Origin of the sequence: Sulfitobacter sp. W002, from assembly GCF_025142135.1 — a bacterium.
Lineage (GTDB): Bacteria > Pseudomonadota > Alphaproteobacteria > Rhodobacterales > Rhodobacteraceae > Sulfitobacter > Sulfitobacter profundi.
The window spans coordinates 2,615,665-2,673,335 of record NZ_CP081126.1; the positions used below are offsets into that span (position 1 = coordinate 2,615,665).

50 protein-coding genes and 3 tRNA genes (1 of these 53 running past the window's edge) are annotated in these 57,671 nt (G+C 61.2%); 25 read left to right on the forward strand and 28 right to left on the reverse strand.

What is annotated here, in order from left to right:
- Positions 1–66 precede the first annotated feature (66 nt).
- The 3 genes from K3758_RS12870 to K3758_RS12880 all read right to left on the reverse strand — a co-directional run bounded on the left by K3758_RS12870 (position 67) and on the right by K3758_RS12880 (position 4,137).
- Entirely contained in the window at positions 67–1,947 is a 1,881-nt protein-coding gene (locus K3758_RS12870; RefSeq protein WP_120351581.1) for an acyl-CoA synthetase, read from the reverse strand.
- 148 nt (positions 1,948–2,095) lie between these two features.
- The gene (locus K3758_RS12875) at positions 2,096–3,907 is read right to left on the reverse strand and encodes an ABC transporter transmembrane domain-containing protein (protein ID WP_259945597.1); all 1,812 of its coding nucleotides are present in this window, start codon (positions 3,905–3,907) and stop codon (positions 2,096–2,098) included.
- Positions 3,908–4,063: 156 nt separating this feature from the next.
- A tRNA-Gly gene (locus K3758_RS12880) sits at positions 4,064–4,137 on the reverse strand.
- Between the two features lie 170 nt (positions 4,138–4,307).
- Here K3758_RS12880 and K3758_RS12885 point away from each other — a divergent pair.
- Positions 4,308–5,243 carry a YihY/virulence factor BrkB family protein gene (locus K3758_RS12885; RefSeq protein ID WP_120351583.1) on the forward strand — a complete coding sequence of 312 codons (936 nt, stop codon included), beginning with the start codon at positions 4,308–4,310 and terminating at the stop codon, positions 5,241–5,243.
- A gap of 3 nt (positions 5,244–5,246) precedes the next feature.
- Here the strand turns inward: K3758_RS12885 and K3758_RS12890 are convergent, their stop codons facing one another.
- The 6 genes from K3758_RS12890 to K3758_RS12915 form a co-directional block, all read right to left on the reverse strand.
- Positions 5,247–5,822 carry a hypothetical protein gene (locus tag K3758_RS12890; protein WP_259945601.1) on the reverse strand — a complete coding sequence of 192 codons (576 nt, stop codon included), beginning with the start codon at positions 5,820–5,822 and terminating at the stop codon, positions 5,247–5,249.
- Positions 5,819–8,059, reverse strand: coding sequence for a xanthine dehydrogenase family protein molybdopterin-binding subunit (locus tag K3758_RS12895; protein WP_259945603.1), 2,241 nt, complete (start codon positions 8,057–8,059; stop codon positions 5,819–5,821). Before K3758_RS12895 ends, K3758_RS12890 begins: the two co-directional genes overlap by 4 nt.
- Before the next feature lie 2 nt (positions 8,060–8,061).
- Complete coding sequence (locus K3758_RS12900; protein ID WP_067935422.1) at positions 8,062–8,520, reverse strand: (2Fe-2S)-binding protein; 459 nt, start codon at positions 8,518–8,520, stop codon at positions 8,062–8,064.
- 122 nt (positions 8,521–8,642) lie between these two features.
- Positions 8,643–9,848 (reverse strand): hypothetical protein, encoded by a 1,206-nt coding sequence (locus K3758_RS12905; protein WP_259945605.1) that lies wholly within the window; start codon positions 9,846–9,848, stop codon positions 8,643–8,645.
- A gap of 94 nt (positions 9,849–9,942) precedes the next feature.
- A complete protein-coding gene (locus K3758_RS12910; protein WP_259945607.1) occupies positions 9,943–11,379 on the reverse strand; it encodes a TolC family outer membrane protein in 1,437 nt (478 codons plus the stop codon).
- A 123-nt stretch (positions 11,380–11,502) separates the two neighbouring features.
- Complete coding sequence (locus tag K3758_RS12915; RefSeq protein ID WP_259945609.1) at positions 11,503–12,156, reverse strand: protein-L-isoaspartate O-methyltransferase; 654 nt, start codon at positions 12,154–12,156, stop codon at positions 11,503–11,505.
- Between the two features lie 143 nt (positions 12,157–12,299).
- Here K3758_RS12915 and K3758_RS12920 point away from each other — a divergent pair.
- Positions 12,300–12,373, forward strand: a tRNA-Cys gene (locus tag K3758_RS12920).
- 73 nt (positions 12,374–12,446) lie between these two features.
- On the opposite strand, the gene K3758_RS12925 is transcribed toward K3758_RS12920, so the two are convergent.
- The 3 genes from K3758_RS12925 to K3758_RS12935 are packed head-to-tail and all read right to left on the reverse strand — an operon-like array spanning position 12,447 to position 14,375.
- Positions 12,447–13,523 carry a tyrosine-type recombinase/integrase gene (locus K3758_RS12925; RefSeq protein ID WP_259945611.1) on the reverse strand — a complete coding sequence of 359 codons (1,077 nt, stop codon included), beginning with the start codon at positions 13,521–13,523 and terminating at the stop codon, positions 12,447–12,449.
- The gene (locus K3758_RS12930) at positions 13,510–13,785 is read right to left on the reverse strand and encodes a hypothetical protein (protein ID WP_259945614.1); all 276 of its coding nucleotides are present in this window, start codon (positions 13,783–13,785) and stop codon (positions 13,510–13,512) included. Before K3758_RS12930 ends, K3758_RS12925 begins: the two co-directional genes overlap by 14 nt.
- Positions 13,770–14,375, reverse strand: a complete 606-nt coding sequence (locus K3758_RS12935; RefSeq protein WP_259945617.1) for a hypothetical protein — start codon at positions 14,373–14,375, stop codon at positions 13,770–13,772. Before K3758_RS12935 ends, K3758_RS12930 begins: the two co-directional genes overlap by 16 nt.
- 370 nt (positions 14,376–14,745) lie before the next feature.
- On the opposite strand from K3758_RS12935, the gene K3758_RS12940 reads away from it, so the two are divergent.
- Entirely contained in the window at positions 14,746–17,151 is a 2,406-nt protein-coding gene (locus K3758_RS12940; RefSeq protein WP_259945620.1) for an SIR2 family protein, read from the forward strand.
- A gap of 186 nt (positions 17,152–17,337) precedes the next feature.
- Here K3758_RS12940 and K3758_RS12945 read toward each other — a convergent pair whose 3' ends face one another.
- Together K3758_RS12945 and K3758_RS12950 are read right to left on the reverse strand one after the other, a co-directional pair.
- Complete coding sequence (locus K3758_RS12945; RefSeq protein ID WP_259945622.1) at positions 17,338–19,167, reverse strand: phage major capsid protein; 1,830 nt, start codon at positions 19,165–19,167, stop codon at positions 17,338–17,340.
- A gap of 16 nt (positions 19,168–19,183) precedes the next feature.
- Complete coding sequence (locus tag K3758_RS12950; RefSeq protein ID WP_259945625.1) at positions 19,184–19,567, reverse strand: hypothetical protein; 384 nt, start codon at positions 19,565–19,567, stop codon at positions 19,184–19,186.
- An 869-nt stretch (positions 19,568–20,436) separates the two neighbouring features.
- Between K3758_RS12950 and K3758_RS12955 the strand changes: the two genes are divergently transcribed.
- A tRNA-Cys gene (locus tag K3758_RS12955) sits at positions 20,437–20,537 on the forward strand.
- A gap of 116 nt (positions 20,538–20,653) precedes the next feature.
- On the opposite strand, the gene K3758_RS12960 is transcribed toward K3758_RS12955, so the two are convergent.
- The 4 genes from K3758_RS12960 to K3758_RS12975 are packed head-to-tail and all read right to left on the reverse strand — an operon-like array spanning position 20,654 to position 24,767.
- A complete protein-coding gene (locus tag K3758_RS12960) occupies positions 20,654–21,019 on the reverse strand; it encodes a hypothetical protein (protein ID WP_259945628.1) in 366 nt (121 codons plus the stop codon).
- A 10-nt stretch (positions 21,020–21,029) separates the two neighbouring features.
- Positions 21,030–22,253 carry a cytochrome c gene (locus K3758_RS12965; RefSeq protein ID WP_259945630.1) on the reverse strand — a complete coding sequence of 408 codons (1,224 nt, stop codon included), beginning with the start codon at positions 22,251–22,253 and terminating at the stop codon, positions 21,030–21,032.
- Positions 22,250–24,010, reverse strand: coding sequence for a GMC family oxidoreductase (locus K3758_RS12970; RefSeq protein ID WP_259945633.1), 1,761 nt, complete (start codon positions 24,008–24,010; stop codon positions 22,250–22,252). Before K3758_RS12970 ends, K3758_RS12965 begins: the two co-directional genes overlap by 4 nt.
- 16 nt (positions 24,011–24,026) lie before the next feature.
- Positions 24,027–24,767, reverse strand: a complete 741-nt coding sequence (locus K3758_RS12975; protein ID WP_259945636.1) for a gluconate 2-dehydrogenase subunit 3 family protein — start codon at positions 24,765–24,767, stop codon at positions 24,027–24,029.
- Between the two features lie 189 nt (positions 24,768–24,956).
- Between K3758_RS12975 and K3758_RS12980 the strand changes: the two genes are divergently transcribed.
- Together K3758_RS12980 and K3758_RS12985 are read left to right on the forward strand one after the other, a co-directional pair.
- The gene (locus K3758_RS12980) at positions 24,957–25,676 is read left to right on the forward strand and encodes a cytochrome c oxidase assembly protein (protein ID WP_259945639.1); all 720 of its coding nucleotides are present in this window, start codon (positions 24,957–24,959) and stop codon (positions 25,674–25,676) included.
- On the forward strand, positions 25,673–26,185 hold the full coding sequence (locus K3758_RS12985; protein WP_259945642.1) for a CopD family protein: 513 nt from the start codon (positions 25,673–25,675) through the stop codon (positions 26,183–26,185). Before K3758_RS12980 ends, K3758_RS12985 begins: the two co-directional genes overlap by 4 nt.
- On the opposite strand, the gene K3758_RS12990 is transcribed toward K3758_RS12985, so the two are convergent.
- Positions 26,155–26,670 carry a DUF2231 domain-containing protein gene (locus tag K3758_RS12990; RefSeq protein ID WP_259945645.1) on the reverse strand — a complete coding sequence of 172 codons (516 nt, stop codon included), beginning with the start codon at positions 26,668–26,670 and terminating at the stop codon, positions 26,155–26,157. The genes K3758_RS12985 and K3758_RS12990 overlap by 31 nt on opposite strands.
- A gap of 45 nt (positions 26,671–26,715) precedes the next feature.
- Here K3758_RS12990 and K3758_RS12995 point away from each other — a divergent pair, with 45 nt between their 5' ends.
- From K3758_RS12995 to K3758_RS13040, 10 genes are all read left to right on the forward strand, one after another.
- Complete coding sequence (locus K3758_RS12995; RefSeq protein ID WP_259945647.1) at positions 26,716–27,357, forward strand: cytochrome c oxidase subunit II; 642 nt, start codon at positions 26,716–26,718, stop codon at positions 27,355–27,357.
- Positions 27,354–29,837: a cytochrome c oxidase subunit I gene (gene ctaD, locus K3758_RS13000; RefSeq protein WP_259945649.1), complete on the forward strand. Its 2,484-nt coding sequence runs from the start codon at positions 27,354–27,356 to the stop codon at positions 29,835–29,837. Before K3758_RS12995 ends, ctaD begins: the two co-directional genes overlap by 4 nt.
- Complete coding sequence (locus K3758_RS13005) at positions 29,834–30,157, forward strand: hypothetical protein (protein WP_259945652.1); 324 nt, start codon at positions 29,834–29,836, stop codon at positions 30,155–30,157. The genes ctaD and K3758_RS13005 overlap by 4 nt, the downstream gene beginning before the upstream one ends.
- A gap of 285 nt (positions 30,158–30,442) precedes the next feature.
- Positions 30,443–31,321: a LysR family transcriptional regulator gene (locus K3758_RS13010; RefSeq protein WP_067627078.1), complete on the forward strand. Its 879-nt coding sequence runs from the start codon at positions 30,443–30,445 to the stop codon at positions 31,319–31,321.
- A 185-nt stretch (positions 31,322–31,506) separates the two neighbouring features.
- On the forward strand, positions 31,507–32,175 hold the full coding sequence (locus K3758_RS13015; RefSeq protein WP_259945656.1) for a DUF4286 family protein: 669 nt from the start codon (positions 31,507–31,509) through the stop codon (positions 32,173–32,175).
- A gap of 69 nt (positions 32,176–32,244) precedes the next feature.
- Positions 32,245–33,204, forward strand: coding sequence for a TRAP transporter substrate-binding protein (locus K3758_RS13020; RefSeq protein WP_120351599.1), 960 nt, complete (start codon positions 32,245–32,247; stop codon positions 33,202–33,204).
- Between the two features lie 93 nt (positions 33,205–33,297).
- Positions 33,298–33,807: a TRAP transporter small permease gene (locus K3758_RS13025; protein ID WP_067627084.1), complete on the forward strand. Its 510-nt coding sequence runs from the start codon at positions 33,298–33,300 to the stop codon at positions 33,805–33,807.
- A 2-nt stretch (positions 33,808–33,809) separates the two neighbouring features.
- Positions 33,810–35,108, forward strand: a complete 1,299-nt coding sequence (locus K3758_RS13030; RefSeq protein ID WP_259945659.1) for a TRAP transporter large permease — start codon at positions 33,810–33,812, stop codon at positions 35,106–35,108.
- An 11-nt stretch (positions 35,109–35,119) separates the two neighbouring features.
- Complete coding sequence (locus K3758_RS13035; protein WP_259945661.1) at positions 35,120–36,325, forward strand: amidase family protein; 1,206 nt, start codon at positions 35,120–35,122, stop codon at positions 36,323–36,325.
- A complete protein-coding gene (locus tag K3758_RS13040; protein ID WP_259945663.1) occupies positions 36,322–37,176 on the forward strand; it encodes a hypothetical protein in 855 nt (284 codons plus the stop codon). The genes K3758_RS13035 and K3758_RS13040 overlap by 4 nt, the downstream gene beginning before the upstream one ends.
- Positions 37,177–37,307: 131 nt before the next feature.
- Here K3758_RS13040 and K3758_RS13045 read toward each other — a convergent pair whose 3' ends face one another.
- From K3758_RS13045 to K3758_RS13055, 3 genes are all read right to left on the reverse strand, one after another.
- Positions 37,308–37,631, reverse strand: a complete 324-nt coding sequence (locus K3758_RS13045; RefSeq protein WP_259945665.1) for an RcnB family protein — start codon at positions 37,629–37,631, stop codon at positions 37,308–37,310.
- A 164-nt stretch (positions 37,632–37,795) separates the two neighbouring features.
- A complete protein-coding gene (locus K3758_RS13050; protein ID WP_259945667.1) occupies positions 37,796–40,837 on the reverse strand; it encodes an efflux RND transporter permease subunit in 3,042 nt (1,013 codons plus the stop codon).
- A 44-nt stretch (positions 40,838–40,881) separates the two neighbouring features.
- Positions 40,882–42,009, reverse strand: coding sequence for an efflux RND transporter periplasmic adaptor subunit (locus tag K3758_RS13055; protein WP_259945670.1), 1,128 nt, complete (start codon positions 42,007–42,009; stop codon positions 40,882–40,884).
- Between the two features lie 352 nt (positions 42,010–42,361).
- On the opposite strand from K3758_RS13055, the gene K3758_RS13060 reads away from it, so the two are divergent.
- Together K3758_RS13060 and K3758_RS13065 are read left to right on the forward strand one after the other, a co-directional pair.
- Positions 42,362–42,844, forward strand: a complete 483-nt coding sequence (locus K3758_RS13060) for a MarR family winged helix-turn-helix transcriptional regulator (RefSeq protein WP_259945672.1) — start codon at positions 42,362–42,364, stop codon at positions 42,842–42,844.
- Positions 42,841–43,977, forward strand: coding sequence for a YHYH protein (locus K3758_RS13065; protein ID WP_259945674.1), 1,137 nt, complete (start codon positions 42,841–42,843; stop codon positions 43,975–43,977). Before K3758_RS13060 ends, K3758_RS13065 begins: the two co-directional genes overlap by 4 nt.
- 237 nt (positions 43,978–44,214) lie before the next feature.
- Here K3758_RS13065 and K3758_RS13070 read toward each other — a convergent pair whose 3' ends face one another.
- Positions 44,215–44,991: a helix-turn-helix transcriptional regulator gene (locus tag K3758_RS13070; protein WP_259945676.1), complete on the reverse strand. Its 777-nt coding sequence runs from the start codon at positions 44,989–44,991 to the stop codon at positions 44,215–44,217.
- Positions 44,992–45,147: 156 nt separating this feature from the next.
- Here K3758_RS13070 and K3758_RS13075 point away from each other — a divergent pair, with 156 nt between their 5' ends.
- The 6 genes from K3758_RS13075 to K3758_RS13100 all read left to right on the forward strand — a co-directional run bounded on the left by K3758_RS13075 (position 45,148) and on the right by K3758_RS13100 (position 51,978).
- Complete coding sequence (locus K3758_RS13075) at positions 45,148–46,221, forward strand: ABC transporter ATP-binding protein (protein WP_259945678.1); 1,074 nt, start codon at positions 45,148–45,150, stop codon at positions 46,219–46,221.
- A gap of 3 nt (positions 46,222–46,224) precedes the next feature.
- Positions 46,225–47,136 carry an ABC transporter permease gene (locus K3758_RS13080; RefSeq protein WP_120351611.1) on the forward strand — a complete coding sequence of 304 codons (912 nt, stop codon included), beginning with the start codon at positions 46,225–46,227 and terminating at the stop codon, positions 47,134–47,136.
- A complete protein-coding gene (locus K3758_RS13085; protein WP_259945680.1) occupies positions 47,129–47,932 on the forward strand; it encodes an ABC transporter permease in 804 nt (267 codons plus the stop codon). The genes K3758_RS13080 and K3758_RS13085 overlap by 8 nt, the downstream gene beginning before the upstream one ends.
- A 20-nt stretch (positions 47,933–47,952) precedes the next feature.
- Entirely contained in the window at positions 47,953–48,972 is a 1,020-nt protein-coding gene (locus K3758_RS13090) for an extracellular solute-binding protein (RefSeq protein WP_259945682.1), read from the forward strand.
- 76 nt (positions 48,973–49,048) lie between these two features.
- Positions 49,049–50,731, forward strand: coding sequence for an amidohydrolase (locus tag K3758_RS13095; protein WP_259945684.1), 1,683 nt, complete (start codon positions 49,049–49,051; stop codon positions 50,729–50,731).
- 224 nt (positions 50,732–50,955) lie between these two features.
- Entirely contained in the window at positions 50,956–51,978 is a 1,023-nt protein-coding gene (locus K3758_RS13100) for an NAD-dependent epimerase/dehydratase family protein (RefSeq protein WP_259945686.1), read from the forward strand.
- A gap of 9 nt (positions 51,979–51,987) precedes the next feature.
- Here the strand turns inward: K3758_RS13100 and ptsP are convergent, their stop codons facing one another.
- From ptsP to K3758_RS13125, 5 genes are all read right to left on the reverse strand, one after another.
- On the reverse strand, positions 51,988–54,231 hold the full coding sequence (gene ptsP / locus K3758_RS13105; protein WP_132444381.1) for a phosphoenolpyruvate--protein phosphotransferase: 2,244 nt from the start codon (positions 54,229–54,231) through the stop codon (positions 51,988–51,990).
- A gap of 161 nt (positions 54,232–54,392) precedes the next feature.
- A complete protein-coding gene (locus K3758_RS13110) occupies positions 54,393–55,631 on the reverse strand; it encodes an aspartate kinase (RefSeq protein ID WP_067935742.1) in 1,239 nt (412 codons plus the stop codon).
- A gap of 87 nt (positions 55,632–55,718) precedes the next feature.
- Positions 55,719–56,363: an SDR family NAD(P)-dependent oxidoreductase gene (locus tag K3758_RS13115; RefSeq protein ID WP_259945692.1), complete on the reverse strand. Its 645-nt coding sequence runs from the start codon at positions 56,361–56,363 to the stop codon at positions 55,719–55,721.
- Positions 56,364–56,405: 42 nt separating this feature from the next.
- Entirely contained in the window at positions 56,406–56,864 is a 459-nt protein-coding gene (locus K3758_RS13120; protein WP_259945693.1) for a DUF1178 family protein, read from the reverse strand.
- 94 nt (positions 56,865–56,958) lie between these two features.
- Entirely contained in the window at positions 56,959–57,426 is a 468-nt protein-coding gene (locus K3758_RS13125) for an NUDIX hydrolase (protein ID WP_259945696.1), read from the reverse strand.
- 111 nt (positions 57,427–57,537) lie between these two features.
- Between K3758_RS13125 and modA the strand changes: the two genes are divergently transcribed.
- Positions 57,538–57,671: the 5' portion of a molybdate ABC transporter substrate-binding protein gene (modA, locus tag K3758_RS13130; protein ID WP_259945698.1), read on the forward strand. It continues 604 nt past the right edge of the window; the window shows 134 of its 738 coding nt (coding positions 1–134); its start codon is at positions 57,538–57,540; its stop codon lies off the right edge, out of view.

The following is a 57,671-nucleotide window of genomic DNA, read 5'->3' on the forward strand; positions in this document are numbered from 1 at the left end:
GCTGGGCTGCAATCGGGGAATTTGGGGAATGGGGGCGATCTAATCCGCCCTACCCGTCTGAGTCGTTTAGCTCACAGGCTCCCAAGGCCGCGTATAGACGCTGAGCACTTTCGATACGTCGTCATGCGTGGCGTCGTGCATGGTGACCTGAGCCACCAACCCGCGCTTTTTGTCGTCTATCACGTCGGTCACCCGTGCGGCACAGCCCGCCTTCTCAAGGCTGCCATTGTAGACCCGCGTGATCGCATCCTTGCGCAGATCGGGCTTAAAGATCTTGCCCACGGCGGTCTTGGGCAACTCGTCCATGATCTTGAGGTGTTTTGGCTGGGCGGCACGTTCGGCGACATGCTCGCGCGCGAAGGCGAGCAGTTCCTCTTCGGTGACCTTGGCACCCTCTACCAGTTCGACAAAGGCGCAGGGCACCTCGCCCGCGTGGGGATCGGGCTGGCCGATGGCCCCGGCAAAGGCGACGGCCTCATGGCCCAGCAAGGCCTCTTCAATCTCGGCGGGGTCGATGTTGTGACCGCCGCGGATGATCAGGTCTTTGGCACGGCCCGTGATCCAGATGTAGCCATCTGCGTCAATCCGGCCCAGATCGCCGGTGCGCAGGTATTTGCCGTGGTAGAAGAGGTCTTTGTTCTTGTCTTCTTCGACATAGGTATGGCCCGCAAAGACACCGGGGTTCGACACGCAGATCTCGCCAATCTCATCCGTTTCCGCGTCAATCGGCCCGTCTGCCGTGCCCTTGATGATGCGCACATCCGAATAGGGGAATGCGATGCCGATGGAGCCGACCTTTTTGGGGCCATCCGTCGGGTTACAGGAGACAAGGCAGGTCGCCTCGGTCAGGCCGTAGCCTTCGACCAGCGTGACGCCTGTGGCCTTTTCAAAGCGGCGGAAGAGTTCCAGCGGCAGCGGGGCCGAGCCGGAGAAGGCGGTCTTTACGGTGCTGACATCCGCATCGATCGGGCGCTGCATCTTGGCAGAAATCGCCGTGGGCACGGTGATAATAAAGGTGATCTTCCACCGTTCAACCAGCTTCCAGAAGTTGTCAAAGACGCCATCCCCGCGATAGCCCTGCGGCGTCGGAAAGACCACATGCGCGCCCGACGACACGGCGGCCATCAAGATGACGTGGCAGGCAAAGACGTGGAACAGCGGCAGCGGACACATGATATTGTCCTGCTCGCTGAACAGCAGGCGATGGCCCAGCCAACCGTTGTAGATCAACCCGGAATACTTGTGCTGCGCGACTTTGGGCATCCCGGTGGTGCCGCCGGTGTGGAAATAGCAGGCAACGCGGTCTTCTTGCACATCCTCGAAGTTGAGCGAAGTGTTCTGCTTGGCGATTTCGGCGTTGAAGTTAAGGTATTTCGCCTGATTGTTCACCATCCCCTTGGGCCGCACCAGCGGGACGATCCAGCTTTTCGGCGGGGTCAGATAGCGGACCAGATCAACTTCGAGCACCGTATGCACCTTGGGCGCAAGGCGGACCGCCTCGGCGGTCTTTTGGGCCACATCGGTTTTGGGGAAAGGCCGCAGGGTAACGACGACCGATGCGCCGACCTCCCGCAGGATCGCGCCGATCTGTTCGGCATCCAGCAGCGGGTTGATCGGGCTGACGATCCCAGCCACGGCACCGCCCAGCAGGGTGATCGTCGTCTCGTTACAGTTCGGCAGCACATAGGCCACCACGTCTTTCTCGCCCACGCCAAGGCTGCGGAACAGGTTCGCGGCCTGCGTCACACGGCCATGCAACTCTTTCCAGCTCAGCGTTTCGGCCTTGTCTTTGGGGCCTGAGAATATCTGATAGCTGACGGCGTTGTGGTTGGGGAATTTCGCGGTCGTATTGCTCAGCATTCCGTAGAGCGTCTTGGCCACGTCGCGGTCTTCCCACGGCATTTCCGCCGCGATGGCATTGCGGTCTTCGATCCCGGCGAATGTCATGGTGTCTCCTCCCCTATGCCGGTGTTCCGGCTTATTCTCCTCGCGCCAGATTGCGGTGAAACGCGCCGTTTCGCAAGCAATCGGCGGCAACAAACGCAACGTCACACCAGGGTGACGTAACGCCGGGGTCGCGTGGTTCAAGTTTGCCTTAGGCTGCGGCGACGGCCCCATCGGTGAATTGCAGCCGCGCCAGACGCGCATATAGCCCGTCGCTGGCCACCAGTTCCTCATGGGTGCCGATGGCTGCGATGCGCCCCGCCTCCATCACCACGATGCGGTCTGCCTTTTTCACCGTGGCCAGACGGTGCGCCACGATCAACGTGGTGCGGTCGGCACTCAGACGGTCCACAGCAGCCTGCACAAGCCCTTCGCTTTCCGAATCCAGCGCAGAGGTCGCCTCATCCAGCAACAGAACCGGCGCGTCGCGCAGGATAGCGCGAGCGATAGCGATGCGCTGTTTCTGCCCGCCAGACAGCATCACGCCACGCTCGCCCAGATAGCTGTCATAGCCCTCGGGCAAGGCGGTGATGAAGTCATGCGCGGCGGCGGCGCGGGCGGCTTCCTCAACCTCTGCGTCACTGGCATCGGGCCGTCCAAAGCGGATATTCTCGGCCGCCGTGGCGGCAAAGATCACCGGGTCTTGCGGCACCAGCGCAACAGCACGGCGGAAGTGATCCCGCGCCACATCGCGCAGGTCCACACCATCCAGCGTGACCCGCCCCGACTGCGGGTCATAAAAGCGCAGGATCATCTGAATGATCGTCGTCTTCCCCGCGCCCGAGGGGCCGACAAAGGCCACCGTCTCACCCGGATTGATCTCAAGATCGATGCCATCCAACGCCGCCACATCGGGCCGGGCGGGATAGGTGAATTGCACGTTCTCAAAGGCGATTTTGCCCGCCACGGGCTGCGGCAGGTTGGTCTGCGCCGCGGGCGACGGGTCTTGCACCGTGTCCTCGGTCTGGAGCAGATCAACCAGCCGCTCCGTGGCACCCGCTGCGCGCTGCAACTCGCCCCAGATCTCGGACAGGGCGGCGACCGCGCCCGCGACCATGACCGCATAAATCACGAATTGCACCAGCGCGCCCGCGCTCATCGCATCGGCGCGCACATCCCGCGCGCCGATCCACAGCACGCCCACCACGCCCGCGAAGACCAGAAAGATCACGATCACCGTCATCGCGGCGCGGGTCTTGATCCGGCGCTGCGCGGCATCGAAAGAGGCTTCGGTCATCTGCGCGAATTGGCCCCGGCTTGCGGCCTCATGGGTGAAAGCCTGCACCGTTTGCACCGCGCCCAGCGTTTCAGAGGCGTTGCCCGAACTCGCCGCGATCCAGTCTTGGTTCTCTCGGCTCAGCACCCGCAGGCGACGGCCCAGCGTCAGGATCGGGATCACCACCGCAGGCACGATCAGCAACACAAGCCCAGTGAGCTTGGCCGAAGTCAGCAGCATCAGCCCCAAGCCCCCGACAAAAATCAACAGATTCCGCAGCGCGATCGAGACCGAAGAGCCGATCACCGACAGGATCAGCGTCGTGTCGGTGGTGATCCGGCTCAGCACTTCGCCGGTCATGATGCGCTCATAGAACGAAGGGCTCATGCCCACCACGCGGTCAAAAACCGCGCGCCGGATATCGGCCACCACCCGTTCGCCCAAGCGCGTCACCAGCGCATAGCGCAGCCCGGTGCCCACGGCGAGCAGTGCCGCGATCAGCAGGGCGGCAACGAAATAAAGGTCGAGCAATTCGCTCTCCCCGGTGCCGAAATTGTCGATCACCCGGCGCACGGCCAAGGGCAGCGTCAGCGAGATCATCGCGGTCAGCACCAGCGCCGCCCCGGCGGCAGCCATGAGCACGCGGTAAGGGGCCATGAAGGGCATCAACGCCGCCAGAGCGCCGATCCGCCGCGACTTTTCGCGTTCATCTTTGGCGGACTGTGCGGGGGCTGGGGTGCGGGCCATGGGCTTTCCTTTGTCTTTCCACATCGGTCATGGCGCGGGGGCTGGGCAGGGTCAAGCAGGACCGGCCTCATAAAGACAATCTGCCGCCCCTGTTGGGCGCATCAGGCGCATCTATCCCGCGCGTTGGCGGCGGTCAAAACAGGTCTGGGTAAAGAGTGGAGCGGGCGGCGGGAATCGAACCCGCATCATCAGCTTGGAAGGCTGAGGTCTTACCATTACACAACGCCCGCGCGCTACGGCCTCCCTCCTATTTTATCGCTCTGCGAGCGTCAAGTGGAGCGATCACCCTTTGGCAAGATCAATCGCATGAGCCTGCTCTTGCCAGTGGCCCGTCATCAAGGTGGCAGCCCGGGCCATCGGGCACTAGCTTAGCCTCATGGGATGAAAACGAGGCATTGGCATGGACGCCAGATCGGCTCAGGACCAAAAGCGCGAAGTCGTGTTGACCCACGGTGTTCTCAGCGAGAACCCCGAGGACCTGTTTCACGGCACCGGGCTGCGGGTCGCGCGCGCAGTTCTGCACGAAGCGGTGCTGCGCCTGTGGAGCGATGACGCCTTTGGTATGGCCGGAAACGTGGCCTTTCGCGCGTTGCTGGCGATTTTTCCGTTCCTGATCTTTACCAGTTCGCTCACCGCCTTTGTCGGCGATCGGTCGATGGCCGATGACTTGATCCATTTCCTGATCGCCATCGTCCCCCCTGCCCTGATCGAACCCATCGTGTCAGAGGTGGAAAAGGTCATGACCGTGCCGCGCGGCGATTTGCTGAGCGTGGGTATCTTGCTGACCGTCTGGTTTGCTGTGGGCGGGGTCGATGGGGTCCGTATCGGCCTGAACCGCGCCTATGGGCTGCGCGAGACGCGCTCGGTCTTCACGATCTATGCGGTGCAGGTGGCCATGGTGCTGCTGGCGAGCCTGATCCTTGTGATCGTCGGATACCTTCTGGTGCTGGCCCCGCGTGCCGGGTCTTGGCTGCATATGCTGATGCCGGGGTTTGATCCGGGGTCGGTGACTGTCGGCCTTGTCCGCTTCCCGGCCTCGGCCACGATCCTGCTGGTCGCGCTTTTTGCCGCCCATGTGATCCTGCCCGCCCGGCGCACGAAGTTTAACAACATCTGGCCCGGGGTGGTGGCAACCGCCGTTGCATGGACCCTGCTGGCGATGCTCTTTTCGTCCTACCTGCGCAGCTTTGGCACCTATGCCAGCTATTACGCGGGCATGGCGGGGATCATCGCGGCGCTGTATTTCATGTATCTCGCCGCACTGGTGCTGATCTTTGGCGGCGAGTTGAACCGCGCGCTGCGCATTCGCAGACTGGCCCGCGCGATGAGCGATTAACCCTCAATCCCCTTCGCAGGGCGTGCCCGCAGCGCCCCAGACCGTCACATCATGCACCAGCGCATCAAGCGACCCTTTGGGCACCGACCGTCCCGCACCGGGGGCGAAACCCCAGTTCACGAAAGCCGAGTTTTGCAGGTGATCGACCAGTGAGGCGATGTCATGCCCGTCGTTAGTCTCAGGGTCGCGCAACTGGGTGCAGACCTCTGCCGAGGTCTTGCCGAGCCACGCCAATTCCACCGGAGGCAGCCGCCATGCGTCGTCGATATGCGGCGGGGCGTGGGGCACGGTATTGGCCGCGGCAGAGGTGACATGGCAGGCGTCGCAAGGAATGCTCTCGGCCCCGATCCGGCTCTCGCCCGCGCGCACGTTCATGCCATGCACCGCCTCTGGCCCATAGCCCAATGCCTGCCACATCGGCTGCCCCTCATCGCCCACATGGCAGTTGGTGCAGCGCGGATGCGCGGTAACGGTAAAAATCCGGTCCCACGCAGCCAGCCCCTCCGCCCGGTCTGGCGCATCCTGCGCTACTGCGGGGGCGGCCAGCATCAGCGCGGCACAGGTCAGGAGGTACTTCATGCGAAATCCACGGATTTGGAAAGGGGGAGTTCACGGATACGCTGACCCGTGGCGGCAAAGATCGCATTGGCCAGCGCAGGCGCGGCAGGTGGCACGCCCGGCTCACCGATGCCGCGCAGTTTGCCGCCATTCTCTAGCCCGCGCACCTCGATCTTGGGCGTCTGGTACAGCCGCAGCCCTTCGTAGAGGTGATAGTTGTCCTGCTGCGGCACCCCGTCGCGATAGGTAAGCTCGCAGTTCATCGCATGGCCCAAGCCCCAAATCACCGCCCCGGAAAGCTGCGCCTCAAAGTTCACCGGGTCCAACACGCGACCCACTTCGGCGGCCACGAAAACGCGGTCGATCTTGAGACCCGCTTCGGTCTGGCTGACCTCGACCACCTCGGCCACCGGCACGCCGAAGGACAGGCAAAACGCCAGCCCCCGGCCCCGCCCCGGCCCAAGGTCCGCGCCCCAATCCGACATCTCGCCCACGACCTCCAACACCCCGCGGGAGGGCGCATGGGTGCAAAGCCGCAACCGTTCCTCCAACGGATCGACGCCTGCGGCATGGCACATCTCATCCATGAAGCTTTCGTGCAGAAACCCATTGCCCGACGCCCCGACCGACCGCCACGAACTGACCGGCACCGTCGCCGGCACCCGGTGGCCGGTGACGCGGTAATCGGGGATCGCGAAGGGCTGATCCCACGCCCCTGCGACGATGGCGATGTCCGGGCCAAAAACCGGCTGGTTCAACCGCGCCATCTGCGATTCCGCCGTCGAAGGTGCCGCGATGGCCAGATCATAGGCCGCGATCTGCCCGTCCGAGACCTTGCCACGCGCCCGCGCCATGGCCAGCGGGCGGGGGAAGTCATGGGTGAAATCCTCCTCGCGCGACCAGACCATCTTGATCGGCGTGCCGGGCATTTGCATCGCCACTTCGACGGCGCGCAGGGTATAGTCATCCTCCAACCGCCGCCCGAAACTACCGCCTGACATCAGCACATGGATATGCACGTTCTCGGCGTCGATGCCAGTCAGCGCGGCGACATTGGCCTGCATGAAACGCGGGATCTGCGTGCCGGTCCAAATGTCGACGCGGCCCTTCTCAAGCTTCACCACGACGCTCATCGGCTCTAGCGGGGCGTGGGCGAGGTAGGGAATGCGGTACTCGGCCTCCAGCACATCGCCGTCGGCAAGGGCCGCGGACATGTCGCCGTCATCGCGGAACCGGCTGTCTTGGCGGTCCTCGGTAAAGGAGGCCGCGACCGCTTTGAACTGCTCCGCCGTATCGCCGGTATAGGGCGACGGCCCCCAATCGCATTCCACCGCCTGCGCAGCCTGAAAAGCCCGCCATGTATTGTCGGCCACCACGGCGACGCCGCCGGTGATGGGCAGGACCGCCTTCACACCGCGCATCTTTTCGGCGCGGCCCGCATCAAACCCCATGATCTTTCCGCCCTGCGCCGGGTTGGTGCGGGTCGTAGCATGGAGCATCCCTTCCATCGCCATGTCGATGCCATAGGTCTGGGTGCCGGTGGATTTCGACACGATATCGGTGCGCATTTGCGTCTTGCCCAAATGCCGCCAGTCGCTGGGATCGCGCAGCGTAACCTCGGTCACTGGGTCAATCTCTGCTGCTGCGGCGGCAAGGTCCTGATAGGCCAAGCGCATCCCGTCGGGCAGCACCACGGCGCCCGCTTCGGTCTTAAGCTGGCTCCGCTCTAGCCCTGTCTGCGCCACGGCGGCGGCCAAGAGCGTTTCACGTGCCACAGCCCCGGCCATGCGCAAGCGGTCATACATATCCGGCACGGTAGAACTGCCGCCGGTCAGTTGCAGGCCCAGCAGTTTCCCTGCCACATCCGACGCCCCGCGCCCGGTCCGCGCGAGCAGCGTCTCTGATGTCGCGGCAATCGGCATCGCCTCAACCCCCACCACGCCGTTGTAATAGACCGGCGAAGGACGGCCGGGCGTGATCTGAACCGCATCAAGATCGACGTCCAATTCCTCAGCAATCATATGAGCTTGGATGGAATATGCCCCCTGCCCCACATCGGCGCGCGGGGTGATCAAGGTGACGCCGCTCGCGTCGATTTTGACGTAGGGTGTGATCGCCGCCGCGCCGGGGGCCAGCCCCTCAAGCAGCGGGTTCTTCAAGTCCCGTTTATAAAGATAGGTGCCAAAGGCGACACCCCCGGCAATGGCCGCAGAGCCGACGATAAAACTACGGCGGGTGATCGTGCGCAGACGCGACATATTCAGGCCCCCCGCAGTCGGGCGGCGGCGCTGTGGACCGCAGCGCGGATGCGCGGATAGGTGCCGCAGCGGCAGAGGTTCCCGCTCATCGCGGCGTCGATCTGATCGTCCGTCGGCTCGGGGTTCAACTCAAGAAACGAGGCTGCTTGCATGATCTGTCCGGATTGGCAGTAGCCACATTGCGCGACCTGATGCTCTACCCATGCCGCCTGCACCACATGCAGCGCTTCCGGCGTGCCCAAGCCTTCGATGGTGGTGACATTGCCGTTCACATCCGCCGCCCGCAATTGGCAAGACCGCACGGCCAGCCCGTCGACGTGCACGGTGCAAGCACCGCATTGCGCGATGCCGCAGCCGTATTTCGGCCCGGTGATTCCCAACTCGTCGCGCAAGACCCACAGGAGCGGCATGTCGTCTTCCACGTCCACTTCGTGGACCGTGCCGTTAACCGTCAATTCCATCGGTGATCCTTCCGCCCTGTTGGCCTTAATGTAACCAGCGGCGCATATCGCGCAAGGCCGCGCGCGGCGGGTCGCGCAGCGTCATTTTGTCAGAGCGTGGCAGGCAGGTGCCGCCCCTTGGCCTATTCGAGGTCTTGTGCCGTAAGGGCGCGGTGGATCTCGCGGCGCACCAGTTTGCGCACATTGCGGGTGATCCGTTCGCCCAAAGCGCCCTGCAACTCGGCGCGGACGATCTCTGTCACCAGATCGCGCAGCGCCTCTTCGTCAAGGAACTGGTCATCGCCCGCCACGGCTTCATCTTGCGCAGAGACGGTATAGCCGAATTCCGGTGCGGTCGCCGCCGGATCGGCGACACGCGGACCGCTGTCGGCAAAACGGCGCACCTGTTCTTCGACCTGCGGTGTCGAGGGCTGCGGGCGGCGCGGGGCCGGTTTTTCGGCCTCTACCGTTGCCGTGTCGGCGATCGGTGCCTCTGGCGCCTCTAGCTCCGCATCGTCTTTCCACTCCATCGCCGGGGGCTCTGTACCGGAATAGTCGTTGTCGCCGGGGGCGTCGGGGTCCCAATCGTCAGAGATCTTGCCGATGGCTGTCTCCAACGCGGCCAGCTTGTCACTGCGGCTTGCGCCCGTGGCCTTGGCCACCGCCTCGGAGACGGTCCGGGCCTTGGCCTCAACCTCCGCCGCGGCGTCGGAAACGGGCTCTGAAGCGGGGGTGCCGTAGTCTTCGGCATGCAGATCACTGGGATCGTCATGCAGCATGTCATAGTCCAAAGGCGAGACCTTGGCGGGGTCAACGATGGCGGGCTGCGGGCGGTCTTTGCCATCCGAGGTGGCCACCCTGAGCGCCGGGGTCAGCACCAAACGGTCGCTCGACGCACTTGGCGTTTTGTCGGCTGGCGGGGTGGCGGGATGGCGGGCGGAAACGAAGGGAGGCTCTGCCTCCTCGGCACTGTCATCCTCTTCGGTCTGCATGGCTTGGGTAAGGCTCAGCGGCTGCGGCGTGGTCTTGGGCAGCTCGCTGGTCTCATCATCGGAATCAGGGCGTGCTGGGCTGGCAGTGGTGGCGCGCAGCGACAGATGCGGGGTGAAGTCCTCCGACGTGATCTTGTCCGCCGCGGTCGACCGCATGCTTTTGAACTCTGCCCCCTCGTCCTGCTGCTGTGGGGCAGCAGCCTGAGCCTCGGCGTCGCTTACAGGACCGGGCGCCTCAACGGGGCTGGGCACCGACGTGGGGTTGGACGTTTGCAGGGGACGCTTGTCTTCAGACACCAATCGGCGAATCGACGACAGCACGTCTTCCACCTCCGCGTTTGTAACGGGTTCGGACATATTTCTCTACCACTCTTGCCTCGCGGATAGCTTAACCGCGCGGGAGGATTCTCACAATGGGGCGGTGCAAAATGCCAAACGACCGTGCGGAATGTCAGTCTTTTTGCAACGCGCGCAGCACGCGATCCAGCGCTTGGCCCTCTTTCGAGTATTTAGCAGGGGCGTCCTTAACAAGGTTGTAATAGGCCCCCGCGTCATAGATCTGCACCGGCAGCTTCAGGTCCTGCGCGGTCAGACGCCCCGTGGCCGCCAACACGGAATAGGCCGCCACATAAAGGTTGGCGCGGGCCGACACGCGGGTCGATTCCGCATCCAGCAGCGATTGTTCGGCATCCAGCACATCCAATGTGGTGCGCGCGCCGAGGGTGGCTTCTTCGCGGATGCCGCGGAAAGCGATACGCGCCGCACGAATTTGCCTGTCAGAGGCCTCCAACTGCGCGCGCGCCGAGGCCAGCGTGGCATAGGCGTTGCCCACTTCCTGCTCTACATCATGGCGGACGACATGCAGGTTCGCACGCTGTGCGTCACGCTGCGCCATCGAACTGCGCACGGCCGAGGACAGCGCCCCGCCCTGATAGATGGTCTGCCCAACCTCCACCCCGACGCTGCCGCTGCGGGTATAGGCCTCACTGTCGAAGGTCTCGTTCAGGCCATACTGGCCGTTCAGCGTGATCCGAGGGGCCATGGCCGCCTCATTGGCTTCGACGCCAAGATCGGCAGCCGCCACCTGATGCTGTGCGGCGATGATCGACGGATGGGTGCGCACGGCCAAGGCCTTGGCCGACGCGAGATCACCGCCGATATTCGGCAGGCTCGGCGGTTGGCTGAGGTTGCCGGGCGCATGGCCCACCGCGTTGCGATATTCCTCGACCGCGCGCAGCAGGGTGCCTTCGGCCCCGGCCAGCCCGCTGCGGGCATTGGCGAGCTGCGCTTCGGCCAAGGCCACATCGGTGCGGGTAACTTCGCCCACGTCGAAACGATCCCGCGCGGCGCGTAGTTCTTGGGTCAGCAGCCGCAGGTTGTTGTTGCGCAGCTCGACCGTTTCCGAGGCTTCGATCACGCCCATATAGGCCGCAACCGCGCGCAAAAGCACCTGCTGCTCTAGGTTCACCAAAGCCTGACGGGTGGCCAGCACAGTCTCTTTCGCGCCTTCAATCCGATAGGCGCTTGCGCCGAAATCATAGAGCAACAGCTCACCAATCAGGCTGATCGACGCCTTGAGACTTTCCGTCGACTGGGCCGGCAGCAGCGATGAGCTGCGCGTGGTGCCGAAGCTTTGTGTGAGCCCCGCCGCCCACCGCAGCACGGGTTTCAGTGCCGACTTCGCCGTGGCCACATCCTCATCGGCGGCGCGCAAAAGCGCGCGGTTCTGTTCAAGCAGGCCCGAATGCTCATAGGCCCCCACCAGCGCATCGGCCAATGTTTCAGCCGAGGCCGGCCGCGGCAGGGCCGCGCCGCTCGCCAAAACAAGGCTCACCGGCACTGCGATGGCAAAACGTTTGAGGGTTTTCGTGAAACTGTTCGCGCTCATGGCTCAATGCCCCTGAATGGCTTTTTTAGACCTTTTAGACCGGCCCATGGGCCGATCGGGACGGGTGCCCCGACCCTGAAAGCGATGCGGCGCGCGATACGGATCAGCGCGCCATCAACTTGCTTACAGCTGAAATTCAGCCTGCCGTTCAAAGCCACGCAGCACCGGCGCACCGGCGTTGAACTCGGGCCGCCAGGACACCTGCCCCCCGCGCTTATAGCCCACGCGCACTTCGCCCAGACCCCGATCCATAAAGAGGCAAGCAATACGCCCGCCCTCTTTCACCTGCTCCAACAGGGCTTCGGGCACATCGCCCACCGCCCCTTGAATGATCACAACGTCATAGGGACCATGCTGCGGCGCGCCTTCGGTCAGCGGGGCGACATGGACGATCACATTGTCCGCCCCGGCCTGCGCCAGCGCCTCCTGCGCCTCGGCGGCCATCGCTTCCTCTTCTTCGACGGCAACGACGGCCTCGGCCATATGGGCGATCACGGCGCTGGAGTAGCCCATGGCGCAGCCGATATCGAGCACCAGTTCGTCGTTCGTGATGTCGAGGTGATCGAGCATCTTGGCCAATGTCCGCGGATCAAGCAGCACCCGGTCCTGACCGAGATCGAGATTCTCACCCAGATAGGCGGCCTCGCGCTGCGCGGCTGGCACGAAGTCTTCGCGCTGCACGGTCAACATCGCGTCGATGATTGGAAACTTGGTCACATCCGAAGGGCGGACCTGCGTATCTACCATGGTTACGCGGCGGGCGGCGAAATCACTCATCAGCTAAACTCATTCGTTCAGGGTGTCTGAAGAGTGATGTGCCACATTGCCGGGCCAGCGGCAACGCCCTGACCGCATTTTCGCGCGCATATGGGTCTTGCGGCCTTCCTCGTGATCCGTTAGCAGTGCGCCAACCACCGGTCGGCGAGTTGGCGGAGTGGTTACGCAGCGGATTGCAAATCCGTGTACACCGGTTCGATTCCGGTACTCGCCTCCATTTAAAATCAAGCACTTAGCTGAATTTTCCTGCGCCTGCGGCGCGCATTTTACAAGCCATTTTACAATTCTGTTCATGTTCTGCCCTCCTTGGCGGTGCTCAAGAGGGTCAGAACCGCGTCGGTTTCGTCCGGCGATATTTGCGCATATCGCTCGATCATGGCGGCTGCCGTTCGCAGGGACCAGCCCATGCAACCGGCGATCTGCGCCAAGGAAAGGCCAGCGCGCAGCAAGTGCGTTGCAGCGGTGCCTCTAGCATCATAGAGCCGCAAGTCATATCCGAGCCGGTTTGGTGTCAGGCCAGCCTTATTGCGCCACTGGCGCACACCCTCGGAGGCGCGGTGCTCGGTCAGAGGTCCGCCACTGGCGTTCGCGAGGATAAGCAACCTGTCACTCGGGGTGGCATCAATGATCTCTGCCATTGCTTGACTGACCGGCACGAATGCCGACTTGCCACGCTTGTTGGTCCTGATGCGAATGCGACGGCCACCGGGCGTGGGTTCAATGTGCGCCTTGGAGAGCCTGACCAAATCACCGGGCCGCATACCCGTTTCGCAGGCGGTCACCAAGATACGGCCAACCCATTCGGGCGCGCGTTCGCACACGGCCACCACCTGATCCGGGGTCCAGACCACATCTGATCGATCAGAGCGGTACACTTTTGCGAAGCTGCAATGGTGTTCAGCTATCTTGCCTTGTTCCCGCGCCCAGTTGAGAATGCGCGTCACCACTGTTCCAGCGTAGTCGTATTGCTTGGGCGAGTAGTTCCACTTTGATCGCCATTGATTGACCTCGGCACGAGAGGCCGCATCCTCAAACATCACAACAGGGTCAGACTCAAATTCAACAGCGAACCTCATAGCCCAACGGCGGTAGTCCGACTGCGTGCGGGGCTTTAGGGAGAGAAATTCAGCCGATGAGATATAGGCGTCAACAACGGCTTCTGTCATTAACGTATTCGGCTTGGGCGATGCCCTCGCCATTGCGGCGGAATACGCTGTGAAAAAATTGGGGGACTTGGGAAATGGGCGTGCATCCTTCCAAAAGCCTGTGCCTTTGCGACCGCGAAGCGAAAAATAATAGCACACAGTGCCATCGACCAGCTTTGCCTTGACCCGGTGAACTTCTGAGGGGAGGTTACCGCGCGGCATTACGCGCCCGCCTTGCCATGATAAAGCCATTCGCCGAACCATCAATAGACTCGGATAGCCCCTGTGCCTCATTCAGTCGGCGACGAACAAGCGCGGGGTCGAAAAACCCGCGCCGCCCGGGCACCGGCGCAATCCTCATGCCGGCGCACCAATCACGAAAGGCAGAAGTCGTACCGGAATAACCCATTCGCGCGGCGAGATCGTCAGATGAGATGAGCGATATCTGCATAGTGGTTTGATCGGCATTCATGCGCTCACCCATCCGAAAGCTCTTTGAAAATCGATATCGAGGGATTTGGCGATCTGTGCGCAAAGCAAAGTGAGGTTCATCACCACGCGGGGGGAGCCATCTGCACTGTTGACGCAATCAATCAGCATAGTCGCTTGCCCGAACCCATCCACGCCAGCAACTGCCGGGTCTGCGTCGGATACGATAGCAAGCGCACCATCTTCGTCGTAACCCGCGCCCACGGCATAAACCAAAAGAGTTTGCCCTTGCCCGAACAACTTGCATGCGAAGCGATCCTTTGCAGGTTCCAGCGGCGCACCTGCATCGGTTAGCCGGGGGCCATTGATCTTGCTCGAATATGCGAAGTCGGCACCAATGCGATAGGCTACTTCTACCTTCGTTCCGGCATCCACAAGCGCCAAAGCTATCGCCCCTTGAACCACGGCCTCTAGCGAAATTTGACGCTTACGCCCCCTGCCCGGGCCACTTGCCTTGTGCGCCTGAAACCCGGATTCTATGTAGATTTTTCCTTGCTCAAGATGCGATTGCCACCGCTTGGACGTGTTGCCCATCGCGGCAAGCGCCACATCAGCGGGAAAGAAAACTATGTCGGTCATACCCATGATTAGCTCCATCAAAATTAAAAAGGAATGCGCTTGGGTATTTTCTAGGGGACAAGGGTAACGCGGTCGTAAACTATGCGAGCGGTAGCACGTATTGGTGGCAACAAATCGCAACTATCTCATAGAAATAGAGCTATATTCTCAACATTCGGCAAAAGGCGCAGCTGTTGCATACGAACCGAATTTTCCAACGGAAGGGGCGGTGACCTGCCGTTCGCTGCGCTGGGCACCGAAGGCGCCAGTTCGCAAAAAGCGGACTTAGCAAAGTTGCGGTAAAGCGACTGTGCCGTGCCCAAGCCGGTGTTGATAAATGCTTCAATCTCCACCAGTATTCGTCAGATGTAGCCAATAGTACTGAAGCGGAGCACGAATGGACTTCCCAAACGACTTTGATACCGAACGATGCTTGCTTTTCTTAGGTTCAGGCTTTTCGGCAGCTGCCAGAAATAAGCGGTTCGGGAACCCGCCAGTTGGGAAGGGTCTTCAGAAGGCAATTTTGTCCGAAATTGATGATGAAGATGCGGATATTGATCTAAAAGATGCAGCCTCTTACGCCGCTAGCAGAGGCGTGAATTTGTATGAACTATTGCATGATCTTTTTGTCATCACGGGGTTGAATGAGGATCAAAAGACAATTTTGGGCAAGCGGTGGAGAAGGATTTACACCACAAATTACGATGATGCTGTCGAGTTCTTTGAAAAGGACAGCGGGACGGGAAGCCGCCGCCAATCGTTTTCGATTGATGATGTCAGACCTCGTAAGTTTCCTTCAAACACCGTCGTGCATTTGCATGGGTACATTCATGCTTGTGACAAGAAAAATGTTCTTTCACAGCTTGTACTTGATCATCGCTCATATGCAGAGCAAGCGGCTTTAGAGAGCCCATGGTGGGATCAGTTTGAAAGAGACGTTCAAGGCGCTGAATGGATATTCTTTGTAGGTTACAATTTAAATGACTTTGCTGTTGCCAAGTACCTGACTAAGGACCCGCGAATCTCCCGAAAAACTAGGTTTATTTTGCGCGCCCCCGTAGGTGATTACTTACTCGATAGGCTGGAAGGGTACGGCTCAGTTGACGCAATCTCAACGGGTGGATTTGCCGAGGCTTGCGCCAGCGTCAAGACTCGTGATCCAATCAACCATTTTCACCAACTCAATGCCTTCCGGCTGATTGACCCTTACAAAGACAACAAATCTGCTGCTCGGCCAACTCCAGTTGAGATTGAAACCTTCCTGACAAGAGGCAACTACAACTTTCAATCTTTGTCCTCAACCTACCCAAAGGCCGAGTTCGCTCTGCCACGAGGGACGAAGATGAAAGAGGCTTTTGCGACCCTTTCGGATTCTAAGACGCTGTTGCTTCATTCTCGAACCGCCAACGGCAAGAGCATCTTTGCCGATATGCTCAGCCTCGAACTTTCGACCGCTGGCAAGAGTTGCGTACGCTACACAAGTCACAGTGACATACCTCCGTCAGAGATTGAATTTCTTTCTCAAGTAAATAATCTTGTTGTTTTTTTTAGAACCTATGATGATGTGGTGGCGGTGTCCGACGAAGTTGCCCAGTTGCGGGAGAACGCTACCTTCATTGTCGAGATCAACACCGGCACTGATCAAGTTCGTCGAAGCGAGGTGCACAGCTTCTTGCCAAGCCCAATTGGTAGGCTGGATCTGAATCCACTTGAAAGGCAGGATCGAAAAGATTTCGGAGAACTTCTCTCGCGTTCAGGCATACCGTCAGACGGACTTGATTTGTCGGGGGCAGGCCGGACTGAGTTGCGCGATCATCTCGTAGACTTGTTAAACAGCCCATATATCAAGGAGCGTTTGAACAATGCGATCAAACCCTTGCTAGACGACAAAGAATCGATGAAAGTCATTGCGACTGCGTGTGTGATGAAAGCATTCTCAATCCACGTCGGGACTGACTTCATCCGCGCGGTTACGGGTGGTGACCCCTATGATACTCTTTTGAAAAATGAGGTCGCAGCTCTTGAGTTTGGCGCGTTGTCACCAGACGCTCTAGCATTGCATTCTGCGGTCTTTGGCGAGTTTTTCTTGAAAAAATATGTGGGTGCGCGCGGTATAGTAAGCGTCATTTGCCGTTTGGCGATAGAGGCGGCCAAACGCAAGAAAAATGCTGCAAACCTCGGCTCCCAGAGAAGCCGGGAAGCCCGTAAGGCCCTTGGTGCACTTCTGCAGTACGGAAGGGTTTCGTCTCTGCTTGGTGTAGGCGCATCTGAGACACAGAAATCCATAAATGATCTTTATGAAATACTGAGAGACAATATCATCATCAATGATGAACCGCTGTACTGGTTGCAATATAGCATATTTATGCAAGACTTAGGCAATTACGGAATGGCGCGAAACCACTTAGAAACCGCATATCTACGAGCAGAAGCGACTGAAGGTTTTCGAACTTATCAACTGGATACGAATTATCTGAAGCTAATCCTTCAAGCACCAGCGGGCGAAGATGATTTCCCAGGCGACACCGAAATTTTGTTCAATCTTATCGACAAGGTACATGATATGCTGTCGGCAGCTGATCACAGGGTACATGCAATTCGAGTTTTAGAAGATATCAAAGTCTTCTGCGCCAACCATGGTGCGAGGCTCACTGATGGTGAACGTCAACGCCTTTCCATTCAGTGCTTAGGAATTATAGGAACACTTGATGCATTGGATGTCGGTATCAAAACAGAATTTGAAACCGAAAGATCAAAAGCTGCTGTTCAGAATGCCGTGACTTTGATCGCGGGGGGTGTGTAAACCCGTGCAAGCGTTTGGTCCGCTATGACATGCCAGAAGCGAGCTGGTCGTTCTTAGCGTCTCTCTTGGCCTCTGGGAAAGTCCGCTTCGGGTTGGGGCCGGTCATCCGCTGTGCTTGGCGTGAAGGTCGGCATAGGGCACGCTAAGTGGGAGGCGCGCAGCGGTCTCGCTGCGCGCCTTGCTGTCCTATTCCGTCACAATGTCAGTAACGGCAGCGAATGCCTCGGGATGGCGCACCGCGATATCCCATTCGCTATGCGCTACAATGCGCACGTTGCCCTTGGGCGCCTCGGTCATTTCGTCAACAATTATGTCAATACCGCCCCACTGGCCGATCAGTAAATCAGACCAGTTGCCAAAAATCATTGTGGACAAATCGGTACCCGCGCCCTTCGTCCCATCAGCAGGAACCAAACCGGAGAACGCAGCCCTGTAACCGGCGATCATCGGGCCGTGCTGATCCATTGTTAGGATCATCTGCTGCGCCCCATCTACCGTGGCCAGCGAGAGCAGACGGCCTTTCACCTTGTAGTTAGTCAAGTAGCCATAGGCGTTTCCTGCGATATTTGCCGCCTGCACCTCTGCCATCAGCCGTGTGACGAACGGGAATTTGGGCGTGCCACCGTCGGGGCCGATCTCGACTGACCCGATGCCGGGTGTGTTGAGAATGCCGCGCGGTTCAATGGGTGTCCCAGCACCGTTGATCGCCGCAAAGTCAACCGCAACAGCGATTTGGCGACGTAAGTCGCTCTGCAAGATGGCGTCCAGCCCGGGGACCGATTGCTTAAGTTGCCTGCGGCTCATGCGGGTGTGTGCGCTCAACTGGCGCATCCCCAATGTGATGGCATCAAAGTCAGGGGTGGATTCGAGCGCTTCCGAGTCCTCGGCGATCCACTGCGCGCTCGTACCGGCTGGCATACGCGGCACTGATACGTTCTGGCGCAAGCCGGGCAGCACGGTGGCGCCAAGTTCCATCACCTGCGTTTCGGGGCGCAGAGCGTCGATAAAGGCATCCCCGGCCTGCTGTGTGCCGATCAGCGATGCAGCGTTTGAGCTGGTCAACAGATCACGCTTGGCCAGCGCGACCTCGGGAACATAGAGGCCGTTGGGGGATTTGCCCATCTGACGGGTTACTTCCTGCCCCACCTCGCGCTCAAAACCCGCCTCAGACCAGTCACGGGTCAAATGGGCATTCAGGGCGCGTGTGAGCGAGTACGGGCGCTCTCCGCTGCGTTTGATCGCTGGAGCGGTGACCGTGGACACGGTCACACCGTCATTATTTCCGATATGATCCATCACAAGGCTGCGAAAGCGGTCAACAGAAGTGCCGTTTTCGATGGCGTCAGAGACTTCCGCATCCTGCATGTCAAACTGACGCCCCATCGCTTGGATTTCCGCGATGCGACTGCGCTCATTGATCACAGCAGTATTGCTACCGCCAGTGTTGGCGGAATTGGTGTATTCATGGGTCATTTTTCGTACCGTTTCTTTGGGGTTGGCTCGCTTGTCACTGCCCGCAGAACGCCCGATACCAACGGTTTCGTCGGCGGGTACGGCAACAAGTGAAATTTCAAAGGGCTCCCAGCGGGTCGCCCTTACGATTGGTAGGCCATCACGCTCGCCAGAGCGTTGAAAATCATGCACCCGGTAGCCAACCGACACGCATTTGACCTCACCGGCCTTAACTCGGGCCAGCATCTTCTCGCCCTCGGCAGACCGGTCAAAGCGTACCACCGCTTGCCCACGCCCACCGATTACTTGGGCCGTCTCCACGTCGCCAATTTTGGAATCAAGATCGCGTTTGTGGTCTTTCAGCAGCGGCGCAGCTCCCGAAACCAATCGGGTCAACAGCACCTCGCCTTGTCTATGCCCGAGGACTTCCCAGCCATCGTCCCGCAGATAAGGTTTCTCCGAAGAGAAAGAGAGTGTCACCGAGCGACTTTCCGGGTCGCCCGGTTTCACCACCAAATCAAACGCAGCACGGGTCAGTTCCATGCCTTTTTGGACATCCTTCATTCTAAGCATCCTTATCTTAATGTTTTGTAGGGGTGGCGTGCGGTTCCGGGCAACCATCTGCACGCATTGCAGCGGCGAGCCGGGCAACCCGATGCGGGTTCAATCCAAACAGCGGCGCATTCTTCGCGCGGGCCTCGGCAGTGAAAGCCTCAAGCCGCACTTGCCGGTCGCTCACAATGCCGCGTGGCGCATCCGGGTTGAGACGATAGACAATCAGCGCGCCCGCGCCCCGTGTCAGGGCCGCTTCGATCATATCGGGTGCATTGCGCAGGCAATTCATTGCAACCGGCTGGGACACGCCCGCTTCGTAAAGAGCACGGACAAGCATCGCCAGCGATGCGGCAACCACATCGGCGCGGGTTGCCGCGTCAGTTTCGACTTTGTCATTCTGGTCGCTCATGGCTGACCTCCTCAAATTTCCGGTTTCTGATGAATCCGAAAATCGAGGTGGTGCCCCGGGCCGATCTGATCTGCAGATCATCGCAGGCCAAACGGCCATTGGCAGGGCAAAGACAACAACCACAACCCAAACCGCAAGTGTGCCGAGCCGAGCGAAACGCAGACCATCCATGCGCGCGAATTACCCATGCAGGATGAAGCCCCAAAGAACCTATGGCGGGTGGGGGAGGTGAAGCTGGTGGTGGCCAACCATTGTAGCCATATTTGTGGCTATATATGAATTTTCTCATATGTGTATACAGCCTCACCTCCTTCACCTTCTTCACCCACTCCTTTATTTTCAAATAGTTAGATAGAGAAAATAGGGTGAGGCAAAGGTGAGGGAGGTGAGGTAGCTCTACAAGAATCGCCGCTCTTCCCAGAAATTTTCGCTGCCGGACTACGACAACGCCTGCATTAGTTCCCTCAGCAAGAGGTGATGCCAGTGCTCTACCGCACCTAACGACCACACCGGGGCGCGGGATTGCGGTAGCAGCGGTGAGAAATGCGCGGCGAAAATACAGGCGGGGGCGCGCTGACGCGGTGCCGGGCACAGACGCGCTATCGGGGCAATACAGGATCAGCAAGGAAACCGGCATAGCAATAGGCGATATGCCCGCACGTCTGATTTCCCCCCCGTGCCAAAAGGCCCCGTCCCCCGGCAACCTGACCTCACACGTTCACCCGCCTCACCTTGCAAAGCAGACCGGCGGCGGTGAGGTATGGGATGTGAGGATTTCGGGTCTGGAAGTGTTATCGGGGAGCCAGATTGAACACTATAGCTCACCACAACCATTTTACGTGTTGCCGGTAACCTACTGATGCCCCGTAGGCTCTTAGTGGTGCATTTTACAGAAAAATCATTTAAAAACAGCTTGCTGCTTTGGATTGCAAATCCGTGTACACCGGTTCGATTCCGGTACTCGCCTCCATTTTATTTTTATGTATACCCGGTTGTTTTGCCCCTTTGGGGACGCTGAGTTAGCCGAAAGCGGCCCTTAAAGTCTGCAGGCGAGCCCACCCCCCCTAAAAAAATGGCGTCTTTCCCCTAATAGGTAATGCCAGCCGCCGCACAGTCTCTCGCAGCTACGTGAGAGATGTCCGGCAGTTCGCCCGTCCCGTCACCTGAAGCAAGGCGGTCTACTGTAATGCCGGGGGAGTTGGCGAAAGGCTTTGGCTGTCCTGCACCAGCTTCCTTAATGCCCTCCTCATCATCTCCTGGAAGCCCGGCGATTTTTGCTGCCTCAACCTCTGCCTGCAGGCCAGCACAATGCTCAACGATCGCAATCATGACAGCGCGGTCATCGGTATTGTATTCCTCTTCGCCAAGATAGAGCGGTTCCGCCATCGCCGCGCCCGAGAAGCACAGCGCAAGGCTCAATGTCGCGACAAGCGACGGCTCGGCATTTCTCATCGGATCACCCTCAATATTCCTCAGCTAGATATTCGCGCATCTCGGCCACGGCCTCCGCCGAGACCGCGCCGCTCTGGCGGTCCCCGGTGTTGCGCAGGTAGGTCAGCAAGTCGGCGATCTGCGCGTCGGTGAGTTTCCACGCAAAGGGCGGCATGGCCAGCGTGCTGGGGATCGTTTCGGTCGGCTGGGCACGGGCGCCGCCGAGGATGACACGGATCGCGGTCGAAGGATCCTTGGCGTGTAGTTTGTTCGACGTGCTGAGCGGGGCAAAGAAATAGGGCACGCCCGAGGCATCGGCCACGTGACAGGCGGCGCAGTTGTCGAAGTAGAGCCCCTCCCCGGCCTCCATCCGCGCCGTCTCGGGGGCCTCTTCCGACTCGCGCGCCGTGTCGTCGAGAGTTTTGAGATAGGTGGCGACGGACCGCAGGTCTTTCTCTTCCAGAAACTGGGTCGAGATCGAAACAACCTCGCCCATGCGCTGCATCGGGGCGGTGTGTTTGGCGCGTCCGTATTTCAGGAACTCGAAGATGTCGTCCTCGCTCCAATGCGCAATGCCGCCATTCTCACCGCCGCGGATATTCGGGGCGAACCAATTCTCCAGCGTACCGCCGCGCAGGTATTCATTATCCTTGCTGGCACCGAGAAGGTTCTTGCCGGTGTGACAGCCGCCACAGTGCAGCGGCCCATCGACGAGGAAACGGCCGCGGTTCCACTCCTCGGAGCGGTCCGGGTCGGTCACAAATTCCTCGTCCTCGAAGAACAACAGCTTCCAGCCGCTCACCGACATGCGGATGTTAAGCGGAAACGGCAGATCGTTCTCCTCTTCCTCCACATGCACCGGTTCGAGCGATTGCAGATAGGCAAAGATCGCATCGGTCTGCTGCCGGGTCATCAGGGTGAAATAGGGATAGGGCATCGCGGGGTAGAGGTGACGCCCCTCGTCGTCGATCCCCTCGTTCAGCGCGTTATAGAAATCCTCGCGCGACCAGCGGCCAAGCCCGGTCTCGTCATCCGGGGTGAGGTTGGCGGAATAGATCGTGCCGAAGGGGGTAGCCAGCGCACGCCCCCCGGCGAATGGGATGCCGTCATTATCGATATCCGTGTGGCAGGCTTTGCAGTCGCCCGCCTGCGTCAGGTAGCGGCCCCGCTCCACTTCGGAGGAGGCAAGCTCCTGCGCCTGCGCCGGGACAAGGCTCGCGCCGCAGAGGGCGGTGATCAGGGCCAGCCGCTTCATGCCTGCACCAGCGGGCCGGGGTCGGCCATATATTGTTCGATGATCGCCGCGACCGACCAATAGGCCAGCGCCGCCACGGTGCCGGTCGGGTTGTAGCCCGCGTTTTGGGGAAACAGCCCTGCCCCTGCGACGAAGAGGTTGTGCAGGTCCCAACTCTGGCAATAGCGGTTGCAGACGCTGGTCTTCGGGTCGGTCCCCATAATCGTGCCGCCGGTGTTATGCGTGGTTTGATAGGGCATCGAGTCGTAGGATCCCTTGCGCTCGGCCACGTTGACCTCGCGCCCGCCCATGCCTCGGGCAATTTCTTCGGCCACTGGGGTGATATGGGCGGTCAGGCGGCGGTCGTTGAGCGTGAAATCATAGGTCATGCGCAAAAGCGGCCTGCCATGTCGGTCGGTATAGGTGGGATCAAGATCGAGGTAATTGCTGCGATGCGCCATCGAGGCGCCGTGCACGCCCACGGTGGTGGTCTTGAGGAAATTGGCCCGAACGGACTGTTTCCATTCACTGCCCCAGCCGGGCACGCCATCGGGCACCGGGTGGCTTTCGATGGGCCGCGCGTTGGTGGTGTAGCAGGCGATATAGCCGCCCCCGATGAAGCCCAGCCCGGAGTGGTCGAAATTGTCTCCGTTGTATTCATCCACCGCCATGCCGAGCGCGCCCGCGCCGACAAAGCCGTTGGTATATTCCTCATCGTAAAAGACCGTCGCGCCGGACATCACCTGATAGCAGTAATTCTTGCCCACCACGCCTTCGCCGGTCTGCGGATCATAGGGCGTGCCGATGTCAGACAAGAGCATCAACCGGGCGTTCTCCAGCGGGTAGGCACAGAGCACCACGACCTCGGCGGGCTGGAAAAATTCCTCGCCGCTGGTATCGACGTAGGTAACGCCTGTGGTGCGTGTGCCATCGGGGGATTTCTCGACCGAGAGCACTTCGGAATCTGTGCGCAGGGTGAAATTCTCCCGCTTCATCAAAACCGGGATAATCGTGGTCTGCGGCGAGGATTTGGAATAGTTGCCGCAGCCGTGTTTCTCGCAAAAGCCACAATAGGTGCAGGGGGCCAGCTGCATCCCCAGCGGATTGACATAGGCGCGCGACATATTGGCCGAGGGCACCGGGAAAGGGTTCAACCCAAGCTCCCGCGCCGAAGCCTCGAACCGGTCCTGCGAGAAGGTCATCTGCATCGGCGGGTTGGGGTAGTCATCGCTGCGCGGCCCCTCGAAGGGGTTGCCGCCTTCGCGGATGTCGCCCCGCAGGTTGCCCGCCGTGCCGGAGATGCCGCAGATCTTCTCGAAATAGTCGAAATGCGGCTCCAACTCGTCATAGGTGACGCCGTAGTCCTGCACCGTCATCCCCTCGGGCAGCGGGCCATAGCGTTCCTCGTTATGGCTTTTCGCGACGAAATCCGATGGCAGGAAACGGTAGGTCTGGCCGTTCCAATGCACGCCCGAGCCGCCCACGCCATTGCCCGGCAGAAAGGACCCCCAGTGCCGCATCGGCAGCGCCGTCTGTGCGCCGTTGTTGCGGAAGGTGACGGTGGATTGCGAGGCTTCCTGAAACATGCCGTGGCGCCAGTAATAGCGCAGTTCGTCCTGCGCGAAGGTGGTGGCGAAATCCTTGGGCGTGTCGCGCCACGGGCCGCGTTCCAGTGCCAGCACCTCCATCCCGGCGGCGGTCAGCTTCTCGGCGTAGATCGCCCCGGTCCAGCCGAAACCGACCAGAACCACGTCGACCTTTGGAAGCTGTTTCGTCATCGTGTCACCTCGTGTCTTATTCAGAGCTGTTCCAGCCGGGACGGCCCATCAGGCTGACCGGCGGCAGATCAATGCGCGCGCCGTTGTGGCCCACGAAATCGCGGTAGTCATAGCGGGTGCCCGGAAAGCCGACGTAGTGCCACGCCACCATGTCGCGGTTGCCGCCGTAGATCGGGTCAGCGAAATAGCCTTCGATGGTGTTTTTCAGGATCAGGTCAAAGAACGCCTTGGCCGAGACCCCCTCGAAAGTAATTTTCTCGTCGTCCATCCCCTTGAGGATCTCATCCTGTTGCGCCTCACTCAACGCGGCAAAACCGACGTCCTGCTGTGCGCGGCAATAGGCGTCGAGTTCGGCAAGCGCGTGGCGGTAAAGCTCTGCCGGGGGGTGCTCACTTTGATAGCCTTGGGTCGCCGTGCCTTCGAGAAACGGCCCCTTCATGTACCAATGTTGCCCACGGCCATAGAACCCCGCCATCTGCCGGTCGAGGAAGGTGATCACATCAGCCTCAACCGCCCCCGGCCCTTCCCCGTCCGAGGGGATCAGCCGCGCGCAGATCGCAGCGACGGCCTCGCGTTCTTCGGGGGTAAAGAACCGATCCTCATGGGTGCCGTAATAAGGCGGCTGGCCCTTCAAAGGCTCCCAAGGCATCCCCTCGCCCCGGCCATAGATCGCGCCGAAGACAGCCGAAGGGGCGGCGATGGCGGTGCCGCCGAACAGCAGGGATTTCAGAATTTTGCGGCGCGTCGGAAAAGACAAGTGACCCCTCCAAGTGATGCATGTAGCCTCGGGCGTAATGCGCCCTGTGGTAGAAGCTGGATCGCTTTTACCGAGGGTCAAGAAAAATTGATCGGGCCTTTGGGAAACCCAACCCCGTCTCAATTCGTTCGGAACGAAACGCGCGCGGGCGGCGTTCCTCTTAGGGAACGACCAAAGGGAAATAAGACCTTGCTTAGCGATGCTTGGATCCGAACCTATTGTGGACCGGCACCGGGGCCGGAGGATTTTTGGTTTCGCTGGAACTTCGATCCGCTCCTTCTGGCCGCTCTCTCCCTGCTCTTCATCGTTGTCCTGCGCGCGCGCAGTCGGCACGGGATGTTGGCTGTGGCGGTTCTGGTGCTCGCCTTCGTCTCGCCGCTCTGTGCGCTTTCTTCGGCTTTGTTTTCGGCGCGGGTGGTGCATCACGTGCTGCTCGTCGCCGTCGCCGCGCCGCTGTTGGCCCGCGCATGGCCCTCGCGGCGGGCGGGTGGTGCGATGGCGGCCTTTGCGGTCTCGACCGGGGTGCTTTGGGGTTGGCATCTGCCGGTGGCCTACGACCTCGCGCTCTCGCATGTCGGGGTGTACTGGCTGATGCAGATTAGCCTGCTCGGCGCTGCCTTATGGTTCTGGCGCGCAGTCTTTGCCCCCGGCCGCACGCCTGTCGAGGCGCTGACCCTGCTCATCGCCGGTTTTGCGCAGATGGGTCTTTTGGGGGCGATCCTGACCTTCGCGCCCGAGGCACTTTATGCCGCCCATGCCGTTGCCCCCATGGACTGGGGCTTCTCGCCGCTGGCCGACCAGCAGCTTGGCGGCATCCTGATGTGGGTGCCTGCGGGATTGCCCTATGCGGTCGTCGCCGGGGCCGTGGCACGGCGCGGATGGGCGACCCTGCGGGCGGGCAGCGCGTGAGCGGTTGGTCCCCGGTTCTCACCACACTCTTCAAAGGCGTGCATGTCGCCGCGCTTATCCTGTGGTGCGCCGGGCTGCTTGCCCTGCCCCTGATGCTGTCGCGCCACGATCCCAACGCCACGGTGGAAGAATACAGCCGCATCCGCCGCGCCACTCATACGACCTATGCCATCCTCGTCACTCCCGCCGCCGTCGTGGCGGTGGTCGCGGGCACATGGCTGATCTTCTTTCGCGAGGTTTTCGTCCCTTGGCTCTATGCCAAACTGCTGTTTGTCGCGGCGCTTGCCGCCGCCCATGCTTGGATTGGGCATCTGGTGGTGCAGGTGGCCGAGAAGCCAGAGAAACACCGCCTGCCCCGATCCTACCTGCCGATCACTGCCATTGGCCTCCCCGTCATCGCAATCCTCATGCTGGTCTTAGGCAAGCCCGACCTCTGGGACTTCCCCCTGCCCGGCTGGCTGCTTGAACCGCGGGGCGGTCAATTGCCCTTCGACGTGCCCAAACGATAATCAAAGACCAATTTGCCCCCATGCCAACCCGTGAACCCTACCATCACCGCGCCCAGCCCCGACAGGAGGATGCCGTAAGGCAGGACCGCCGCCTCATAACCATAGAGCCGGTGGCCCCAATTCGCGCCCAAGACCGCCAGCAAGGTCACGGCGATGATCGCATGGGTCCAAGCCGCCGCGCGGGAGCGGATGCCGCTCACGAGCAAGAGCTCGGCAGCGCCGGAAAATCCCGCCAGCACACCAAAGAAGAACGCCGTCCCCGCCGCCCAGAGAGCCGCCCGCGCCCAAAAGCCATCGCCGGTCCACCAATAGAGCAGATCGGCCCCCAGCAGGCAGAAGGACAGCGCGATGGGAAAGGCCACGCTCATGGCATGGATCGGGTGGCCCTCGAGCGCGATGCGGGTCTCGGTCTCTTCATAGCCGGGCTGAGAGGCGATCGGGTCGATCAACCGGTCCTCGCCCGTCTCATTGCGTTGCTCGCTCATCGGGGCAGGCTCCTTCGGGGGGTGATTGCAGGGACAACGTGCGGTGTGCTGATTGGTTGCAGCGGCGATCTGTCGGTGGTCGATCCGGCGGGCCCGGCGGCGCGCGCCATCGCGACGCTCTGGTGGGTGATGTTTATCGGCGCGGGGCTGATCCTCGCGCTGGTGGCGGCGCTGCTGATCGGCGCCTTCCGGACATCCCGGCAGGCGGAGAATGCCACGCGGGATGAAAAGGTCTGGATCATCGGTCTGGGCCTGTGTTTCTCCATCGCGGTCCTTGCGGCCTTGCTGGCCTATGGTCTGGTCACCGGCGAGCGGCTGATGCCCCGCGCCGCGGCGGATGTGGTGCGGGTCGAGGCCGAGGCCCGGCAATGGGCCTGGCGGTTTTCCTATGACGACCGCCCCGGTCATGTCACCGAGAACCTGCTGCACATCCCCGCCGGGCGGCCTGTCGAAGTGGCGATCACCAGCCGGGATGTGGTGCACAGCTTTTGGGTGCCGCGTCTGGCCGGAAAGCTGGACGCCATTCCCGGTCATGTCAACGTGCTGCGGATCGAGGCCGATGCCCCCGGCACCTACCGGGGCCTGACCGCCGAGTACAACGGCGAGGGCTACAGCCGCCATACCTTCTCGGTCGAGGCCCATGACCCGGCGGGCTGGGCCGCCTTTACCGCGAAGGAGACGCCATGAACGCGCTGCGCCGTCACCGCAAGCTGGATGCGATCTGGGCCTCGGAGCCGGGCTGGAAGGGCTGGACCAGCAGCGTAAACCATTCCGACCTCGGGCGGATGTTTCTTGTCACTGCCTTCTTCTTCTTCCTCGTCGGTGGTGTATTAGCGATGCTGATCCGCGCGCAACTGGCGACACCCGATTCCGCTTTCGTGGATGCCGGTGCCTTTGCGCAGTTCTTTACCATGCACGGCACGATCATGATGTTCCTATTCGCCATTCCCGCCTTCGAGGGGCTGGCGATCTATCTGCTGCCCAAGATGCTGGGCACCCGCGACCTCGCCTTCCCGCGGCTCACCGCTTACGGCTACTGGTGCTATGCCTTCGGCGGCGCGATGCTGCTGGTGGCGCTGTTCTTCGGCATCGCGCCCGATGGCGGCTGGTTCATGTATCCGCCGCTGACCGGTCCGCTGCATTCGCCCGGCATCAACACCGATTTCTGGCTGATCGGCATCACTTTTGTCGAGATTTCCGCGATCTGCGCCGCCGTCGAATTTACTGTCTCGATCCTGAAATACCGCGCGCCCGGCATGTCGCTCGACAAGATGCCGATATTTGCTTGGTACGCGCTGGTCACTTCGCTGATGATCCTTACCGGATTTCCGCCGCTGATCCTCGGCTCGGTGCTGCTTGAGGTTGAGCGCGCCTTCGGCCTGCCGTTCTTCCAAGCCGATCTGGGCGGCGACAGCCTGCTTTGGCAGCACCTGTTCTGGCTGTTCGGCCACCCCGAGGTCTATATCATTTTCCTGCCCGCCGCCGGGGTGATCTCGACGGTGATCCCGGTGATGGCACGCACAACGCTGCTGGGCTACGGCTGGATCGTCGCGAGCGCCTTGGCGCTGGCCTTCCTCAGCTTCGGGCTCTGGGTGCACCATATGTTCACCACCGGCATTCCGCATATGGGGCTGGCGTTCTTTTCCGCCGCCTCGACGCTGGTGGCGGTGCCGACGGGGGTGCAGGTCTTTGCCTGGATCGGCACAATGTGGAAAGGGCGGCCCGAGTTGCACATGCCGATGCTGCACATCCTCGGGTTCTTCGTCACCTTTATCATCGGCGGGCTGACCGGCGTGATGGTGGCTGTGGTGCCCTTTGACTGGCAGGCCCATGACACCGCCTTTATCACCGCGCACCTGCACTATGTGCTGTTTGGCGGTTTCGTCTTTCCGATGCTGGCGGGGATCTACTACTGGCTGCCGCTGGTGAGCGGACGCAAGCGGCTGTTCCGGCTTGGCGAACTGGCGTTCGCGTTGATCTTCCTAGGCTTTCACGGCACCTTTCTGGCAATGCATTGGGTCGGCCTGCTGGGCCAGCGCCGCCGGATCGAGACCTATGACGCCGAGACCGGCTGGGGGGTTATCAACTTCGTCTCTTCGGTCAGCAGTTTCGTCATGGCGATCGGCCTTGCGATGGTACTGGTCGACATCGTTATCCACGGCTTCGTCGCGGTGCGCGGCCCGCGCAACCCATGGCGGGCCGGTACCTTGGAATGGGCCGGCATGTCGCCGCCCGCCTCCTATAACTTCGCCAGCCTGCCGATGGTGGGCGCGCGTGCCCCGCTTTACGACACGCCAGATCTGGCCAACCGGTTGGCCAAGGGCGAAGGCTACCTCGGCGCGCCCGAGGTGGCCCGGCGCGAGACCTTAATGGTCGATGCCGCCAGCGGTCGCCCCGAAGCGCTGGTCATCTATCCCGGCAACACACGGCTGCCGATCCTGATGGCGGCGGTGACGGGCGGGTTCTTCCTGTCGATCCTGCTCAAGTTCTTTTGGCTCACCCCGCTGGCACTGGCCGGCGTGGCGGCCTTGGCACTGGTCTGGGTCTGGCAATTGAGCGCGCGCGGCGATCAAGGTCCGCAAAAGGTTGGGCGCGGCACGACCTTGCCGCTGGCAAGTGAGGGCGACAGATCGCCGGGCTGGTGGGGTTCGACCTTCCTGTTGGTGGCCAATGCGACCTTCTTCGGCTCCCTCCTTTTCGGCTATGCCTTCCTCTGGACCGTCGCGCCCGGCTGGCCCCCAGCCCAATGGCTAGCCCCCTCTTGGGTCGAGCTTGCCTTCGGCATCGGCGCAGCGCTCGCCGCCGCCTTGGCCCAGCACCTAAGCGCCCGCCGCAACCGCGCGGGCACCCCGCCGATGATCGCCCTCGCCCCCGCGTTGCTGGCCACACTTTCTACGGCGGTGGTGTTCGGGGCCCTGCTGCTGCGCCTGCCGCCCCCGGACGGCCATGCCTATGCCGCAACGCTGCTGATCCTCGGCGCCTATGGGCTGGCCCATGCTCTGCTCGTGGGGCTAATGCAGGGCTTTCTGATCCTGCAGGTCCGGCGTGGCTTCACCTCGCCTCAGCGTCGGGCGAGTTTCGCCATTGTGGCGCTCTGGTCCGACTATCTGGCGGCGATCACGGTGCTGATCCTGCTTGCGGCGCATCTGCCGGGGATGATCGCGTGAGAGAGTTGTTGCGCATTCTCCTGCCGTTGCTGGTCTGGCTGGCCAGTTTCAGCGCGATCTACGGGCTGCACGGCCTCGGCTGCGCCTTTGGCTGGCCGGAGGTCGCCTGGCTCGGCTTGTCACTTTTTCGCTGGGCGCTGCTGATAGCCTGGCTCGCCGCGATTGTGCTGCAACTGCTTCTTCTGCTGGCGGTGGGGAAATGGTCTTTTGGTCCGACCTCCGGGTTCTACCGCAAGGTAAATCTTGCAACCGCCTTGTCCGGCTTGACCGCGACGGTCTGGACTTCTTTCCCCATAGTCGTGACATCCGCCTGCGGTTAGAGAGGGTCAATTAGCACGGGCCAACCCCGGCTCCGTTGGGCAAATCAGATAATGACCGAAGTGCCCCTTTTCCCAGACGAACTTAATGGGCTTCAGTGGGGCCATCCCGACGAAACACAATGTAGCTACGGCGCCATCCATGCCGGACCATTCGGACGCAGCGCTCGCTACAGGCGCTCCCCTAAGGCTTTCTCAGGCCAAAAGCCCATTGAGAACAGGTGACTTTACCGCCAGCTTAACCTACCCTCGTTCTTCGCGACCGAAACAGAGAAATAGAGGTTCTTGGTGAACACGCGCTTTTTAGAAACCTTCGTCACGGTCGCCAACTTGGGAAGCTTCCGGGCGGCAGCCGAGCAGTTGAATGTCAGCCAAGCGACGGTGTCCAGTCGGATTTCCTCACTTGAGACCGACCTTCAGGTCGATCTGTTTGACCGTGAATTCCACGCCACCCGGATCACGGTGGCCGGGGCGATGATCCTCGACAAAGCGCAAGAGATGCTGGCGACGGAGCGCAATTTGCGCAACACGCTCTCCGATCCCACCACCGCCGCGGGGCGGGTGCGTTTGGGGTTGGTGTCTTCGGTCGTGCATACTTGGCTTTGCGACCTGATCGAAGAGGTGGCGCGCTGCTATCCCCGGCTGGAGCTTGAACTGACGGTCGAGCCCACGCCGAACATCGCCGCGGCCTTTGAACGCGGCGCGCTGGATATGTTGCTGACGACAGATGACCGCCACGACCAAACCTGCGTTTGCGCGGACTTGCCGCCGCTGGCCATGGGATGGTTCGGCCCCGAGGGGATGCGCGACGAGAAACTGTCCCTCGCCGATGTCGTTACCAGCCCGCTGATCACCTTCACCCGCAATTCACGCCCGCACGCCAATGTTCTTGCGCTTTTCAGCGATCGCGGCCTGCGGCCTTCGATCGTGCATTGCATCACCTCGATGGCTGCGATTGCGCGGTTGACGCAGCGCGGGCTGGGCATCGCGACCCTGCCACTTGCCTGCGATTTGGCCGGGCCGGGAATCTATGAGCTTGATGTCGATGCGCAGCTGCCGCCCCTGCCCCTCTATTGCATCTGGCGGCGCAGTTCCGACGTAGCCACCTACAAGGCAATCGCCGATCTTGCGCGGGCCTGTGCAGAGCGCCATCAGCGGCAGACCTGACACAGCCTGAATTGGCCTGATCGGAAAATCCTATCACCCCCCCCTGAATAATCCCGTTTGTCGTTGGACCCCATCTCGGCAAATGTGCCCAAACAACAATCGACAGAGCTTGACCGCACCTCGACGGAGACGGGCCGTGCCCCGCCACGTGACGGGAGAGCTTTGTCCAAGGATCAGGATGCAGAATGAGCAATATCCGTACAACCGATCAGGCACAGCTTTTCGTCTGGAGCGATATCGACCCCGATCATGAGGCTGACTTTAACCAGTGGTATGACCGGGAGCATATGGAAGAGCGCGTTCGCATTCCGGGCTTCACCGGCGCGCGACGCTATCGTGCGGTATCGGGCTCGGCACGGCGCTACCTCGCGCTTTACCGCGCGAGCAGCCTTGCCGATTTCACCTCGGAAGCCTACCGCAAAGCCTTTACCAAACAGACCCAATGGTCGGTCACCAACTTCGGACGCATGTCCAACACCCGCCGTCGGGTGATGCAGGTCGCGCAAGAGGGCGGCTTTGGCTGGGGCGGCGCGCTGGTGCTGATCGAACTGGTGCCAGATGCCATGGATCGCGACGCCGTCGCCGACGTGCTTGGTAAATTGATGGCCGAAGAGGGTGTGCTGCGCGTGCATCACATGATCCCCGACGCAACCCTTTCGACCCCGCTGCCGTCTGAAAACACCGAAGGGCGCGTTCTGGCGCCTTGCATCGCGGTGGATGTGACGTCAGAGCCGATCGCCGAAGCGACCCTGCGCCAGCTGACCGAAAAGCTGGGCGGCGCGGTGCGCGAGGCCGAAACCTTCCGCCTGATGTGGTCGCTGGGCGCGCAAGACCTGCCCGCATTGGAAGACTGAGTGAACCACCCTGCCCTGCCAAAACGGCAGGGCAAGAACAACAAACCACCCCAACAGGAGATACCACACATGAAACACCTTCTCATCGGAACCGCGATCGCGGCCCTGACAGCCGGTCTTGCCCATGCCGAAACGTGGAAAATGTCGGCCGATGCGCCCGACGGCAACTATCTGACCCAGAACATCCGCGCCTTCGCCGATGATGTGGCCCGCCTGTCAGATGGCGCCTTGGAAATCGACGTTGTGTCGAACTCGGTCCTGCTCAAGCGCCCCGAACTGAAGCGCGGCGTGCAGCGCGGCATCGTTCCCATCGGCGAAGTTCTGATCTCAGCGCTTGGCAACGAAGACGCGGTTTACTCTGCCGATGCCGTGCCGCTTTTGGCGACGACATTTGACGAGGCCCGCGCTCTTTGGGAAGCCTCCCGCCCGATCTACGAAGAAAAGCTGGCCGAAGATGGTCTGGTGCTGTTGTTTGCCGCCCCCTGGCCGCCGCAGGGCGTTTACATGAACCAAGAAGTCACCGATGCCGCCTCCTTCGAGGGCGTCAAATTCCGCGCCTACAACCCCTCGACCGCGCGTCTGGCCGAGCTTTTGGGTGCCGTTCCCGCCACCATCGCCACCTCCGAGATCAGCCAAGCCTTCTCGACCGGTGTCATCAACGGCATGATCACCTCGCCCTCGACGGGTGTCGACAGCCAAGCATGGGACTTCGTGTCGCATTACTATGACGTTCAGGCCTTCCTGCCCAAGAACATGGTGATCGTGAACAAAGGCGCCTACGACGGCCTGTCTGACGAGGTGAAAACCGCGCTGCAAGAAGCGGCTGAACTGGCGGAAACCCGTGGCTTTGAGATGGCCGAGGAAGCCACTGGCGAAGCAACCAACACAATGGCCGACAATGGCATGAACGTCCTGCCGACCCCCGAAGGGCTGGCCAGCGACTTTGAAACCATCGCCGCGACGATGCGCGCGGAATGGCTGGAACAGGCTGGCGAAGAAGGTCAGAAAATCGTCGACGCGATGAACTGATCTCAGCAGGCCCGGGCAGTCGTTTGCCCGGGCCTTTTCTACTAGACCGGGGTATTCGCCCCCTCCCCGCCCCCTTATTCGGAGCCCGCCGCCATGATGCTGACCCGCCATCTCTTCAACTTTTGCGGAGCCTTGGCCGCGCTGTCCTTGCTGGGGATCGCGGTCTTGATCCTGTCGCAGATTGGCCTGCGCCTGATGGGAAGCCAAATCCCGTCAGCCGATGATTTCGCGGCATGGGGGCTGAGTGCGTCGATCTTCCTCGCGCTGCCGGCCACGCTGATACGGGGCGATCATATTCGCGTCACATCGTTGCGGCAGTTGATGCCGGAACGTCTGGGTCATATCGCCGATATTCTGGCGGCGGCCTTTGCCGCCGTGATGATGGGCTGGGTCGCTTGGGCGATCTTTGGCTATGTCCACGAAAGCTGGACCTACAATGAAGTCAGCCAAGGCGTGGTGGCCGTCCCGCTGTGGTGGCCGCAATCCGCGATGGTGCTGGGGTCGGTGCTGTTTGCACTGGCCTTTGCCGAGCGCACCCTGCGCCTGATCCTCGGGCTGCCAGTCGAGAGCGACGATACAAACGAACAAGGTCGGGGCGAATAATCATGGATATTTTTCTGCAATCGGCCGTTCTGGTCGTGACCTTGCTTGTGCTTTTGGGCTTGGGCATCTGGGTTGGCGTGGCGCTGATGGCCTCGGGCGTCGTGATCTTCTTGATGTTCACCTCTACGCCGGTCGATGCGATCCTCGGCACCACCATGTGGGCCCATTCGGCCAGCTGGACGTTGACGGCGCTGCCGTTGTTCATCTGGATGGGCGAAATTCTTTACCGCACACGTCTGGCCGAAGACCTGTTTTCTGGTCTAGCCCCATGGGTCGGGCGGCTGCCCGGCGGCTTGGCGCATGTCAACGTCGTGGGCTGCGGTATCTTTGCGGCGGTGTCGGGGTCTTCGGCTGCCACCACCGCAACCGTTGGCCGCATTTCCCTGCCAGAGCTGAAATCGCGCGGCTATGCCGACCGGCTTGCCATCGGTTCCTTGGCTGGATCGGGCACGCTTGGCCTGTTGATCCCGCCGTCGATCGTGATGATCGTCTATGGCGTCGCGGCCCAAGTGTCTGTGAACCGCCTATTTATTGCGGGCGTGGTGCCGGGGCTGATGCTCATGGCGCTGTTTTCGGGCTATATCGCGATCTGGGCTAAGATGAACCCCGATGGCGTGCCAGACCCCGAACCCCGCATGCCCTTGGGTGAGCGCCTGCGCCGCCTGCGCATGTTGCTGCCGGTGGTGGGCTTGATCATCGGGGTCATCGGCTCGATCTATGCCGGTGTGGCCACCGCAACCGAGGCCGCCGCCATCGGTGTGGCCGGGGCGCTGATCATCGCGACTTTTGGCCGGTCGCTGAACGCCGAGACCTTCGTCGCCTCGCTTCTGGGGGCCACCCGCACCTCTGCGATGATCGGGCTGATCCTGCTTGGCGCGGCTTTTCTCACCTCCGCGATGAGCTTTTCGGGCTTGCCCGGGCAACTGGCCGAACTCATTTCCGCCAGCGGGCTGGGCGCTGCGGGTTTGATCGCCGTGCTGACCGTATTCTTCGTGCTCCTTGGTTGTTTCCTCGACGGGATCTCCATCGTTGTGCTCACGACTTCGGTTGTGATGCCCGCAGTGGCTGCCGTGGGGATCGATCCGGTGTGGTTTGGGATCTATCTGATCATCGTTGTCGAAATGGCGCAGATCACGCCGCCGCTGGGGTTCAATCTGTTTGTGATCCAGAGCCTGACTGGTAAATCGATCTTTGAGATTACCCGCATGATCATCCCCTATTTCATGATCTTGGTGTTGGCCGTGATCCTGCTGACGGCATTCCCCGGCATCACGACGTGGCTTGTGGAACAAACGATTTAAAGGCTGATTTGATGACACACACCCCTCAATCCCTCCTCGACGCGGCCCGCGCCCGCGCTGTCGCGCCCGATTTCACCCGGACCTTCGATGATCCGGTGGAAGGCGAAGGGCCGCTGTCGGGGCTGAACGTCGCGGTCAAAGACCTGTTCGACGTGCGGGGCCAAGTCACCCAGGCGGGGTCGCTGGTCCGCAAAGGCACGTCGCCCGCCACTAAGGATGCCGCGGCGGTCGCGCGGCTGCGCAGCGCAGGCGCAGGGCTGATCGGCCACGCCAATATGACCGAATTTGCCTATTCCGGCCTCGGCCTGAACCCACATTACGGCACCCCCCTCACCCCCTTGAAAGAAGGCTGTATCGCGGGCGGCTCGACCTCGGGCGGTGCCTCTGCCGTGGCGCGGGGCGTGGCTGACATCGCGCTTGGGACAGACACTGGCGGCTCTGCGCGTATCCCGGCGGCCTTTTGCGGGCTCTTCGGATACAAGGCCACGGCACAGACGATCTCCCGCGCGGGGGCGGTGCCGCTTTCCCATTCGCTTGACAGTGTCGGCGTGCTGACCCGAGAAGTCGGCCTGCTGCGCCCGGTTTTGAACGTGCTACGCGACCAACCGCTCGCCGCGTCTGCCGCGCCGCGCGCCGTCATCGTGCCGGAAAATTTCGGCATGGACGAATTGGACCCCGAGGTTGCCCAAGCCTTCGAAGCCGCCCTCGAAGCGCTTCAGGCATCTGGCGTAAGCCTACGTCGACAAACGCTCGACTTCTTCGATGACTACCGCGCCCTGCCCGTCTGGCAGTTCTCGGCAGTGGAATCCCGCGCCCATCACGGGGCGCCTTTCGACGACGCCCGCGCAGAGCTTGATCCGCGTGTGGCATCACGTATGGCGCGGGCGGATAGTGTCACCGGGATCGAGTTTGCCCGCACGATAGCCGCGCGGGAAGCATTGATCGCACGGGCGGCGCATCTGTTTGGCGACACGCCGGTCGCCCTGCCGAGCGTGGCCATCATGCCGCCAAAGCTGGATGATCTGCGCGAGGATGCCACCTATGACCGCATCAATCTGCTGGCGCTGCGCAACACCAGCTTTGCGAATGTAATAGACGGCTGTTCGGTCAGCATGCCGACCACCAGCCACCCCGGCGCAGGGCTGATGCTGACCGCCGCTGCGGGCCGAGATGCGATGTTAATCAATATGGCCGAAACATTGCAGGGCGCGCTGTGAGCGAAACGGCCAAGCGCCCCTTAGGCTATGTGGCCTTGGGCGCCCAGCGCTACCGTGTGACCCATGTCAGCGATCCCATGCTATCGGGTATTTCCGATGTCGCGGTCATAGGCGACAGGATCGTTGTCCTCAGACGGCAAGCGCCTGAATTGGTCATGCTCGAGCTGGACGGCACAATGTTGGGCGAAACCGCTGATCTGCCGCAGTTCGTTTGCGGCCATGGCCTGCGCGCGACCTCCGCCAGCCAAGTCGCCGCCACGGACATGGATGGCCACAAGGTCGTGCTGCTTGATGACACCTTGCAAGAAACCGCCCGTATGGACTGCGCAGAGCATCCCGGCTTGGGGCGGCCCTTCAATCATCCCTGCGATTGCACCCAAGGTCCGGACGGACGCTATTATGTCGCTGACGGATATGGCAACAGCGCCGTTCATATCTTTGACCCGGCGCTGCGCCACCTCAAAACCTTTGGACATCCCGGGACCGAAGCGGGCGCGTTTTCGACCCCGCACTGCCTGTTGTTCGACAGCCAAGGCAGGCTCTGCGTGGTGGACCGCGAAAACAACCGCGTTCAGTTATTTGACCCCGAAGGCATCTGGCTGGGTCAGATCGAAGGCCTGCACAAACCAATGGCGCTGGCGTTGACATCCCAAGGCGTCTTGCTGGTCACTGACCAAACCCCGCGCCTCTCTGCATATGCCCCGAATGGTGAGCTGATTGGCCGCTGCCGCACCTTTTCAACCTATGGTCACGGATTGGCTGTGCAGGACGATGGCACCATCGTGATCGCCGAAATGAACCCAGATCGACTGACCCTGCTGATCCCCGTGCCCGATGCGAAGGTAGGTTAAATCGCCCACATAGCGTTCCTTAGGATCATGCACCCTGTCCTGCGGGCCGCCGCGCCCGGGAAAGGTCCGCCCGCGTTCCAGCCTGACACTGGCCTTCTATCGCGGATCAAACCCTGCCCAGCCAGCGCATCTCAGTTTACGAGGGCCTTGACCAACAACGTGGCTGCGGCTGCAAGGTAGATATCATTGCCATCGACGACATAGACTTCATTTCGGCCCGGGCGTGAAAGGCCGCGGGCGCGCCAATTCTTGACGACGACGACATCCTGCTTGCGGAGACGCTGGCCAACCGCATGCCGGTGGCGCTGCTGTTGCACCACCTTCACCTTGGCGCCGCGATCAACACGGCTATGCTGAACATCCGCTCTGTCGGCCATTGCCGTCATCGGCACGAAAGCCACTGTGGTGGCTGCCAATAGCACGACAGTCGCGCATTTTTTCATCCGTTTTTGCATTGGGTCTCTCCTCTTTGCTTACGTCATATTTAACGTCTGCCAGAGAGATTCCCGTCGCTGGCGCGGGGCAGTTTTTCGCCGTCAGCTATGCAAGAGCCGTTGACCTTGTAGCTGCTCCCAGCATTTGCGCAGGGGAAAGCATCCGATACGCAAAGGCCGTCGCGCTACACGCTTGCGGTCGCCTCCACCTCGGCTTTCAATCTATGCGCAGACCCTCCGGGGGTTGCGCCCCAGACCGTGATCCAGCGGTAGAAAATCGGCGTGAGAAACAAGGTGAACACGGTGGCAAAGCCCAAACCGCCAACGATCACCCAGCCCACGGCGATCCGGGCCTCTGCGCCCGCGCCAGAGGTCACGATCAGCGGCAGGCCCCCGAAAACAGTCGACACCATCGTCATCATCACGGGCCGGATCCGCAGGCGCAGCGCGCTTCGGATGGCGCTGTCGATGTCTTCGCCTGCTTCGCGCAGCTGATTGGCAAATTCGACGATCAGGATACCGTTCTTGGCCATGACCCCGATCAGCATCACAAGGCCGATCTGGCTGTAGTAGTTCAGCGATCCGCCCGTCATCGATATCGCCAGCAATGCGGCAGCCATCCCGAAGGGCACCGTCATCATGATCACCACCGCACTGGCAAAGCTCTCGAACTGGGCGGCCAGCACCAGAAGCACCACGATCAGTGCGACGCCGAAGACCATGTAGATACCGCTTTGGGAGCCGTCGAGCGTCGCGGCCTCTCCGGTGAAGGTGATGCCCATCCCATCAGGCAAAACCTCTTCGGAAAGTGTCAGCACCCGGTCCATCGCGGTGGACAGATCGACACCTTCGCCAAGGTTCGCCTGCATTGAGACGGACAGCGCTCCGCCCAAACGCTCGATCTGCGCGTCGCTTACCACCGTCACGAGCGAGGCAACCGCGGAGAGCGGCACATAGGCGCCACTGTCGAGGCGGATGGACATGGAGGCGATGTCAGACGGATCGTCAATCGGCGGGCCACCGGGGACGACGTTCACATCCACTTCGACATCATCCGAAAAGACGCTGACTGCCACTTCGCCCTGAACCATGGCGCGCACGAGGGAGGAGACATCGGAACTGTTGAGCCCCATATCACCAGCGGCGCTGTCGTCTACCGTGACTTCCAATTGCGCGGTCACGCTGTTGTTCGACAGTTGCGGGTTCAGAAAGGTCGCATCCTGGGCCATCGCCGCCGTGAGCCTGTCGGCGGCTTCGGTCATTTCAGCCAGATTGGTGCCGGTCACCGCGAAACTCAGCCCGCCACCCGCGCCACGAATGTTAAGGCTGTTGGTCGACCGTGCGCTCACCTGCACGCCGGGGACCGCAGACAACTGACCACTGATCTGCGCGATCAACTCCTGCTGGGCAAAGTCACGCTCGACCCAATCCGGCAGGCGGACGACGATGAACGCACTGGTGCCGCCGCCGACGCCAATAATGCTTTGCACGGTCTCGATCTGCCCGCTCTCTCGATACGGGGCGAGGATGTCTTCGACCATCGAGATCTGCGTATCGAGGTAATCAATCGTCGTGTCCGATGCACCGCGCGCCTGTACGAGAAAGAAGCCCCGGTCTTCCTCGGGCGTGACGGTGGAAGGCAATGTCATCGCGGCCCCCATGGCGATCATGGCAAAGCCTATGGCGATCGACAGAACCAGCAGCGGCGTGCGGATGGCGAAATCCATCACCCGGTCAAAGCCGCGCGCCAATGCGCCCGGCGTGGCGGCCTCTGCGGTGCCCAGGGTCTTGCCCGGGTCCAAGAGAGCCGACAGGACGGGCGCAAGGGTGAGCGCCGTGATCGACGACAGGGTAACGGCAAAGGCCAGCACAAAGCCGAATTCAGAAAAGACGCCCCCCGCCTGCCCCGGCAGGAAGGAAATCGGAATGAAAACGGCGGCAAGCGTGGCCGTGGTGGAGATCACGGCGAAGAATACCTCGTTCGCGCCCGAAGCCGCGGCGGCGAAAGCCCCCATGCCGGACTTGCGCTTGCGCACGATATTCTCGACCACGACGATGGCATCATCGACGACCATCCCCGTCGCCAATACCAGCGCCAAAAGGCTGATCGTATTGACGGAAAATCCCGTGAGCCAGATCGCGGCAAGCGTCCCGATCAACGCCACCGGGATCGTGACCGCGGGGATCAGCGTGGCCCGTGGGGAGCGCAGGAACAGAAAGATCACGACCACCACAATGCCGGTCGCCATGAGGATGGACTTGACGACCTCGTTGATCGACCCTTCGATGAAGATACCGTCGTTCGAAGTGACAAGCAGTTGCACGCCCTCGGGAAGTTGCGCCTGCAATTCCTCGACTGCGGTGCCTACATCGCGCGAGATTTCCAGCGTGTTGCCAACCGATTGGCGGGTGATATCCAAACCGATGGCCGTCTCACCATTCACGCGGGTATAGACGTTGGCGTCTTCGGGCGCCAGTTGCACAAAGGCGATATCGGCGACTTGGGTCGTGTCATTGATCGGCAGTTGGTTGATGGTTTCAACGGTGACATCCTTGCTGCCCACCCTGAGCGAGAGGGTCTGCGTTTCGCTGGAAAGCGAGCCCAGAGCGGTGTCGTCACGCAGCTGCGCAAGTGCTGTGGAGACATCAAAGATCGTCAGCCCCCGGCTCAGCAAGGACGGCATGTTCACCGCCACGCGGAACTCGTTGGCACGGTCACCGCGCAGGGTCACCTCGGCAATGCCATCGATCAGGGAAAGCCGTTCATAAACAGCCCCTTCCGCCAGTTGGGTCAGCGTATCGAGGCTGGCATCGCCAAGCAGTGCAAGGCGAATGATCGCATCCGCATTGCTGTCGCTCTTGCTGACGCTGGGGTCTTCGATATCGTCAGGCAAGGACCGCAAGGCGCCCGATACGATCTCGCGCGCCTCATTGGCGGCGACGTTGACATCGGTGCCATCCGAGAGATCAATGGTGATGCGGCTCGACCCCATGCTTGACGTGGATTCGATATAGGACATGCCATCAAGCGCGCTGAGCGCGTCTTCCAACACTTGGGTCACTTCGGTGTCGACCGTGCTGGGCACCGCGCCATCGTAGTCGGTTCTGACAGAAAGCACGGGCTGGTCCACATCCGGCATCTCGCGGATGTCGACACTGCTAAAGGCCGCCAGCCCGGCGATGATGATCAGCAGGTTCAGCACGATCCCGAAGATGGGACGCGCCACGAAAACATCCGCGAAGCCGGCCTTGTGCGCTCTTTTCTCGAAACTCATACGTCCGGCCCCCCGCGCGCGCCAGCGGCGGTAACCTGCGCGCCTTCACGCAGCTTCGCCGCGCCCTCGGCCACGATCTGCGCGCCCAAGGGGGCTTCGGTTTCGACCCAGATCTGATCACCCTCGCGGTAGCGGATGGTGACAGGGACACGGGCGGTGCTGCCCCCATCGGCGACCCAGATGCCCGCGCCGCTGCGGTCCCATGTGATGGCGGTTGCGGGCACGACGGGCAGCGGATCGGTCTCTTCGGTCATGCGGATGGCAAAGGTCATACCGGCAAGCAGCAGCCCCTCCGGGTTCTCGATCTCAGCCTCCACCGTCGCACTGCGGGTCACGCTGTCGAGACGGCTGTCAAAGGCGGTGATCGTCCCCTCGAAAATGCGCCCCGCATAGGTGGGCGTGGAGACGAGAACCGGTTTGCCCTCGGCCAAAAGACCGATGGAGCGTTCTGGCACTTCGAATGTGGCAAGCAGGCGGGTGGTGTCGTCGATGGTCACGATGGCCTCCCCGCTCGACAAGCGATCGCCCAGACTAATATCGCTCAGCCCCAAACGGCCAGAGATCGGCGCTTTGATCGTGCGGTCATCCAACGCCACTTGGGCAAGCCCCACATTGGCTTCGGCCAAGCGCAACGCGACCCGCGCTTCGGAAAGGCTTACGTCGGTGACCACGGAACTGCCTTTGCTGCGCAGCCCCTCATAGCGGGTCACGGTGTCCTGCGCCTGATCGCGGTTGGCTTCGGCGATTTCTAGTGCCAGCCGCTCGGTGCGGTCGTCCAGTTTCAGCAAGACATCGCCCTTTTCCACCATCGTATTGGCGGCAAGCGCGGTTTCGACAACCTCGCCCGCATCGGTTGCGGTCACTTCCGTCTGGCGAAGGGATACCGCGCTGCCCACCGTGCGCAGGACGAGCGTATATGCGCGCGCCTCTAGCGGCGTCAGCACAACGGTTGTCGCCCGTCCTTGCCCGCCGCGCCGCCCGGGCCGCGCGTTCTGAGGCGCATCATCCGTCTGGGTGACATTGCCGCCCCAAAGCTGCGCAACCTCATCGGGCACGCCGAATGCGATGCCATATGCGCCTGCAATGATGACGATGGAGACGACGGCGTAGATTAATCTTTTCAAAGTCTTCAGGCTCCTGAAAGGCGCTGTGGGGGAAAGTTTCATGGCCTTGCCAAACCGCCCCCCATGTCAGAACAACCCGGCCTCGAACGAAGGCGTGGCTGAGCGATTTAAACAGTGGCGAGCGGTGCGAAATTGAGTGTTGGAAAGGTCCCTGCGATACATGTGCTTCTTCTCAAACGGAGGACGAAGTATATTCCGTCGCACAAATAGTGCCGTTCCGAAGAAAAATGTCGGCTCCCTTCAACCCATGGGCCAAACTGCCCGGCGCGGCGTTCACGTCAGCTGCTCCTATCTTCGGCTCGGCCATGCCCGATCTTGCCTTTCGCTGTTAATTAGGCTACTAACTGTTAGCATGCAGTTCGACACCGTAAAGTTACACTATCTGCTCCATGCAGCCACTCTGGTGGAGGAAAAGCTGCGCCACCGGCTTTCCGAAATCGGCATATCGCCCCGTCAGGCCCGCGTGATCGACGCACTTGCCCGAATGGGCGCCGTTTCGCAAATCACCCTCGCCCGTGAGTTCGCCATCACCCCCGCCAGCATGAGCACCATGACCGGGCGGCTGATCGCGGCAGACATCATCACCCGCAAAGTCGATCCGACCGAAGTGCGCAGCAATATCGTGGAACTGACATCGCGCGGGCGCGCGTTGCTGGCAGATATCCATGCCGCTTGGCGCGATATCGACACGCTGATCGCTGAGACACTGGGCGCGGAGGATGCCGCCGCGCACGCCACGCTCAATCGCCGCCTCCGAGACCGCCTCGGCGGCAAGGTGCCCGGCTTGGCGTCCGACAACACCCCACAAGTAACGAGACAGGAGACCCAGCGATGAGATTTCTACGTTCCTGCGCAATCTGCGCAGTTTTCTCACCGGCAGCTGCGTTTGCGCACCCCGACGCGCATTCGGTGGCGGATGCCGCGCTGGTCAGCCCCGCCGGGATTGTGGATTGCACGATGGAGACCGAAGAGGCTGCACAATGCGCGCGCTATGTGGTGAAATATCTGCCCGACGACCTTGAGATCGGTCCGTTCTGTCCGGCGACCTTGGAGGACAAGGGCGGCATTTGGCACTGGGACGGCGACAAGGCGGGGCTCTACCGGATTAATGGCGATTTCCTGCGGATGCTGGACGCGCAGGGCTACACCTTCTTCAACGCAGACGGAGAGGTCTATTCTTTCGACATTCGCATCGAAGGGCCGACCGAGGCGCATGAGTGCATCCAAGGTTCGGTCGATCCCGATGTCGAGATGACGGTCCTCATTCCGACGAACCCGGTGATGGCGGATGAGCCGACCAGCCTTGGCACTGTTGCAAAGGTCGGCATCGGGTTGGACGGCGTCCCGATCTTCGCCGACGCCCCTTCGGTGCTGGAAACCGGGCATATGCCCGCGCTCGATACCTGCGGCGGCCATGTCGACCCGGGCGGCTGGTACCACTGGCATGCGACCGCTACGGATGTGAACGCGATCTATGACTCCGAAGGCGTCGATGCGGAATGTGTGAACGTCGCTCAGGATCAGACGGCACAGTTTGGCTATGCCTTTGACGGGTTCGCGATGTTTGGCCCGCTGAACCACGACGGTTCCCTTCCCGATGATCTGGATGACTGCGGCGGCCATGTCGGCCTGACCGAAGCGGACGGAGAGGCCGAGTATCACTATCACGCGGGCAGCACCTTTCCGAACCTGCCTGCCTGTCTGGCAGGCGTGGTCGCGCAGGACAACTTCGCGACCAATGCGGCAAACGGCATCGGGTCTGCGAATGCTGGCGGTGGTCCTGGCGGGCCGGGCGGAGGCCCAGACTTTGACGCGATTGCCGAGACCCTCAACGTGGATGCCGAAACCCTGAGACAGGCCATGGAAGACGCAGGCGGGCGTGGCGCCGATCTGGCCAAGGTCGCAGAGGCTTTGGGGGTCGATGAAGACGCCCTGCGCGCAGCCATGCCCGCGCCTCCGCAACAGTGATTGACGGCAAAGTCTGAGCTATCAACCCAGCCCTCGCGTGTCTCGCCCTGCCCCCGCTCGGGGCGTTGGCGGACAGGTGAGGGTTGGACAATCGGCCTAGCAATCGTAGAACGCCCGCCCTGCGGGGTCACTGGTTGCGCATCCGCGCTTCGAATTCTGGCGCGTGAAAGTATCACCATCGCCGCTCAACCCACGCATTTCGAATGCCCCGCCCAGAGCCATCGCGTCAAAAACCAACTACAACAGATGCTTAAACACGCCAAAGAGTTCGCGCTGTGTTGAGATGACGAGCTTGCGGTAAAGGTTCCGACGATGGACCTTGCAGGTTTCCGTCGCGATATTGAGCAGTTTCGCGGCGGAGGCATTCGAATGGCCCTGCAGCACCAGCCCCGCGATCTGCGCTTCCCGCAGGGTTAGACCGATGCCCAGGCGATCCGCAGCATGGCTTCTGATGGCATCGGACAGCGGGGGGCGGGCCGTTCCGGGCTGGTCGACGGGGGCCGGGGCCACGGCATTGCAATGCTGCGCCAGAAGCTCCAGCAACAAGGGCGCATAGCTTTCCACGCTGCGAAGCTCACTGCGCCGAAATGGCCCCTGCCCATCCCGCCTGCTCAGCGACAGATGCGCAACGCCGCCATCCTGTAGTGGGATGAGCAGACCAACCTCGTCACAAAGCCCGGTGCCACGGTAATATTGCAGATAATATTCGCTGGAAAAGAACCGGTCCGGCGCGATGTCGGCCAAACGAAACAGCCCGCCCTCCTTCGGCAGGCTGCGATACAGATAGAAGGGGTCAAAGGCGTAGCTGCTCTCCATATAGTCTTCGAGAGGCCGACCGATCAACTTGCCCGGCTCGATCCAGTGATCCAGCAGCAAGGGCGGTTGGTCCGCATCAAAGCGCAATATCAAGAAGGTGCCAAATGCGATGCGGGTGCTGAAAAAGGTCTTATAGGCCTCGAAAAAAGATGGGCTGCCGACGGCCCGAAGCGCATCGCGCAATTGTTCAATCGCCAAATTTGTCAGCCTATCGCCCAAAGATACTCCAAAATCTGATCAAAATATCAAGAACACTACCCCACAAGGGGTATATTCACCAATTACTATTGGCGCAATCATGCAGGGCAAGCTTTGCTCAAAACCAAGAACCGAATTGGGCGATCAGGGGGAAAGATGACCAAGGCAATCACCGCACAGGCGCTGCGCAAAGTGTATCCCGGCAACCCGCCGGTCGAAGCGCTCGCGAGTATCGACCTCGAAATTCAGGACAACGAATTCTTCACGCTGCTGGGCCCTTCGGGCTGTGGCAAGACGACCCTGCTGCGACTGATCGCGGGGTTTGAGCATCCCACATCCGGCAGGCTGGACATGTTCGGCGAAAGCCTGCTCGCGCTGCCCCCCTACAAACGCCCCATCAATACCGTCTTTCAAAACTACGCCCTGTTTCCTCATATGACCGTGGCCGAGAACATCGGCTTTGGCTTGCAAATGCTCGGCACGCCCAAATCCGCGATCAAGTCGACCGTCGAAGAGATGATGGAACTGGTGCAGATGACCCAGATGGCGGATCGGCAGACAAGCCAGATCTCCGGCGGGCAACAGCAGCGCGTCGCCCTCGCCCGCGCTCTGGCGCCACGGCCCAAGATCCTGCTGCTGGATGAACCGCTGAGCGCCTTGGACTTCAAACTGCGCAAGAAAATGCAACTGGAGCTAAAACGGCTTCAGACCGAAACCGGCATCACCTTTATCTTCGTGACCCACGACCAAGAAGAGGCGCTGACCATGTCGGACCGCATCGCGGTCATGTCCAACGGCGCGGTGCGTCAGGTCGGACGCCCGCGCGAGATTTACGACCGTCCAGCAGACCGATTCGTGGCGGATTTCATTGGCGATACCAACTTCTTACCGGCTGAAATCATTGGCCGCGAGGGTGAGAGCGCTCAGTTGCGTCTGGCTTCAGGCAAGCTTGTGCAGGCCCATGCGAACGAAGCCGCCACGGGCCGGGTCACGCTGGCCCTGCGACCGGAACATGCGGAATTAACCTCCGAAGCCGATGGCCTCTTGGCCGGGAGCCTGCGCGAGGTGGTCTATTTCGGGACCGATACGCATTTTCACGTCGGCCTCGACGATGGCAGCGAATTTGTGTTGCGCCAACAAAATGGCCCCACGGTCACGCATTCCTATGTGACGGGCGATCGGGTTGGGGTGTCCTTCCCCGCCGGTGCCGCTCAGGTTCTGAGGGACTGACCCATGGCAGAGCTTTCAAACACCGTTGCAAAACGCGCCGCCCGAAACCGCTGGCTGCTGCTGACGCCCGCGCTGATCATCCTGATATTTGCCGCCAGCGGGCCGCTGCTGATCACGTTGTTCTATTCCTTCCTCACCCCCGGCGACTATGGCGGGGTGGTCTGGAATTTCTCGACCGATGCGTGGTTTGGCGTGCTGATGCAGCGCGATATTTTCGACGACACATTGGGCTGGTCGGATGCCCATCTCAGCATCTTCTGGCGGTCGCTCAAATTGTCGATCCTGACAACGCTCGCCTGTTTGTTCTTTGGTTTCCCCACAGCTTACTTCATCGCCACACGGCCGAAAAAGCAGCGCGAATTCTGGATGTTGCTGATCATCATCCCCTTTTGGACGAACCTGCTGATCCGCACCTTCGCCATTCTGGAATTGATCCGCAACGAAGGCACCGTGAACTCAATCCTCATCGCGCTTGGTATCATTGATGAGCCGATCCAGATGCTTTTCACCGAGTTTTCGATCATTCTGGGCATGGTCTATGTCTATCTGCCGCTGATGGTTCTGCCGATCTATGCCTCGCTTGAGCGGTTGGATTTCCGGCTCGTTGAAGCAGGCTATGATCTTTACGCCACCCGCTTTCACGTGCTGCGCCGGGTGATCTTGCCGCTGGTGAAACCGGGGGTGATCGCGGGGTCGATCCTTGTGCTGGTGCCCTCGCTTGGGGCCTATGTCACGCCGCGCGTCATGGGCGGTGGCAATCAATTGATGATCGGCAATCTGATCGAATTGCAATTCGGACAGGGGCGCAACTGGCCCTTGGGCGCGGCGCTGTCGATAACCCTGCTGGCTATCGTGATGGTGGCGCTGCTGGCCTATGTCCGCGCCGCCGGAAATGAGGAGGTTCAGCATGGCTAATCGCGGGTTCGACATTCGCAAGCTTACGGGCTTTTCCAGCATCGCGATGGCATGTTTTTTCATGCTCTACATGCCGATCATCCTGTTGGTGATCTATTCCTTCAACGCAGGCACCTCCATCGCGATCTGGGAGGGGTTTTCGTGGCGCTGGTACGTCTCGGCTTGGGACAACGAAATGGTCCAAGAGGCCACGGTGCGCAGCCTTATCATCGCGGTCTCTGCCGCGGCCATCTCAACCAGTGTCGCGGTGCTGGCAGCCCTCGGCACCACCCGCACAGGCAAGTTTCGGGGGCAGACCACGGTCTTTGCGCTGATCCACCAACCGCTCATGGTGCCCGAGATTGTCACGGCAGTGGCGCTGCTGATCTTCTTTGCCTCGATCAAGGTCGTGACGGGCTATACTGGGCTGATGTATCTGATCATCGCGCATTCCGCATTCTGCATTCCCTTCGCCTATCTGCCGATCCGAGCGCGGCTGCAGGGCATGGACCTGACCCTCGAACAGGCGGGGGCGGATCTCTATGGCACGCCGTTTCAGGTTTTCCGCCATGTGACCCTGCCCCAGCTCTGGCCGGGCATCCTCGCCGGGGCGATGCTGGCCTTTGTGATCAGCCTTGATGACGTGGTCATTACCGAATTTGTGAAATCCGCCGGGCAGGACACTCTGCCGACCTATATGCTGGGCCAACTACGGCGGGTGGTGACGCCTGAGATCAATGCGATTTCAACTGTTCTGTTGATGATCTCGGTGACGATGGTGATCGCCTATACCCTGCTCAGCAAAGTCAAAAAATAATTAACCAACGGGAGCTAGACATGAAAAAGACACTGACGGCACTCACGCTCATCCTCGCGGGGCCCGCCATGGCCGAAGGCGAGTTGAACATCTACAACTGGGGCAACTACACCAGCCCCGACATGATCGAAAAGTTCGAGAAAGAGACCGGCATCAAGGTCACCATCACGGACTATGACAGCAACGATACGGCACTGGCCAAGATCAAAGCGGGCGGTCACGGCTTTGACATCGTCGTGCCCTCGGGCACCTATGTCCCGATTTTCGTGGGCGAAGGGCTGCTGATGGAAAGCAAGCCCAACGAGATGGAGAATTTCAAGAACATGGACCCGCAGTGGGTCGATGTGGAATTCGATCTGGGCCGCAATTACACCGTGCCATGGCAGTGGGGGACCGTCGGGGTGACGGTGAACACAGCGGTCTATGATGGCGACATCAATACCGCCGCCGTGATCTTTGACCCGCCAGAAGAGCTGAAGGGCAAGATCAATGTGGTGCCCGAGATGAATGACGTGATGGGCATGGCGATCCACTTTGCGGGCGGTGAGCAATGCACAGCCGACAAGGAAATGCTGAAAAAAGTCCGCGACATCCTGCGCGAGGCCAAGCCCAATTGGTTGTCGATGGACTACGGCAATATCGAGAAATACGCCAAGGGTGACCTCGCCGCTGGGGTGAACTGGAACGGCGCATCCTTCCGAGCGCGCAACCAGAACCCCGACATCGCCTTCGGCTACCCGCAAGAGGGCTATCCGGTCTGGATGGACAATGCCGCAATTTTGGCGGACGCGCAGAACGTCGAAGAAGCCAAGACCTTCCTCAACTTCATCATGGACCCGGAGAACGCCGCGATGCTGTCCGAGTTCGCGCGCTATGCCAACGGCATCAAAGGCTCCGATGCGTTCATGCCAGAAGACATGAAGTCCGCCCCCGAAGTGGTTGTGCCCGAAGACCTGAAAAGCGCCGCCTATGTCGCCAAGGTCTGCCCGCCCGAGGCGCAAAAGCTCTACACCGCGATCTGGACCGACCTTCAGAAATAACGCGCGCTTTGTTCGATAAACACATTGCGTCCCGGCCATCGGTCGGGGCGCGCATCGCAATAAGGACCCTAAGACCATGCCGGCAGATATTGTCATTCACAACGGCGCGCTGATCACCTTTGACCCGGATCAGCCCCAAGCCAGCGCTTTGGCCATCACCGGTAATAAGATCTCGGCGGTCGGATCGGATGCCCAGATCACGGCGCTGATCAGCCCGGACACCAAGGTGATTGATGCGCAGGGCGGCACGGTGCTGCCGGGCTTTATCGACAGCCACGTGCATCTCTTTGGCGGGTCCGTCGAACTGGAATATCTCAACCTCTATGGCCTCACCGGGCTGGAGGAGATGCGCCGCGCGATCCTGCCCTATGCCGAGGCAAACCCCGACGACAAAATGCTGTTCTGCGTCATGGCAGACTACGACATTTTGGGCACCGGCAAGACCCTCACCCGGCATGACCTTGATGCCATCCTGCCCGACCGCCCGCTCGCCATGTTCGCCCCCGACCATCACACGGTCTGGGCCAACACCGCCGCGCTGAAGGCGGCAGGGCTATTGCAAGGCGGCAAGGTCGACGCAGGCTCTGAAATCGTGATGGGGGAAGATGGGCTCGCCAATGGGGAGTTGCTTGAGCCCGGCGCCTATAGCCCGATCCTATCGCTCACCCGCTATGGCGGCCGCGATATGTTGGGCCTTACCGCCGGACGCGACCCCGAGCCGCCCGCTACACCCGCGCAGCGCCTGATGGACAAGGACGTTATCGCACGCGGGCTGGCCCATTGCGCCGCGCAGGGCATCACCGGTCTGCATCTGATGGATGGCAACCGCTATCAGCTTGAGCTTCTGTCTGAGTTGGAGGCCGAAGGCCGCCTGCTCTGCCGCTGTCATGTGCCCTTTCACCTCAAAGGCACGGACACTGTCGCGCGTCTGACCCGCGAAGCCCCTGCCCTGCGCGATGACTTTCAAGGGGATAAGGTCCGCTGTAGCCACGTCAAAATGTTCATCGACGGGGTGATCGAAAGCGGGACCGCACTGATGCTGCAGCCCTATCCGGGGGAGAGGGGCAAAGATGGCAATTGCGGCGATGAGGTTTTCACCCAAGAGCATTTCGTCGCCGCCTGTGTCGAAGCGGATCGTCTGGGGTTTCAGATCGCCGTTCATGCCATCGGAGACGCCGCCGTGCGCCGAACGATCGACGCCTATGAGGCCGCCCAAAAGGCGAATGGAAAACGCGACAGCCGCCACCGGATCGAGCATATCGAAGTGGTCCACCCCGATGACATTCCCCGGCTCGCCGATCTGGGCATCGTGGCCTCCCTCCAGCCCGGCCACGCGCCTCGGGGCCATGTCTTTCCGCCCTCTGGCGTCGGGGACTATATCCGCCCCGAGCAGATCGAAGGGGCCTATGCGTGGCAAACCATTCGTGACACCGGGGCCCGGGTGATCTTCTCAACCGATTGGCCGGTCATCCCGGTCGATGTGATGTCCACGCTCAAGGCGGCCATCGCGCCGCTGGACCTCGGCGACGATTGGCCGGATCAGACCCAGACCCTCCAAGATACCCTCGCTAGCTATACCCTCGACAATGCCTGGGCGGAGTTTGCTGAGAATACACGCGGACGGTTGAAAGAAGACATGGACGCCGACATTGCCGTTCTGAGCCATGATCTGACCCGATGGCCCGTCGAGACGTTTACCGACGTAGATGCGATCACGGCCATTATGGACGGTCAGATCACGTTTCAGCGCGGGCATTGATGTAAATCTTCGCGCGACCCCTCGCCCTCTGATCGCGCAGCCCGCGAACCGTTTTGCCTTGCCGGGGCTTGATTGACGCCCCGCCAGCAAGTGCTTTGCCGTTTCTATGCCAAATTTAACCAAATTTTCAGCATTCACATCCCAACCTTGATCGGGACATGGGAAAGGCAACTCAAGCCGCAGGCTCAATGGGCGCGGCATGCCGCATGCGCGAGGATGCCAGAATGGACAGCACGCAGAGGATACTGGTCACCGGCACGGGCGGCTTCATCGGCTTTCACCTTGCCCGCCTGCTGCTGGCCGAAGGGGCGCGGGTGCAGGGCTATGACGGGATGACCGATTACTACGACGTTGCCTTGAAACAACGCCGCCACGCGATGCTGCTTCAGCATGAGCATTTCACGACCAAAGAGGCGCTGCTGGAAGACCCCGAGACCTTCGATGCGCTGGCCGATGACTTTCAGCCAAACATGATCGTCCACCTCGCGGCGCAAGCGGGCGTGCGCCACAGCATCGACCACCCCCGCGCCTTTCTCGAAGCCAATATCACCGGCACTTTCAACGTAATGGAAGCCGCGCGACGGCTGGAGGTCAAACATCTGCTCATGGCCTCATCCTCTTCGATCTACGGGGCCAATACCGATATGCCCTTTGGCGAAACCGGGGCCACCGACCGGCCCCTGTCGATCTACGCCGCCACGAAAAAGGCGAATGAGGGGATGGCCCATGCCTATGCCCATCTGTGGAACCTGCCGACGACGATGTTTCGCTTTTTCACCGTCTACGGGCCTTGGGGGCGCCCCGACCTTGCCTTGAGCAAATTTGTCGATGCGATCCTCGACGGGCGCCCGATCGATATCTACAATCACGGAGAGATGTACCGCGATTTCACCTGTGTCGATGATCTGGTCCGCGGCATCCGTCTGCTGATGGATTGCGTTCCGCCCCAACCGGGCAGCGCGCCACCGCCGCCGGAATGGGATTCGCTCTCTCCTGCAGCACCCTACCGGGTGGTGAATATCGGCAATTCCGAAAAGGTCCGCCTGCTTGATTTCGTCGAGGCGATCGAAGCCGCGCTCGGCAAGCGGGCGGTGCGCAACTATATGGGCATGCAGATGGGCGACGCCCCGGCCACATGGGCCGATGCAACGCTGCTACACCGGCTTACCGGCTATCGCCCACAAACCAACATTCACGAAGGCATCGCGCGTTTCGTCGCTTGGTTTCGCGACTATCACGGCAAATAGCTGCGGGCCTCAATGCTGGTGCTGCTGACGCACGTAGTCCATCACCGCGCCTCTTACCGACATCTCACCCCGCTCGCGCGCCGCGTGGATAACCTCGCGCACGTCATCAAGGTTGCAGCGCCGCAGCAGGCTCTTGACCGGCCCGATTGAGGCCGGGCGCATCGAAAGGGTCTTGAGCCCGATGGCCGCGAAACACAGCGCCTCGACCGGGCGGCCCGCATCCTCACCGCAGAAAGATAGTGCCGTATCGGTTTGCGCACAGCGCTCCACAATGCCCTCAAGGAAGGTCAGGAAAGAGACGTTCAGCGTGTCATACCGCCGCCGCACCCGCTCGTTCTCACGGTCAGCAGCGAAGAAGAACTGTTTCAGATCGTTGCCCCCGATCGACAGGAACTCAACCTCTTCAAAGAACTTCTTTGGCGCGAAGGCGAGGCTGGGCGTCTCAAGCATGGCGCCGACTTCCAGCTTTTCGGGCAACACATGGCCCAAGATACGCTCGCGCTCCATCGCCTTGTCGACCTCGGCACGGGCGGCGCGGAACTCCTCAAACTGGGCGATAAAGGGAAACATCACCGCCAGCGGGCGGCCCGCAGCGGCGCGGATCAGGGCTTGCAACTGCATGCGCATGACACCGGGTTTGTCCAGGCCCACCCGGATCGCGCGCCAGCCCAGAGCCGGGTTCGGCTCATCATGAGGCTTCATATAGGGCAGCACCTTGTCCGAGCCGATGTCGAGCGTGCGAAACACCACGCGGCGGCCATGCGCGGCATCAAGCACGCGCGCGTAAAGCGCCGCAAGCTCGGTCCGGCGGGGCATCTGGTTGCGCACCAGAAACTGCAATTCGGTGCGGAACAGCCCCACGCCCTCGGCCCCCGACCCTTCGAGCGAGGGCAAATCGGCCATCAACCCCGCGTTCATCTGCAGGCTGATGATCCGCCCGCATTTCGTCTCAGCCGGTTTATCGCGGATCGAGGCATAGCGCTCCTGCGCCGCCGCCTGCATCGCGATCTTGTCACGAAAGGCCGTGGCCACGGTATCATCGGGCCGCAGATGCACCACACCTTGTTCCCCATCCACCATGATGTGATCGCCATTCAGCGCATCATTGGTGATGCGGCTCGCGTGGACGATCAGCGGAATCGCCAGTGCCCGCGCCACAATAGCCGCGTGCGACCCGACAGAGCCGCCCTCCAACACAATGCCGCGCAGCGTCCGGCCATAGTCCAGCAATTCCGCTGGGCCGATGTTGCGCGCCACAAGGATCGGATCGACCGGCATCTCGGCCCCGGTATCACTGCCTTGCCCCGTCAAATGCCGCAGCAAGCGGTTCGACAGATCATCCAGATCCGACAGACGTTCACGCAGATAGGCGTCATTGACCTGCCCCAGACGGGCGCGGGCCATGGATTGTTCTTTCTCGACCGCAGCCTCGGCGCTCAGCCCGCTTTGAATATCCTCCACCATGCGCCGCATCCAGCCTTTGGAATTGGCGAACATGCGGTAGGCTTCAAGCACCTGTTGCTGCTCTTTGTCGGCGGTAAGGCTTAACAATTGGTCAACGCTGACGCGCAATTGCTCGACCGCTTCGGTCAAACGCTCCGTCTCGCGCTCCGGGTCATCGGCGATGGGGTTGGATACCACCACCCGCGGCTCATGCAGCCAGACATGGCCCTCGGCCACGCCCTCTTGCCCCACGGTGCCGCGCAGCAGAACCGGCTGGCTGTGGCGCGCCGACATCGCCGCCCCCTCGCCGACAAAGGCACCAAGCTCGGCCATTTCGGCCAGCACCATGGCCACGACCTCAAGCGCGTAGACCTCATCTGCCGAGAATTCGCGTGCCTGTTTCGACTGCACCACCAAGACGCCCAGCGTCTCACCCAAGCGTTGAATCGGCACGCCAAGGAACGAAGAATAAATCTCCTCCCCCGTCTCTGGCATGAAACGGAAACCGGCAGCCTGCGGCGCATCGGGCGTGTTGATCACCGTGCGGCGCTTAGCCACGCGCCCCACCAGACCTTCGCCCAGTTTCATACGGGTTTCATGCACCGCCGCCTCGTTCAGACCTTCGGTGGCACAAAGCTCAAGCGTGTCTTCGTCGCGAAACAGATAGATCGAGCAGACTTCGCAGCCCATGGAGTTGGCGATCAGCTGGGTGATCTTGTCGAGCCGCGCTTGTCCCGCCACATCACTGGCCATCGCATCACGCAGCCGCCCCAGCAGCTTGCGGCTTTCTGTTTCAACCCGTTCGGCCATATGATCTGGTCCCTGTCCCTCTGGAGCAGGGTTTAGCGCACTCGCGCAAGGATAGAAATGCTATTCGCGACATACCCTGCATCCTCTGCCAGCATATCGGCGGGATGCTGCAGTTTTACGCGAGGCGCGACCTCGCGTAAAACCCATTTGATCGCAGATGCTTAAGCGGCTTTATCCAGCTCGAAAGCATCATGAAGCGCCTGCACGGCCAGCTCCATATACTTGCGATCAATCAGCACGCTGATCTTGATTTCAGAGGTGGTGATCACCTTGATGTTGATCCCCTCATCCGAGAGGACTTTGAACATCTTGGCGGCCACGCCGGTGTGGCTGCGCATGCCGATGCCGACCACGGAAACCTTGGCCACACCCTTGTCGGCGATCAACTCTTGGTAGTTGATGATGCCGTCTTCATGGGCTTTCTCCATCGCCTTTTCGGCGCGGATCACCTGATCGACGGGGCAGGACCACGTCATATCGGTGCGGCCTTCTTCGGCGATGTTTTGGACGATCATGTCGACGTTCACGCCACCCTCGCTGAGCGCGGTAAAGATCGTCGCGGCGATGCCGGGGCGGTCTGCCACGGACACCAAGGTCATCTTTGCCTCATCACGGGAAAACGCGACCCCGGCCACCACATTGCTTTCCATGATTTCCTCCTCATCGCAGACGAGCGTCCCGGCATCGTCAGATTGTTCTTCGAAACTGCTCAGCACCCGCAGTTTAACCTTGTAGCGCATCGCCAGTTCGACCGAACGGGTCTGCAAAACCTTTGCCCCGAGAGAGGCCAGTTCCAGCATCTCTTCAAAGGAGATCTTGTCAAGTTTGCGGGCCTTAGATTCCACCCGTGGGTCGGTGGTGTAAACACCGTCCACATCGGTGTAGATATCGCAGCGCTCCGCATCAAAGGCGGCAGCAAAGGCGACAGCCGTCGTGTCCGATCCGCCCCGGCCCAGCGTGGTGATCCGGCCCTGCGGGCTGATGCCTTGGAAACCTGCGACCACGGCCACCTTCATGCCTTCGCCGAACTTGGCGTTGATGTTGTCTGTGGGGATCTCTTCGATTCGCGCGGCGGAATGGGCATCGGTGGTACGCACCGGCACCTGCCAGCCTTGCCAGGAGCGCGCGGGCACATCCATTTCCTGCAAGGTCAGCGCCATCAACCCGGCGGTGACATTCTCGCCACTCGACACGATCGCATCATATTCGCGCGCGTCGTAAAGCGGCGAAGTCTCATTGACAAAGCCCACCAGCTTATTCGTCTCGCCCGACATGGCCGAGACGATGACGATCACGTCATAGCCTTTGGCCACCTCGACGCCGACGCGCTTTGCGGCGCGGCGGATACGGTCCAAAGTGGCGACCGAAGTCCCACCGAATTTCATAACCAGAACAGGCATATTGTCCCCCGCGCAACAGTCCAGCGCGGTCTAAGCCCACGGCACGCCAAGGGCAAGCCTATTTAACATGACGTTATGTCGAGTGCCCTAGAACGGATGCGCCCGGCCATCCCATGTCTCAAACGCGCCCGTCCGCGCCAGATCAAGCGCAGCGATCCGCTGGGCAAGACCTTGGGCAGACTCCGCCACGCTGATTTCGCCCTGATCACCACCCATATCGGTGCGCACCCAGCCGGGGTGATAAATCCCCACCGCGATGCCCTCGGGCTTCAGGTCCACCGCCAGATTGCGCCCCAGATTAATCGCCGCCGCCTTGGAGGCGCGGTAGATATAGCTGCCCCCCGGTGCCCGCGTCTGCGACCCCATCTGCGAGGCGATGATCGCAATTTTCGCGCTCTTTGCCGCACGCAGGTTCGGCAGGAGCGATTGCACCGTCAGAAAAACCCCGGTCACATTGGTCGCGAAACTCTGCGCCCAGAGATCGGACCCAAAGCCCGCGTCCAGATCATCGCCCTTATCCAGATAGACGCCTGCATTGCAGATCAGAAGGTCCAGCGGACGGTTCGCGAGGCTTGCGGCAAAAGCGGCGTGGCTTGCCGAGTCGGTCACATCCAACACGGCCTCCGACCCCGCGCCGCGGGCGGTGCCGATCACCTCTTCGCCTGCATCTTTATACTGTGCGGCCAGCGTCGCGCCAATGCCGCGGCTCGCGCCGGTAATCACAATGGTCATGGAGGGTCCTCTATCAGAATCGGCCTTTACCAGAATGCGCCTTCAGGAAAGTTGGCGTTTGGGTTTGAACGGCAGGGGCATCAACGGGACCCCTTCTTCGACCAAGGCGCGGGCCTGATCCAGCCGCGCTTCGCCATAGATCGCGCGTTCGGGCGTGCGCCCCGCGTGCATGTCGCGCGCTTCCCGAACGAAATTCTTGCCGACATAGTCCGAGGTCGCCTCAACCTTGTTGCGCAGCGCGGTCAGCGCTTTTTCCACATCGCTCGCCGGGTTGGACAAAGCCGGCGCGGGCTTCTCCGCAGGCTGCGGTTTCTCGACCGCTTCGGGGGCGCTCTCGCCCGAGGTGACCCGCGGGGCCATCAGCGATTTGCGCACCTCGGCCGATCCACAGACGGCACAGCTCAGATGGCCGCCGCGGGCGAGGCTGTCAAAGGCTGCCGCCGATTGGAACCAACTGTCGAAGCCATGTCCGGCCTCGCATTTCAACGCATAACGGATCATTCGCCCGGTCCTTGAACTCTCTGCTCTAAATGGGCTGCCGCAGGAAAGAGGTCAAGACAGGCGGGTTCGGCCCGCACGAGCCATTGTCGCGCAATCAGCCCGCCAGACCGCCGCTGCGCGGATCGAAATCGCGGATCAGCCGCGCCAGATCGGGCGCATCCACCAGCCGCGCGGCTTTCCGACGCGAGCACCACAGCCGCTTGCGCTGTCCCTTCTCGGGGAACTGTTTCGCCAATGTCTTGACCTTCACCGGGTAAAGCATCGCCAAACAGGGCACTGCCCCATCCTCCCCCGCCTTGGCATAGCTATAAACGCCCAGACATTGCCCGCGCACCTGCCCCACGACGCCGCCTTCCTCCCATGCCTCGACCAAGGCCGAGGCGGCGGGGGTTTTACCGTCCATCGGCCAGCCCTTGGGAATGATCCAACGCTTGCTGCCGCGCGAGGTAATCAGCAAGATCTGCAACTTGCCACGTTTACGACGCCAGCAAAGTGCTGCAAATTGAATGCGCAGATCGTCCTTTTGTCCGCCGTTCAGCGATATCGGTGCCTGTGTCGTCATCCGTCGCAGCCGCGCCCTCTGGCTGGTTGTTTTCGCCTTCACCCTAGCGCGGCAATCCTTGTCTGGCCATATGCACTTGCCCCCCTTCAATGCATCAAAGATACTACCAAAATGATAAGATTTTGCGCCCTTCTGACCCTGCTCTGCGGCCTTGCCCTCCCCCTTCGGGCCGAGGCACCGCTGACCGTCTTTGCCGCCGCCAGCCTACGCGGCGCGCTGGAGGAGATCGCAGAAGCGTTCCCCGC

What these genes read in the sequence shown, in the direction of transcription:
- K3758_RS12940 (WP_259945620.1), top strand. Translation starts at nt 14,746, where the DNA reads ATGGACTTCCCAAACGACTTTGATACCGAACGATGCTTGCTTTTCTTA.
- K3758_RS12935 (WP_259945617.1), bottom strand. Translation starts at nt 14,375, where the DNA reads ATGGGTATGACCGACATAGTTTTCTTTCCCGCTGATGTGGCGCTTGCC.
- K3758_RS13020 (WP_120351599.1), top strand. Translation starts at nt 32,245, where the DNA reads ATGAAACACCTTCTCATCGGAACCGCGATCGCGGCCCTGACAGCCGGT.
- K3758_RS13015 (WP_259945656.1), top strand. Translation starts at nt 31,507, where the DNA reads ATGAGCAATATCCGTACAACCGATCAGGCACAGCTTTTCGTCTGGAGC.
- K3758_RS12885 (WP_120351583.1), top strand. Translation starts at nt 4,308, where the DNA reads ATGGACGCCAGATCGGCTCAGGACCAAAAGCGCGAAGTCGTGTTGACC.
- K3758_RS12925 (WP_259945611.1), bottom strand. Translation starts at nt 13,523, where the DNA reads ATGCCGCGCGGTAACCTCCCCTCAGAAGTTCACCGGGTCAAGGCAAAG.
- K3758_RS13120 (WP_259945693.1), bottom strand. Translation starts at nt 56,864, where the DNA reads ATGATCCGTTATGCGTTGAAATGCGAGGCCGGACATGGCTTCGACAGT.
- K3758_RS12875 (WP_259945597.1), bottom strand. Translation starts at nt 3,907, where the DNA reads ATGGCCCGCACCCCAGCCCCCGCACAGTCCGCCAAAGATGAACGCGAA.
- K3758_RS13100 (WP_259945686.1), top strand. Translation starts at nt 50,956, where the DNA reads ATGGACAGCACGCAGAGGATACTGGTCACCGGCACGGGCGGCTTCATC.
- K3758_RS12970 (WP_259945633.1), bottom strand. Translation starts at nt 24,010, where the DNA reads ATGACGAAACAGCTTCCAAAGGTCGACGTGGTTCTGGTCGGTTTCGGC.
- ctaD (WP_259945649.1), top strand. Translation starts at nt 27,354, where the DNA reads ATGAACGCGCTGCGCCGTCACCGCAAGCTGGATGCGATCTGGGCCTCG.
- K3758_RS12870 (WP_120351581.1), bottom strand. Translation starts at nt 1,947, where the DNA reads ATGACATTCGCCGGGATCGAAGACCGCAATGCCATCGCGGCGGAAATG.
- K3758_RS13045 (WP_259945665.1), bottom strand. Translation starts at nt 37,631, where the DNA reads ATGCAAAAACGGATGAAAAAATGCGCGACTGTCGTGCTATTGGCAGCC.
- ptsP (WP_132444381.1), bottom strand. Translation starts at nt 54,231, where the DNA reads ATGGCCGAACGGGTTGAAACAGAAAGCCGCAAGCTGCTGGGGCGGCTG.
- K3758_RS13085 (WP_259945680.1), top strand. Translation starts at nt 47,129, where the DNA reads ATGGCTAATCGCGGGTTCGACATTCGCAAGCTTACGGGCTTTTCCAGC.
- K3758_RS13090 (WP_259945682.1), top strand. Translation starts at nt 47,953, where the DNA reads ATGAAAAAGACACTGACGGCACTCACGCTCATCCTCGCGGGGCCCGCC.
- K3758_RS12960 (WP_259945628.1), bottom strand. Translation starts at nt 21,019, where the DNA reads ATGAGAAATGCCGAGCCGTCGCTTGTCGCGACATTGAGCCTTGCGCTG.
- K3758_RS12930 (WP_259945614.1), bottom strand. Translation starts at nt 13,785, where the DNA reads ATGGGTGAGCGCATGAATGCCGATCAAACCACTATGCAGATATCGCTC.
- K3758_RS12905 (WP_259945605.1), bottom strand. Translation starts at nt 9,848, where the DNA reads ATGTCCGAACCCGTTACAAACGCGGAGGTGGAAGACGTGCTGTCGTCG.
- K3758_RS12915 (WP_259945609.1), bottom strand. Translation starts at nt 12,156, where the DNA reads ATGAGTGATTTCGCCGCCCGCCGCGTAACCATGGTAGATACGCAGGTC.
- K3758_RS13125 (WP_259945696.1), bottom strand. Translation starts at nt 57,426, where the DNA reads ATGACGACACAGGCACCGATATCGCTGAACGGCGGACAAAAGGACGAT.
- K3758_RS12890 (WP_259945601.1), bottom strand. Translation starts at nt 5,822, where the DNA reads ATGAAGTACCTCCTGACCTGTGCCGCGCTGATGCTGGCCGCCCCCGCA.
- K3758_RS12945 (WP_259945622.1), bottom strand. Translation starts at nt 19,167, where the DNA reads ATGAAGGATGTCCAAAAAGGCATGGAACTGACCCGTGCTGCGTTTGAT.
- K3758_RS13065 (WP_259945674.1), top strand. Translation starts at nt 42,841, where the DNA reads ATGAGATTTCTACGTTCCTGCGCAATCTGCGCAGTTTTCTCACCGGCA.
- K3758_RS13115 (WP_259945692.1), bottom strand. Translation starts at nt 56,363, where the DNA reads ATGACCATTGTGATTACCGGCGCGAGCCGCGGCATTGGCGCGACGCTG.
- K3758_RS12965 (WP_259945630.1), bottom strand. Translation starts at nt 22,253, where the DNA reads ATGAAGCGGCTGGCCCTGATCACCGCCCTCTGCGGCGCGAGCCTTGTC.
- K3758_RS13025 (WP_067627084.1), top strand. Translation starts at nt 33,298, where the DNA reads ATGATGCTGACCCGCCATCTCTTCAACTTTTGCGGAGCCTTGGCCGCG.
- K3758_RS13035 (WP_259945661.1), top strand. Translation starts at nt 35,120, where the DNA reads ATGACACACACCCCTCAATCCCTCCTCGACGCGGCCCGCGCCCGCGCT.
- K3758_RS12900 (WP_067935422.1), bottom strand. Translation starts at nt 8,520, where the DNA reads ATGGAATTGACGGTTAACGGCACGGTCCACGAAGTGGACGTGGAAGAC.
- K3758_RS12895 (WP_259945603.1), bottom strand. Translation starts at nt 8,059, where the DNA reads ATGTCGCGTCTGCGCACGATCACCCGCCGTAGTTTTATCGTCGGCTCT.
- K3758_RS13075 (WP_259945678.1), top strand. Translation starts at nt 45,148, where the DNA reads ATGACCAAGGCAATCACCGCACAGGCGCTGCGCAAAGTGTATCCCGGC.
- K3758_RS13060 (WP_259945672.1), top strand. Translation starts at nt 42,362, where the DNA reads ATGCAGTTCGACACCGTAAAGTTACACTATCTGCTCCATGCAGCCACT.
- K3758_RS12990 (WP_259945645.1), bottom strand. Translation starts at nt 26,670, where the DNA reads ATGAGCGAGCAACGCAATGAGACGGGCGAGGACCGGTTGATCGACCCG.
- K3758_RS13080 (WP_120351611.1), top strand. Translation starts at nt 46,225, where the DNA reads ATGGCAGAGCTTTCAAACACCGTTGCAAAACGCGCCGCCCGAAACCGC.
- K3758_RS13095 (WP_259945684.1), top strand. Translation starts at nt 49,049, where the DNA reads ATGCCGGCAGATATTGTCATTCACAACGGCGCGCTGATCACCTTTGAC.
- K3758_RS12910 (WP_259945607.1), bottom strand. Translation starts at nt 11,379, where the DNA reads ATGAGCGCGAACAGTTTCACGAAAACCCTCAAACGTTTTGCCATCGCA.
- K3758_RS13030 (WP_259945659.1), top strand. Translation starts at nt 33,810, where the DNA reads ATGGATATTTTTCTGCAATCGGCCGTTCTGGTCGTGACCTTGCTTGTG.
- K3758_RS13110 (WP_067935742.1), bottom strand. Translation starts at nt 55,631, where the DNA reads ATGCCTGTTCTGGTTATGAAATTCGGTGGGACTTCGGTCGCCACTTTG.
- K3758_RS12950 (WP_259945625.1), bottom strand. Translation starts at nt 19,567, where the DNA reads ATGAGCGACCAGAATGACAAAGTCGAAACTGACGCGGCAACCCGCGCC.